Source organism: Chryseobacterium sp. JM1 (genome assembly GCF_000737715.1).
Taxonomy (GTDB): domain Bacteria; phylum Bacteroidota; class Bacteroidia; order Flavobacteriales; family Weeksellaceae; genus Chryseobacterium.
On record NZ_JPRN01000013.1, the window covers coordinates 57,672 to 115,342 of the forward strand.

The 57,671-nt window shown below is 38.5% G+C and carries 55 protein-coding genes (2 of these 55 cut by a window edge); 37 read left to right on the top strand and 18 right to left on the bottom strand.

The annotated features are described in order from the left end of the window. Positions 1-209: the 5' end (the start) of an FAD-dependent oxidoreductase gene (locus IW22_RS18800; RefSeq protein WP_117616594.1), read on the bottom strand. Its footprint begins 922 nt before the window's first position; the window shows 209 of its 1,131 coding nt (coding positions 1-209); the start codon lies at positions 207-209; its stop codon lies off the left edge, out of view. 95 nt (positions 210-304) lie between these two features. On the opposite strand from IW22_RS18800, the gene IW22_RS18805 reads away from it, so the two are divergent. From IW22_RS18805 to IW22_RS18845, 9 genes are all read left to right on the top strand, one after another. Then, complete coding sequence (locus IW22_RS18805; protein ID WP_034729621.1) at positions 305-1,264, top strand: helix-turn-helix domain-containing protein; 960 nt, start codon at positions 305-307, stop codon at positions 1,262-1,264. Positions 1,265-1,377: 113 nt separating this feature from the next. After that, positions 1,378-3,180, top strand: coding sequence for a serine hydrolase domain-containing protein (locus IW22_RS18810; protein ID WP_051891309.1), 1,803 nt, complete (start codon positions 1,378-1,380; stop codon positions 3,178-3,180). A gap of 91 nt (positions 3,181-3,271) precedes the next feature. Continuing rightward, positions 3,272-3,616 carry a hypothetical protein gene (locus tag IW22_RS18815; RefSeq protein WP_034729624.1) on the top strand — a complete coding sequence of 115 codons (345 nt, stop codon included), beginning with the start codon at positions 3,272-3,274 and terminating at the stop codon, positions 3,614-3,616. A gap of 227 nt (positions 3,617-3,843) precedes the next feature. Continuing rightward, positions 3,844-5,319 carry a response regulator gene (locus tag IW22_RS18820; protein ID WP_034729626.1) on the top strand — a complete coding sequence of 492 codons (1,476 nt, stop codon included), beginning with the start codon at positions 3,844-3,846 and terminating at the stop codon, positions 5,317-5,319. Positions 5,320-5,323: 4 nt separating this feature from the next. Next, on the top strand, positions 5,324-8,935 hold the full coding sequence (locus tag IW22_RS18825) for a response regulator (RefSeq protein WP_034729629.1): 3,612 nt from the start codon (positions 5,324-5,326) through the stop codon (positions 8,933-8,935). 3 nt (positions 8,936-8,938) lie between these two features. Further along, positions 8,939-9,301, top strand: a complete 363-nt coding sequence (locus IW22_RS18830) for a response regulator (RefSeq protein ID WP_081873982.1) — start codon at positions 8,939-8,941, stop codon at positions 9,299-9,301. Beyond that, positions 9,302-10,132: a CheR family methyltransferase gene (locus IW22_RS18835; RefSeq protein ID WP_034729634.1), complete on the top strand. Its 831-nt coding sequence runs from the start codon at positions 9,302-9,304 to the stop codon at positions 10,130-10,132. A 10-nt stretch (positions 10,133-10,142) separates the two neighbouring features. Beyond that, positions 10,143-10,715 (top strand): chemotaxis protein CheB, encoded by a 573-nt coding sequence (locus IW22_RS18840; protein WP_034729786.1) that lies wholly within the window; start codon positions 10,143-10,145, stop codon positions 10,713-10,715. 40 nt (positions 10,716-10,755) lie between these two features. Further along, entirely contained in the window at positions 10,756-11,118 is a 363-nt protein-coding gene (locus IW22_RS18845; protein ID WP_034729637.1) for a response regulator, read from the top strand. Positions 11,119-11,169: 51 nt separating this feature from the next. Here IW22_RS18845 and IW22_RS18850 read toward each other — a convergent pair whose 3' ends face one another. Beyond that, entirely contained in the window at positions 11,170-11,472 is a 303-nt protein-coding gene (locus tag IW22_RS18850) for a hypothetical protein (RefSeq protein WP_034729640.1), read from the bottom strand. 190 nt (positions 11,473-11,662) lie between these two features. On the opposite strand from IW22_RS18850, the gene mug reads away from it, so the two are divergent. Further along, complete coding sequence (mug, locus tag IW22_RS18855; protein WP_034729644.1) at positions 11,663-12,163, top strand: G/U mismatch-specific DNA glycosylase; 501 nt, start codon at positions 11,663-11,665, stop codon at positions 12,161-12,163. A 61-nt stretch (positions 12,164-12,224) separates the two neighbouring features. Here the strand turns inward: mug and IW22_RS18860 are convergent, their stop codons facing one another. Beyond that, a complete protein-coding gene (locus IW22_RS18860) occupies positions 12,225-13,415 on the bottom strand; it encodes a serine hydrolase domain-containing protein (RefSeq protein ID WP_034729647.1) in 1,191 nt (396 codons plus the stop codon). Between the two features lie 210 nt (positions 13,416-13,625). Between IW22_RS18860 and IW22_RS18865 the strand changes: the two genes are divergently transcribed. From IW22_RS18865 to IW22_RS18925, 13 genes are all read left to right on the top strand, one after another. Continuing rightward, complete coding sequence (locus IW22_RS18865; RefSeq protein ID WP_034729651.1) at positions 13,626-14,189, top strand: Crp/Fnr family transcriptional regulator; 564 nt, start codon at positions 13,626-13,628, stop codon at positions 14,187-14,189. 97 nt (positions 14,190-14,286) lie between these two features. Next, the gene (locus tag IW22_RS18870) at positions 14,287-14,685 is read left to right on the top strand and encodes a RidA family protein (protein WP_034729655.1); all 399 of its coding nucleotides are present in this window, start codon (positions 14,287-14,289) and stop codon (positions 14,683-14,685) included. A 324-nt stretch (positions 14,686-15,009) separates the two neighbouring features. Further along, positions 15,010-16,176: a cytochrome-c peroxidase gene (locus IW22_RS18875; protein WP_034729659.1), complete on the top strand. Its 1,167-nt coding sequence runs from the start codon at positions 15,010-15,012 to the stop codon at positions 16,174-16,176. A 99-nt stretch (positions 16,177-16,275) separates the two neighbouring features. Further along, on the top strand, positions 16,276-17,064 hold the full coding sequence (locus IW22_RS18880) for an SDR family oxidoreductase (RefSeq protein WP_034729662.1): 789 nt from the start codon (positions 16,276-16,278) through the stop codon (positions 17,062-17,064). Positions 17,065-17,425: 361 nt separating this feature from the next. Beyond that, positions 17,426-18,283: a DUF4240 domain-containing protein gene (locus IW22_RS18885; protein WP_034729665.1), complete on the top strand. Its 858-nt coding sequence runs from the start codon at positions 17,426-17,428 to the stop codon at positions 18,281-18,283. A gap of 26 nt (positions 18,284-18,309) precedes the next feature. Further along, positions 18,310-18,852 carry a helix-turn-helix domain-containing protein gene (locus IW22_RS18890; protein ID WP_034729668.1) on the top strand — a complete coding sequence of 181 codons (543 nt, stop codon included), beginning with the start codon at positions 18,310-18,312 and terminating at the stop codon, positions 18,850-18,852. A gap of 88 nt (positions 18,853-18,940) precedes the next feature. Then, positions 18,941-19,876 carry a hypothetical protein gene (locus IW22_RS18895; protein WP_034729789.1) on the top strand — a complete coding sequence of 312 codons (936 nt, stop codon included), beginning with the start codon at positions 18,941-18,943 and terminating at the stop codon, positions 19,874-19,876. Between the two features lie 71 nt (positions 19,877-19,947). Beyond that, positions 19,948-23,433, top strand: a complete 3,486-nt coding sequence (locus tag IW22_RS18900; RefSeq protein ID WP_034729671.1) for a DUF2723 domain-containing protein — start codon at positions 19,948-19,950, stop codon at positions 23,431-23,433. A 466-nt stretch (positions 23,434-23,899) separates the two neighbouring features. Beyond that, positions 23,900-24,124 carry a hypothetical protein gene (locus tag IW22_RS18905; RefSeq protein WP_034729675.1) on the top strand — a complete coding sequence of 75 codons (225 nt, stop codon included), beginning with the start codon at positions 23,900-23,902 and terminating at the stop codon, positions 24,122-24,124. Between the two features lie 100 nt (positions 24,125-24,224). Next, complete coding sequence (locus IW22_RS18910) at positions 24,225-25,934, top strand: S41 family peptidase (RefSeq protein ID WP_131401765.1); 1,710 nt, start codon at positions 24,225-24,227, stop codon at positions 25,932-25,934. Between the two features lie 56 nt (positions 25,935-25,990). Next, entirely contained in the window at positions 25,991-26,155 is a 165-nt protein-coding gene (locus IW22_RS24475) for a hypothetical protein (protein ID WP_165571910.1), read from the top strand. Then, positions 26,139-27,344 carry a lanthionine synthetase C family protein gene (locus IW22_RS18920; RefSeq protein WP_034729684.1) on the top strand — a complete coding sequence of 402 codons (1,206 nt, stop codon included), beginning with the start codon at positions 26,139-26,141 and terminating at the stop codon, positions 27,342-27,344. Before IW22_RS24475 ends, IW22_RS18920 begins: the two co-directional genes overlap by 17 nt. Next, complete coding sequence (locus IW22_RS18925; RefSeq protein ID WP_034729687.1) at positions 27,334-30,444, top strand: lantibiotic dehydratase; 3,111 nt, start codon at positions 27,334-27,336, stop codon at positions 30,442-30,444. The genes IW22_RS18920 and IW22_RS18925 overlap by 11 nt, the downstream gene beginning before the upstream one ends. A gap of 147 nt (positions 30,445-30,591) precedes the next feature. On the opposite strand, the gene IW22_RS18930 is transcribed toward IW22_RS18925, so the two are convergent. Then, positions 30,592-31,083 (bottom strand): GNAT family N-acetyltransferase, encoded by a 492-nt coding sequence (locus IW22_RS18930; RefSeq protein ID WP_034729690.1) that lies wholly within the window; start codon positions 31,081-31,083, stop codon positions 30,592-30,594. Between the two features lie 327 nt (positions 31,084-31,410). Here IW22_RS18930 and IW22_RS23800 point away from each other — a divergent pair, with 327 nt between their 5' ends. The 3 genes from IW22_RS23800 to IW22_RS24065 all read left to right on the top strand — a co-directional run bounded on the left by IW22_RS23800 (position 31,411) and on the right by IW22_RS24065 (position 35,789). Beyond that, positions 31,411-32,844 (top strand): tetratricopeptide repeat protein, encoded by a 1,434-nt coding sequence (locus IW22_RS23800; protein ID WP_131401766.1) that lies wholly within the window; start codon positions 31,411-31,413, stop codon positions 32,842-32,844. Positions 32,845-32,920: 76 nt separating this feature from the next. Then, positions 32,921-34,345 carry a tetratricopeptide repeat protein gene (locus tag IW22_RS23805; protein ID WP_051891311.1) on the top strand — a complete coding sequence of 475 codons (1,425 nt, stop codon included), beginning with the start codon at positions 32,921-32,923 and terminating at the stop codon, positions 34,343-34,345. Between the two features lie 1,285 nt (positions 34,346-35,630). Continuing rightward, a complete protein-coding gene (locus IW22_RS24065) occupies positions 35,631-35,789 on the top strand; it encodes a T9SS type A sorting domain-containing protein (protein WP_081873981.1) in 159 nt (52 codons plus the stop codon). Between the two features lie 117 nt (positions 35,790-35,906). Here IW22_RS24065 and IW22_RS18950 read toward each other — a convergent pair whose 3' ends face one another. Together IW22_RS18950 and IW22_RS24480 are read right to left on the bottom strand one after the other, a co-directional pair. Further along, positions 35,907-36,284: a VOC family protein gene (locus IW22_RS18950; protein ID WP_034729694.1), complete on the bottom strand. Its 378-nt coding sequence runs from the start codon at positions 36,282-36,284 to the stop codon at positions 35,907-35,909. Positions 36,285-36,293: 9 nt separating this feature from the next. Next, on the bottom strand, positions 36,294-36,431 hold the full coding sequence (locus tag IW22_RS24480; RefSeq protein WP_165571911.1) for a hypothetical protein: 138 nt from the start codon (positions 36,429-36,431) through the stop codon (positions 36,294-36,296). 120 nt (positions 36,432-36,551) lie between these two features. Here IW22_RS24480 and IW22_RS18955 point away from each other — a divergent pair, with 120 nt between their 5' ends. From IW22_RS18955 to IW22_RS18965, 3 genes are all read left to right on the top strand, one after another. Then, positions 36,552-37,556 (top strand): aldo/keto reductase, encoded by a 1,005-nt coding sequence (locus tag IW22_RS18955; protein ID WP_034729795.1) that lies wholly within the window; start codon positions 36,552-36,554, stop codon positions 37,554-37,556. Positions 37,557-37,573: 17 nt separating this feature from the next. Then, on the top strand, positions 37,574-38,476 hold the full coding sequence (locus tag IW22_RS18960) for a helix-turn-helix domain-containing protein (protein WP_034729696.1): 903 nt from the start codon (positions 37,574-37,576) through the stop codon (positions 38,474-38,476). A gap of 76 nt (positions 38,477-38,552) precedes the next feature. Beyond that, a complete protein-coding gene (locus IW22_RS18965; RefSeq protein ID WP_228384069.1) occupies positions 38,553-39,317 on the top strand; it encodes a hypothetical protein in 765 nt (254 codons plus the stop codon). Positions 39,318-39,685: 368 nt separating this feature from the next. Here IW22_RS18965 and IW22_RS18970 read toward each other — a convergent pair whose 3' ends face one another. The 3 genes from IW22_RS18970 to IW22_RS18980 all read right to left on the bottom strand — a co-directional run bounded on the left by IW22_RS18970 (position 39,686) and on the right by IW22_RS18980 (position 42,211). Beyond that, a complete protein-coding gene (locus IW22_RS18970) occupies positions 39,686-40,189 on the bottom strand; it encodes a DinB family protein (RefSeq protein ID WP_034729698.1) in 504 nt (167 codons plus the stop codon). A 77-nt stretch (positions 40,190-40,266) separates the two neighbouring features. Next, positions 40,267-41,427 (bottom strand): FAD-dependent oxidoreductase, encoded by a 1,161-nt coding sequence (locus IW22_RS18975; protein WP_034729700.1) that lies wholly within the window; start codon positions 41,425-41,427, stop codon positions 40,267-40,269. Positions 41,428-41,452: 25 nt separating this feature from the next. After that, positions 41,453-42,211, bottom strand: coding sequence for a helix-turn-helix domain-containing protein (locus IW22_RS18980; protein ID WP_034729702.1), 759 nt, complete (start codon positions 42,209-42,211; stop codon positions 41,453-41,455). A 397-nt stretch (positions 42,212-42,608) separates the two neighbouring features. Between IW22_RS18980 and IW22_RS18985 the strand changes: the two genes are divergently transcribed. The 5 genes from IW22_RS18985 to IW22_RS19005 all read left to right on the top strand — a co-directional run bounded on the left by IW22_RS18985 (position 42,609) and on the right by IW22_RS19005 (position 47,110). After that, positions 42,609-43,745, top strand: a complete 1,137-nt coding sequence (locus IW22_RS18985; RefSeq protein ID WP_034729704.1) for a tetratricopeptide repeat protein — start codon at positions 42,609-42,611, stop codon at positions 43,743-43,745. 51 nt (positions 43,746-43,796) lie between these two features. Further along, positions 43,797-44,789, top strand: coding sequence for an MsnO8 family LLM class oxidoreductase (locus IW22_RS23810; RefSeq protein WP_051891312.1), 993 nt, complete (start codon positions 43,797-43,799; stop codon positions 44,787-44,789). 17 nt (positions 44,790-44,806) lie between these two features. After that, positions 44,807-45,169 (top strand): hypothetical protein, encoded by a 363-nt coding sequence (locus tag IW22_RS18995; RefSeq protein ID WP_034729707.1) that lies wholly within the window; start codon positions 44,807-44,809, stop codon positions 45,167-45,169. A gap of 76 nt (positions 45,170-45,245) precedes the next feature. Beyond that, positions 45,246-45,827 (top strand): Crp/Fnr family transcriptional regulator, encoded by a 582-nt coding sequence (locus IW22_RS19000; protein WP_034729804.1) that lies wholly within the window; start codon positions 45,246-45,248, stop codon positions 45,825-45,827. A gap of 344 nt (positions 45,828-46,171) precedes the next feature. Beyond that, on the top strand, positions 46,172-47,110 hold the full coding sequence (locus IW22_RS19005; RefSeq protein ID WP_034729807.1) for a ketopantoate reductase family protein: 939 nt from the start codon (positions 46,172-46,174) through the stop codon (positions 47,108-47,110). Between the two features lie 157 nt (positions 47,111-47,267). Here the strand turns inward: IW22_RS19005 and IW22_RS19010 are convergent, their stop codons facing one another. The 7 genes from IW22_RS19010 to IW22_RS19040 all read right to left on the bottom strand — a co-directional run bounded on the left by IW22_RS19010 (position 47,268) and on the right by IW22_RS19040 (position 53,515). Next, entirely contained in the window at positions 47,268-48,314 is a 1,047-nt protein-coding gene (locus IW22_RS19010) for a hypothetical protein (protein ID WP_034729709.1), read from the bottom strand. 122 nt (positions 48,315-48,436) lie between these two features. Further along, positions 48,437-50,584, bottom strand: a complete 2,148-nt coding sequence (locus tag IW22_RS19015) for a S8 family peptidase (protein WP_034729712.1) — start codon at positions 50,582-50,584, stop codon at positions 48,437-48,439. Between the two features lie 207 nt (positions 50,585-50,791). Further along, complete coding sequence (locus IW22_RS19020; RefSeq protein WP_034729715.1) at positions 50,792-51,142, bottom strand: 4Fe-4S dicluster domain-containing protein; 351 nt, start codon at positions 51,140-51,142, stop codon at positions 50,792-50,794. A 159-nt stretch (positions 51,143-51,301) separates the two neighbouring features. Beyond that, positions 51,302-51,625 (bottom strand): 2Fe-2S iron-sulfur cluster-binding protein, encoded by a 324-nt coding sequence (locus tag IW22_RS19025; RefSeq protein ID WP_034729718.1) that lies wholly within the window; start codon positions 51,623-51,625, stop codon positions 51,302-51,304. A gap of 42 nt (positions 51,626-51,667) precedes the next feature. Then, complete coding sequence (locus IW22_RS19030; protein ID WP_034729721.1) at positions 51,668-52,222, bottom strand: NADPH-dependent FMN reductase; 555 nt, start codon at positions 52,220-52,222, stop codon at positions 51,668-51,670. Between the two features lie 6 nt (positions 52,223-52,228). Continuing rightward, positions 52,229-52,729 (bottom strand): DUF2480 family protein, encoded by a 501-nt coding sequence (locus tag IW22_RS19035; protein WP_034729723.1) that lies wholly within the window; start codon positions 52,727-52,729, stop codon positions 52,229-52,231. A gap of 159 nt (positions 52,730-52,888) precedes the next feature. Beyond that, positions 52,889-53,515 carry a superoxide dismutase gene (locus IW22_RS19040; RefSeq protein WP_034729725.1) on the bottom strand — a complete coding sequence of 209 codons (627 nt, stop codon included), beginning with the start codon at positions 53,513-53,515 and terminating at the stop codon, positions 52,889-52,891. Between the two features lie 192 nt (positions 53,516-53,707). Between IW22_RS19040 and IW22_RS19045 the strand changes: the two genes are divergently transcribed. Continuing rightward, positions 53,708-54,328: a helix-turn-helix transcriptional regulator gene (locus IW22_RS19045; RefSeq protein WP_034729727.1), complete on the top strand. Its 621-nt coding sequence runs from the start codon at positions 53,708-53,710 to the stop codon at positions 54,326-54,328. Positions 54,329-54,468: 140 nt separating this feature from the next. Here the strand turns inward: IW22_RS19045 and IW22_RS19050 are convergent, their stop codons facing one another. Both IW22_RS19050 and IW22_RS19055 read right to left on the bottom strand, forming a co-directional pair. Further along, positions 54,469-54,855 (bottom strand): hypothetical protein, encoded by a 387-nt coding sequence (locus IW22_RS19050; RefSeq protein ID WP_034729729.1) that lies wholly within the window; start codon positions 54,853-54,855, stop codon positions 54,469-54,471. Between the two features lie 42 nt (positions 54,856-54,897). Beyond that, complete coding sequence (locus IW22_RS19055; protein ID WP_034729731.1) at positions 54,898-56,277, bottom strand: MFS transporter; 1,380 nt, start codon at positions 56,275-56,277, stop codon at positions 54,898-54,900. A 73-nt stretch (positions 56,278-56,350) separates the two neighbouring features. Between IW22_RS19055 and IW22_RS19060 the strand changes: the two genes are divergently transcribed. Next, on the top strand, positions 56,351-57,214 hold the full coding sequence (locus tag IW22_RS19060) for a helix-turn-helix domain-containing protein (protein WP_034729734.1): 864 nt from the start codon (positions 56,351-56,353) through the stop codon (positions 57,212-57,214). An 87-nt stretch (positions 57,215-57,301) separates the two neighbouring features. Continuing rightward, a protein-coding gene (locus IW22_RS19065; protein WP_034729736.1) for a MarR family winged helix-turn-helix transcriptional regulator crosses the window boundary here: on the top strand, positions 57,302-57,671 show its 5' portion. The gene runs 125 nt beyond the window's last position; only the first 370 of its 495 coding nucleotides appear in the window; it begins with the start codon at positions 57,302-57,304; its stop codon lies off the right edge, out of view.

Sequence of the window (57,671 nt, forward strand, 5' to 3'; positions counted from 1 at the left end):
TAGTAATTATCCAGCAGTCCTGCTTTTTTCATAGCTTCCTGACCTGAACCTTTATGAAGATCTAATGTGCCGCCCCAAATTCTGGCTTGCGGATCCTGATCTCTTTCGTAAACGGTAACATTTGCACCATTTTGCTGTAATAATCTGGCTAATGTGAGACCTGCAGGTCCAGCACCAATGATCGCTGTTTTTTTATTCTTAAGTAACATGATTTTTTGTGTTGTTTAATATCAATACAAAATTGAGGGTCACTTTAGAAATAAAATAATTACATTAGACTTAAAAATAGCTGTAAAAGACTTTTATGGAAAAAGAGGATCAAACCATCCCGGTCATTCTTCAAAAGTTGGCTCATGTACTGGGAACAAAATTAAAGAACAGAAGATTAGAAATCCCTTCCGGGTTTGGAAGCGGGTATTGTACCGGATTTGTTTTCAATACAAATGTCAGAATGCTGATCAGTAATTATAAGCTGAATGATGACCTGGTGTTGGAGAATCCGGAGCGGAATGCAGGCAGAAAAGTGATATTTTTTAAGTTTCAGAATATTTTCCCTAAAGCGGAATCATGGTCTGCTGAAAAACATCCGGGAGAAATGCCGTCCGTTTTAATTGCAACTAGCCGCATCAATACGGATGAAATTATTTCCATTCATTCCAATACATCTACCATTAATATTGAAGTAGAGGCGGATTATCTTGGCCAATTGTTTAGTGCATCAGACCACTCACCGGTTTTGCAAAGCCTTCTGCAGAATAACCAACCTTATCTTTTTGAACAAATCATCTATCCCTCGTTGCAGAAAGTGGTGGATGAAATTATCTCAGAATCCGTTGGAGAAACTTTTGAACTGTTTTTTATGAGAATTAAAGCTGAGGAAATGATCTGCAGGCTGCTGATGGAACTGGAAAAGCGGGACGAAAAACGTCTATATGCTTTGAACAGTCATGATATAGAAATTCTTTACAAAATAAGAGATCAGATCCTTCAAAACCTCGACATTCCTCCTGTTATTGGAAAACTGGCAGCAGAGGCAGGAATGAGTCCTACAAAATTGAAACGGCTGTTTAAGCAGATTTTCGGTGACAGTATTTTTAGCTACTATCAGGGATTCAGGATGAAAGAAGCTGCTGTTCTGCTGAAAGAGAAAAAATATTCCGTTTCAGAAGTCGGCTATAAACTAGGTTTTACCAACCTGAGCCATTTTTCTAAAATATTCAAAGAGCATGTGGGGATGAACCCGAAACAGTATTCGATGATGTAATAAATAAGATGTAAGTATTGTCTTGTAAATAGTTTACTATAATTATAGCCAAAAAATCTCTTATTTGTGATTAAAACTTACCTATTTTTGACCCATATATTTTAAACAATAAAATGAGAACCAAAACTCCCTTATACGCTGCAGCCCTGATCGGAATGATGTATGTTCCGGTATTTGCACAGACAAAATCCCAGTTGAATACCGAAATTGCCAAAGTAGAAGCAGGATTGATACCTGCGGTTCGCTTTCAGGGTGAACCTATGTGGACACTGGAGTCCAGAATGAAGCATTATAATGTTCCGGGAGTGAGCATTGCTGTTATTAAAAATTCAAAAGTGATCTGGGCGAAGAGCTATGGTTTTTCAGATGTGGAAACTAAAACTCCTGTCAATTCCAAAACACTGTTTCAGGCGGCATCCATGAGTAAGCCGGTAAGTGTTTATGCGGCATTGACAGAAGTAGAAGCGGGAAAGATCAATCCGGATGCTGATGTTAATTCCTACCTGAAATCCTGGAAAGTTCCGGAAAATGAATTCACCAAAGAAAAAAAAGTCACTTTTAAAAATATAGTCAGTCATACAGCCGGTTTTACAGTAAGCGGATTCCCCGGATATGAAGCCGGAAAGCCCATTCCTACCTTAGTTCAGGTTTTAAACGGGCAGATTCCCGCAAATACTCCCGCAGTTTTCGTAGATAAAACTCCGGGAACACCTTTCCGTTATGCGGGCGGTGGATACTGTGTGCTACAGCAGATGCTTATCGATCTGGAAGGAAAAGATTTTACCACCATTATGAAGGAAAAGGTTCTCATGCCGCTGGATATGAAGAACAGTACTTTTTCACAGCCCTTATCCGAGGCGCAGTCCCAATTCGCAGCTACGGCATACAATCAGGATGGGATAAAAGTTCCGGGGAAATCTCATATCTATCCCGAGCAGGCCGCTGCCGGTTTATGGACCACACCTGAAGATCTGGCTAAATTTGTCATAGATGTTCAGAATACCCTGAGCGGGAAAAGCAACAAGGTTATTTCACAAAAGACAGCTGAGCAGTTTACCACTTCTTTTATTGATCCGTTTATGGGATTGGGAATCTTTCTGGAAGACAGAAGAGGTCATATGTATTTTAACCACGGTGGTTGGAATGAAGGGTTTTCCAGCAGATTTATAGCCAGTAAAACAAGTGGTGACGGGGTTGTTGTATTAACGAACACCAACAAACCTGAGTTTGTAGAAGAACTCGTACGCTCAGTGGCAGAAGTCTATCAATGGCCTTTATTTAATGGCCCGGTTCAGAAAATACTGCCTTTAAATCAGGATGATTTCAAAAACGTTGGACGTTACAAAAGTGGAAAATATGGTTTTTACAGAGTTTATCGTGAAAATGGAAAGCTGATAACTTCCGCTAATATGGATACTCCGGTTGAAATGATTAAAGTAGGAGACAATAAGTATGCATTTCGGGACTGGGATTTTACGGTAAAATTTGTGAAAAATGCCGATACCGGAAAAACAGATATCGTACAGGTGTTTTCCAATGGAAAAATAAGATCAACAGATGCACAGATGGGCCCGGATGAGAAAGCGCCTTTAGAATGGGTGCTGGACGGAAATTATGACAAAGGCCTGGAAGCGTATCAGAAAGCTAAAACTGAAGATGCCGGAAATGATCTTCTCTCTGAGGGCTTTCTGAATGGAGCAGGTTACACCATGCTTCGGAATAAAGATTTTACAAAGGCCATTGATATTTTCAGGATAAATGCTGCCTTGTATCCTAAAAGTGAAAATGTGTACGACAGTTTGGGAGAAGCTTACCTGAAGGCCGGACAAAAGAATAAAGCCAAACAGAATTATCAAAAAGTTCTGGAGATCAATCCAAGAAACGAAAATGCTGCAAAGGTTTTAAAAACATTATAAAAATAAACTGCTTTCATATTCTGAAGGCAGTTCTTATTTTTACTAAGAAAATAAAAACATTGGTTTTCACAAAACACGGAATAAAAAAAACATGTGTAAAAAAGATCAATACGGCCTGGAATTTTTGAAAGTAACGGCAGGCGGTGATGTTGGCTATGATTGTGTCCGGAAAGACAGAATCATTGATGAAAATAATCTGTTACAGTTTTTACGTTATTTAAATATCTCCAGAACTGAATTTCTTTTGAAAGAAATAAACTACTTCTTGGATCACACTCCCGATCCCATCTGGGAACCTTATGATTCAATGGTGCTGGAGCATATGGATTTACAAATTGACTATCCCTATTTTATAATTGATGGGCAGCCCACTGCTTTTCCATTGGCTGACATCAGAGACTTATTACAGGAATGGTTGGAATTCTTACAATCCTAGATTTTTTGGGTGAATAAACGGCTAGTTTAATGTCATTTATCTAACAGATTGATGCTTTTTTTAGTTATAAGGAAATTTTTGTAAATATTTCTTTTAAAAATTGATTTATAAGTGTATATGTGTGGTATGTGGCCATAAAATGATTAAAATATCAATGTTTTTCGGAATTTTGTGAGTATTTTTGGCGGGACTAAATATAAACAAACCACCAAGTACTGATTCATCTTATGATCTTAATTGTTGATGACAACCAAAGTAATCTTTATTCACTGAAAAAACTACTGGAATCCAAAGATTTTCAGGTAGATACGGCTGATTCCGGAGAAGAAGCATTAGGGAAAGCCATAAAAAATAATTATGCATTGATTATTTTGGATGTGCAGATGCCCGGCATGGATGGGTTTGAAGTGGCTGAAACCTTAGCCGATTACAGCAAAACAAAAGAAGTTCCTATTATATTTTTATCCGCAGTCAATACGGAGAAAAAATTTATCACCCGTGGTTATGCCTCAGGAGGAAAGGATTATGTCACAAAACCTGTAGATCCTGAAATTTTGCTGCTTAAAGTGAAAACGTTTTATAACCTTCAGGAACAGAGTCTTGCCATGAAAAAGACCCAGCAGAGTCTGGAATTGGAAGTCAAAGGAAGAAGAGAATCTCAGGTGACCATGAAGTCGCAGATTGATCATTTTCAGTTGATGCTGGAATCTCTGCCGCAAATTGCGTTTACACTCAATGAAGAGGGAGAAATAGAATTTGTGAACTTTAAATGGTACCAGTACTCAGTGTCAGATCTGGATTTTCCGGAAGTTCATCCTGATGATCTGGATATCAGAGAAGAATTTGAGCGTTGCAGGAAAAAAAATAGAGCCCTTGAGCTTGAAGTCAGAATAAAAAATATAGATTCCGGAGACTACCGTTACCACCTTTTAAGAGTGACACCTGTAAACGATGAAAATGGAGTCAAAAACTGGGTAGGAACCTTTACCGATATCGACGATCAGAAAAAAGTGGAAAAAGAAAAGGATGAATTCCTGAGTATTGCCAGCCACGAACTGAAAACACCTTTAACCAGTATCAAAGCCTATGTTCAGCTGCTGGACCGTAAATTAAAACTGGATAAGCAAAGCGCTGAAGCCGGTTTTATGGGTAAAGTTCAGGATCAGATTGAAAAACTGAATACCCTGATCACAGATCTTCTGGATGTCTCCAAAATAGAAAACGGAAAGCTGAAGATCAACAGAAAACCTACCAGTCTTGAAAACCTGATCAGCAGTGCTGTGGAAACCATCATACAGACCCATGACGAAAATAAAGTCAAAATAAAACGACACGGAATAAAACCTGAAATCCTGATTCCTTTGGATGAAATACGCATAGAACAGGTCCTGATCAATTTCCTGACCAATGCCATTAAATATTCTCCTCAGAACAACCAGGTCATTGTCACCACATTTGTAGATGAAGAAAAACAGGAAGTTAAAGTAAGTGTCACCGATTTTGGAATTGGAATTCCGGACTTTAAGCAGGATGCTGTATTCCGAAAATTTTACCGTGTAGAAGAATCATCACTGCAGTTCCAGGGAATGGGAATCGGACTGTTTATCTGTTCCGAGATCATCAAACAGCATCATGGAACCATTGGAGTATCCAGCAAACTGGAAGAAGGCTCCACATTCTATTTTACCTTACCTTTAAATTAATCTCATGCCGAAAAAAATAATCAGAAATCTTCAGTTTGGGGTCGCATTTTCTTTACTGATCCTGATTGCCAGCTCAGTGGCATCTTATATGAGTATCCAGAAACAGATGGATCACCGGGAAAGCCTGTCTCAAAGCAGAAGATCCATCACTGGCGTAAAAGACGTTCTTGTTGCTTTACTCGATGCCGAAACCGGAAACAGAGGGTATCAGCTTACAGGAAGAGAAAACTTTCTGGAACCTTATAACCGTAGTTTAGGAGAGTATACAAAGGCGTTTGAACGTGTAAAGGCTTTAGATATTAAAGACAGAAAACAGCTTGATCGTTTGGATGCTTTGGAAAAAAATGTGAACAGCAATATTGATAATTTAAAGCAGTTTGTTCAGAACAGAAGAAATGGTGTTGTGATGACCCAGCAGCAGATCCTGTTGAGCAAAAGCTATATGGATAAATGCCGCCAGATCGTCCGTGATTTCGTTCAGTACGAAGAAGCTCAGCTTGAAATTAAAAACAAGGATCTTAACCGCTCATCCAGCACTACGGTGATGTTCATTATTGTTTCAGCAATAGCAGCGGTGGTGGTTACTATTTTCTTCTATATTAAACTGAGAGCAGATCTGATCCGGAGGGATAAATTAGAAAGCGAATTACGTGCAAAAGACCTTGAAATAAGCAGACGTGTAAGTGCTATTCAGCAAATTGCAAATAGAGTAGCCAATGGTGATTACAGTCAGAAAGTGGTTGATAATGCAGAAGACGACTTAGGAGATCTTGTAGATTCATTGAATCACATGACCGATTCCCTGAAGAAGTCTTTTGATAAGATTAATAAAAGCGACTGGCGCCAGAAAGGTCTTGCTTTACTGAATGAATCTTTAGTTGGAAATAAATCAGTGAAGGAAGTTTCCGACTCCTCATTAAACCAGCTTGTGGAATACGGGAAATGCATCAACGGTGCTTTATATCTGTTTGATGAAGGAACGCTTAAGCTGAGTACAGCTTTCGGTCTGGAAAATACCATGAAGAAAACTTTCGAACCGGGAGAAGGAATGGTAGGCCAGGCCTATACCAATGAAAAAATGCAGGTGTACAACAATCTTCTTGAAGAGGATTTTGTGGCAAGTTTCGCCAGCAGCAGAATAAAAATAAACGGAATTTTATTACTTCCGATCCATGCAGACGGACACTGCATCGGTGTACTCGAGTTAGGATCCGGTTCAGATTTCGATCAGGACAGGCTGGATTATTTCGAAGAGTGCAGCAGAAATATTGGGATTGCTTTAAATGCAGCAAAAGGCCGCGAAAAAGAACAGCAGTTACTGGAAGAAACCCAGGCGCAGTCAGAAGAACTGCAGGTACAGCATTCCGAACTGGAAAACCTGAATACGGAACTGGAAGCACAGACTCAAAAATTACAGGCCTCCGAAGAAGAACTGAAAGTACAGCAGGAAGAGCTGATGCAGGCCAATGCCGAACTGGAAGAACGTTCAAGACTTCTTGAGGAAAGAAATCACATGATCGCTCAAAGGAACGGTGAGATCCAGAAAAAAGTGGAAGAACTTGCTTTAAGCACCAAATATAAATCTGAGTTTTTGGCCAATATGTCCCACGAACTGAGAACACCACTGAATTCTATCCTTCTTCTTTCAAGGTTAATGGCTGAAAATCCTGACGAAAATCTGAATGAAGATCAGGTAGAATCTGCAAAAGTGATCCAGAGCTCAGGAAGCAGTCTGTTGACGCTTATTGATGAGATTTTAGACCTGGCCAAAATAGAATCCGGGAAAATGACCCTGGAATATCAGGATGTAGTCGTGAATGATGTCATCAGAGACCTGAGAAGTCTGTTTAACCCGATTATTCAGGAGAAGCAGATCAAATTTGATATTCATGTAGATGAAGAGGTACAAAAAACCATTGAAACCGACAGACTTCGTGTAGATCAGGTATTGCGTAACCTTTTATCAAATGCCATAAAGTTTACAACAGAAGGAAGCATCAGTTTAAACATAAGAAAAGATACTGAAAACAAAGACTTCATTGTTTTCAGTGTAAAAGATACGGGAATCGGAATTCCGGAAGAGAAGCAGGCGATTATTTTTGAAGCATTCCAGCAGGCGGATGGTTCTACACGACGCAAATTTGGCGGTACCGGATTAGGACTTTCTATAAGCCGTGAAATTGCACGATTGCTAGGCGGAGAACTGACGCTGAAAAGTCAAGTGGATGAAGGAAGTGAATTTAGCCTTATCATTCCTATAACAGCAGTTTCTGAAGTTATTCAGCCGGAAAATGATCAACATTTGGTAGCGACCATTCGTGAAGATGTGGAAGAAATTCAAAATATCCTGGAGGATACGGAAGCTTCAACAGCATTGCATTTAGAAAACCTTGAAATTCCTGAAGATGTAGATGATGACCGCGATGGGATCACTGCCGAGGATAAAGTGATCTTAATCGTAGAAGATGATATCAATTTTGCGAAAGCACTGCTGAAATACACCCGTATGAACAATTATAAGGGAGTTGTGGTGGTAAGAGGAGATTATGCCTTGTCTGCAGCGGTTCAGTACCATCCGCAGGCGATTTTACTGGATGTACAGCTGCCTGTAAAAGACGGCTGGAAGGTAATGGATGAGCTTAAATCTAATTCTGCGACGAAACATATTCCTGTGCACATGATGTCTGTCCTGCAGCTTGAAAAAGAAAGCTTGATGAAAGGAGCTATCGACTTCATCAACAAGCCGCTCGCTTTAGATAAAATGACAGATGTTTTCAAGAAAATTGAAGATGCGCTTCTGATGTCTCCTCAAAAAGTTTTAATTGTTGAGCATAATGCCAAACATGCCAAAGCATTATCATACTATCTGAGTAATTTCAATATTTCGTTATCCGTAGAAAATAATGTGGAAGACAGTGTGAAAGCATTGACCTCAGATCAGATTGACTGTGTGATTTTAGATATCGGAGACTCAAGAAGCAGCGAATATAAGGTGATTGAATCCATCAAGAGCCACGAAGGACTGGAAAACCTGCCGATCATTATTTTTACGGAACACAGTTTATCTAAATCCGAAGAACTTAAGATCAAGCAGTATGCAGATTCAATCGTTGTAAAAACCGCTCATTCTTACGAAAGAATTTTAGATGAAGTAGGTTTATTCTTACATTTGGTGGAAGAAAAAAACAACTCTATTGAAACGGTAAGGAACAAAGTTTTAGGATCACTGACAGAAGTATTGAGCGGGAAAAAAATATTGATTACCGATGATGATGTCCGCAATATTTTCTCTCTGACGAAAGCCCTGGAGAAATATAAAGTGGAAGTCGTAGTGGCAATGGACGGAAAACACGCCTTAGAGCAAATCAAAGAACATAAAGACATAGATGTAATTTTAATGGACATGATGATGCCTGAAATGGATGGCTATGAAACCATAAGAGAAATCAGAAAAATGCCGATGTTTACAAGGCTTCCTATCATCGCTGTAACGGCGAAGTCCATGATTGGGGACCGTGAAAAATGTATAGTGGCAGGTGCTTCGGATTATATCTCAAAACCGGTGGATATCGATCAGTTATTGTCCTTACTGCGCGTCTGGTTATATGAAAGTTAAATGATGAATAAGAAGATTTTGATTGTGGACGATGATCCACGTAATATATTTGCACTGAAGCTGACGCTGAAATCAAGAGGATATCAGATTGAAAGCTGTACAATGGCTCAGGAAGCCATTCAGATATTACAAGAAAAGGCAATAGACATCGTCCTTATGGATATGATGATGCCTGAAATGGATGGGTATGAAGCCATCAAAATGATTAGAAGTACACCGTCTATAAGCCAGATTCCTGTGATTTCCGTTACAGCTCAGGCCATGCCGGAAGACCGTCAGAAATGCCTGGATGTGGGAGCTCAGGACTATGTCTCAAAACCTGTGGATGTAGACCAGTTAATGATTGCCATCGAAAAACTGTCATAAATGCTGGAACCAAGTATCGTAAAAGATGAAGAGGTAGAATACTTGATAAAAGATGTGTATGAGATGTATGGGTATGATTTTTCCGAGTATAGCAGGGCTTCTTTTAAACGCCGGGTCAACAGGATTTGTCTGATCGACAGGTTTACCAGTTTTGCGGAGCTGCGGTATACCGTTCTCAATGATCCTGAATACCTGAAACGTTTTGTCGAAGAAATCACAGTGAACGTTACCGAAATGTTCCGGGATCCGCTGTTCTTTAAAAAGCTCAGAGAAAAGATTTTGCCACAGTTGGGAACCTATCCGCTGATCAGAATATGGGTGGCGGGATGCTCTACAGGTGAAGAAGCCTATTCAATGGCTATTTTGCTTAAAGAGGCCAATCTCTACCACAAATCACTGATCTACGGAACAGACCTGAATCCTACCGTTTTAGAAACCGCGAGGGCAGGAGTTTTTCCGTTGCAGCAGATGAAGCTGTATTCGGAGAACTATATGTTGTCCGGCGGGAAAAAGGATTTTTCAGATTATTATACGGCGAATTACGACAGTGTAAAATTTGATAAAAGCTTACAGGAAAAGTTAATATTATCCACTCATAATCTGGTTTCAGACAGCTCTTTTAATAGTTTCCAGCTGATCATCTGCAGAAATGTACTGATCTATTTTGACCGGGAACTGCAGGAACGGGTCTTTAAACTTTTTGACAACAGCCTTGAGAATTTGGGGTATCTGGCTTTAGGATCAAAGGAAACCCTGAGATTTTCAAAACTGGATAAAGTATACCACCAGGTCGATGACCAGCGAATCTGGAAAAAAACAGAGCACATCTAATACATTGACCATGGAACCTAAAAACACAAAGACAGAACTGGTAGTGATAGGAGGATCAGCAGGAAGCCTGCAGGTCATTCTGGAAATGCTGAAAAAAATAAAAACCGAATTGAGTTTCCCCATACTGCTGGTGGTACACCGTAAAGCATCCTCAACGAATGTTTTACAGACCTTATTGCAGCAGTTTGTACCGATGGAAGTGATCGAGGTGGACGACAAAACGGAAATTGAAATTAATAAAATATATATAGTCCCTGCAGATTATCATTTATTATTTGAAGATAAAAAAATGATGTCGCTGGATTTCTCCGAAAAGATGAATTATTCCCGACCGTCTATTGATGTGACCTTCAAGTCTGCGGCGGAAGTGTATGGTGAAAACCTTGTCGGAGTTTTGCTTTCAGGAGCCAATGCAGATGGAGTGGAAGGTCTGGGATTTATCAAAAAGAACAAAGGAAGAGTCTGGATCCAGGAACCGGAAACCGCTGAAGTAGATTATATGCCCAAACATGCGGTACAGGAAGTGGATTATGACCTGATCATTAAACCGGATAATTTGGCGGACTATATCAATCAGCTGTAAAAGAGAAATTAAATAAACTAAAGATTTAAATAGAACTACTATGAGTACAAAGAAAATTTTGATTTTTGATGATGATATAACTATTTTAGAAGTTATTACCATCATTTTCGAAGAGAATGGTTATCAGGTCGAAATTTCAGAAACATCTCATGACATATTGGAAAAAGTGGCCCAGTTTCAGCCGGATGTTATTCTTATGGATAACTGGATCCCAAAAATCGGCGGGGTAGAAGCTACCAAACTTTTAAAAAGTCATGATGAGTTCAAATCTATTCCTGTCATCTATGTGACGGCTAATAATGATATTGTGAGACTGGCTGAAGAAGCTCAGGCCGATGATTATGTGGCAAAACCGTTTAATCTGGATGATCTGGAAGATAAAGTGGCTAAATATTTGAAATAATCAATTGAAATTATAATAAAAAAAATCCTTACATCATTGTAGGGATTTTTTCTAAATAATCCTTCTCATCGGTCTTCGCCGCAATTCTTCAAAATGTCTGATCCTTTCCCGAATAAGCTCAACGGTGCATTTTCCATTATTAATTTCAACAATCAAAGCTGATAAAAATAATTTCAACTGACGGTCAGACAGTATTTTATCTGTAAATGTAGTGGCGATGATGGTCTTTTTAGAAACAATATTCTGTGTAAAGATATATTCACCCTCCAAATCTACATGGATATGAAACTGATCTGCTATACTGACTGACAGGTACCGATGGATCAGGTCGATATTTTGTAACATATTTTCCATCCTGGTGTATTTATAAGATATACAATAATATTCATGCCATAGTTGTTCTTTTAATTTTTTTTTAATTGATAATCAGCGACAACAGAGATGATCACTGTATATTTTAAAATAAATATTATCTTGCTGTCTGTGATGAGTTTTTAGGATAACCTTTGAAAACTCGGATCCATACAACTATAGCCTTATATTTATGTTAAAAGATATCATTGCCAAAGATCTTACCGTTATTTTTTGTGGAATTAATCCCGGGTTGAAATCTGCTGAAGACGGCCATCATTTTTCAGGAAGAAGCAATCGGTTTTGGAAAGTAATGCACCAGTCAGGTTTTACACCCTACCAGATTGACGCGGAGAATGACAGAGATATTTTAGATTTCAGATTGGGTCTCACCACTGCGGTAGCAAGAGCTACTTCCCGTGCTGATGAGCTGTCAAAAGATGAATTTGACAGTTCCTTAGAATTTTTTAAAACAAAAATAACAGAATTTCAACCGAAGTATATCGTATTTCTAGGTAAAGCGGCTTATCAGGCTTTCTCTAAAAAGAAGCAGATTTCATGGGGTCCGCAGCCTGAAGATTTCTGTGGTTCCATCGTTTGGGTTCTGCCCAATACCAGCGGTTTAAATCGTGGGTTTTCATTGGATGACCTGGTTGAATATTACCGTGGGTTTTATGCAGAGACTCAAAAATAAGCAGATCTAACTTTTGAATTAATTGTATTTCATAAACAGAATAAAGATCAAAAGCTTTTGGCTATTTTTGATTATAAGAAATATAATCCTGCCACTTCCAGGGTATGCACGTATCTCCAACTACAGTTTCTACAAGTTCCTGAAATACCTTTTCTCCATTTTCACTGTTGATCATAATGATCACTGAAATTCCTTTCTCCGGAAAATTGATATTATAATTCCTCCAGGAAATTCCGTTGCCCTCTTTAAAGAAAGCTTTCCCATAACGGGGGCATTTCAAATATCCCCAGCCAAGGCCATAGGAAAGATGGATAGCCGTATTTTCCATGGTGGTTTCTTCCTGAATAGGAGGGAACTGAGTTTTTGAGTAGATAGCAATCTGTGGCGAAAGCATTTCCCTGTACAGTTTTTTACTCAGCCCTTTCTGCTGCATCATGTTTTCAATAAATTGGGTATAATCGGCAATGGTTGTCACCAGAGAACCTCCGGCTACAGGCTCGGTACGTTTCTTTTTTTTGTCGATATCGCCGTTATTCATATGTCCTACTGCTACATTGCTGTCTCCAAATGATTCATGCCAGATATACCCGGTTCTGGTCATTGCAAAAGGTTTGAATATTTTTTCGCGGGCAAGTTCATCAATATTTTTTCCGGTAAGTTCTTCCACCACCAGCTGAAGGAGCTTATATCCTTCTCCGGAATAAGCATATTTTGTACCCGGATTGAAATAAATTTTCATGGTTCCGATGGTATCCTGCTTTCCGGTTTTCGGGTGAAACCACCTTACATTTGGAAGTCCGGTAGTGTGATCAAGGCACATTCTTGCCGTAATAGATTTCCACCTGCTGTCTCCTTGAAGGTCAGAAAAGTACTCATATTCAGCAATTGGCTTTTTCAGATATTGATAAAGAGGCTTGTCGAGAACTAAAACTTTTTCTTCCGTCAGTTTCATAATCAGATATCCGAAAACCGCTTTGCTGAATGATGCTCCATATACGATTGTTGCGGTGTCCATCAATGCTTTTTCAGGCTTATTTCTAAAACCGTATGATTTTATAAATACTGTTTTATTGTTATTCAGAACTGCAAGATTGAGCCCTTGAATATGAGCTGTATCCATAAGTTTTTTTACTATGAGATCAACCTGTGAAGGAGTTACAGTGGTGCCATCGATTTTTCGTATCGTCTGCAGTTGAGAAAAGGCAGGATTTCCTATAAACAGCAGAAAAATAAATATCATATTGTATTTCATATCTTTTGATTTATGAATGATCAACTGTTATATTTTCCCTTTTGTGCTTTACATCTGCATTTGGAAGATAGAAGGCTGGAAGAACAAAAAAATGTTGGAGTTTAATGTCTCCATTGTAAATATAAAGAATTATATGATAGTATATTCTAAACCATAATATGCATAGATAATGCGTAGAAAAATATTACTTTTATACATCAGAAAATTAGAATGTTTACGAAGTTAAGAGCTCATATTGAGAAAATTGTTCCGTTGAGTGATGAAGAATTTGAACATATTTCATCATTTTTCACCTGTAAAAAATATAAAAAACACCAGTTTCTGATTCAGGAAGGCGAGTTGGTGCCGTGCAATTATTTTGTGATCAAAGGTTTATTAAAGCTCGTGTATACGGATGATACGGCCAAAGAACATATTGTAGGATTCGCCATGGAAGATTGGTGGGAAACCGATTTTCAGGCGTATTACAAACAGACCAAAGCATCCATGTCTCTGGAATGCATAGAAGATACCGAAGTACTGTGTCTCCGTCTCGAAGATTACAGAAAACTGTGTGAAGCATTTCCAAAACTGGAACATTTCTTTCTCGAAAAGGCCTACATGGGATTTATTTCCGCTCAGCAGCGTATCATCTCATCAATGACTGTTGGAATCAAAGAACGTTATCAGCAATTGGTTGAAAAATATCCCTCCCTGATCCAACGTGTTCCAAAGTCACTTCTTGCTGCTTATCTTGGCGTTTCCAGAGAAACATTAAGCCGTCTGTCTCTTTAGTTTTGTGATTTTTATCACTTGATAATCGTGATCATAATCACGCGGATTTATGGTGCCTATTGAGCAATTTTGTAAAGTAAACAGAAAACAAAATTCAATGACTACATTAGAAAAAAGGACCGTAAATCCGTGGAAATGGCAGGAGGAAAGAAGCTATTCTCAGGCAGTGGAAGTGAAAAACGTATCAGGAACCTTATATTGTTCCGGTCAGGCCGCCATTGATCCGGACGGAACTTCCAGTGATAAAGACATGAAATCCCAGCTGGAACAGGCCATAGCCAATCTGGAAGAAGTGATCAGAACTGCAGATTATGAATGTAAGGGAATTGTCCGATTAAATATCTATACGACTTCCACGAAAGAACTTTGGCCCCATTTCCCGATCCTTCAAGAATGGATTGCAAAGCACAACATCGAGCAGGCTGTTACAATGCTGGAAGTAACCGGATTATTCGAAACGTTAAAAGTAGAACTGGAAGCGACGGTTGTTAAATAACCTGAATTTGGATTATGAGTTGGAGAGTTTGAGAGTTTGAGAGTTGGAGGGTTTGAGGGGTTTAGAGTAATTGAGTTGCTCTTTTTAGGTGTACTGGTTAAAATAACTTTGCTAGTTGCTAGTTGCTAGTTGCTAGTTGCTAGTTGCTAGTTGCTAGTTGCTAGTTGTTAAATCAATGGATAATCGTTTCATTTTTGACATCTATTGTCTGAAGTCTGATGTCTTGGTTCTTGGCTCTTGAATCTTGGCTCTTAGCTTTAGAATCTATCTTTCCCCATTGGCATCTCACCCAGTTTCCCTATTTTTGCGGAAACTCCATGACTCATGAAAAGTGTCCTAAGCTGGATATTAATTGCATTTCTTACGGTTTCCCTTTTGAATAACTGTTTCAGCAACAGTGTTCAGAAGGAAATCCGGGAGAAAGCCTCATTTCTGGCCGAGCTGAGGAAATTATATTCCTCCGGAGATGCTTCAAAATGGCCAAAACCCATCTTAGATCCCGATGCAAAACCCTTTTTTGCTGAAATAGGCCATCTTCCTGACATTCAGTTTCCTGCGGATAATCCCTATTCTGAAGACAAAGCAGTCTTGGGAAAAACACTTTTCTTCGACCCGAGACTTTCCAAATCCAACCAGATTGCCTGTGCGTCCTGCCACGATCCGGAACTGGGCTGGTGCGACAACAGAACCTTTTCTTTCGGGCACGACAGACAGCTCGGGATCCGAAATGCCATGAGCATTCTGAATGTAGCCTATGCAAAACCTCTATTCTGGGACGGACGTGCCGCCTCTCTCGAAGAACAGTCGGAAATGCCGATCCGGGATGAAAGGGAAATGAGTGGTCATATCGATCTTGCCGCTGGAAAAATAGCCAAAATCAAGGGCTATGAATTATTATTTGAAAAAGCTTTTGGTGATAAAACAGTATCAAAGGACCGGATTTCCAAAGCCATAGCAGCTTTTGAAAGAACAATAAAAAGTGGAACCTCCAAATTCGATCAGTTTATTGATGGAAAAGCAGAACTCTATTCTGATGATGAGTTGATGGGGCTGCATCTTTTCAGAACTAAGGCGCAATGCATGAACTGTCACAGTTCGGGGTACTTTTCAAATAACCAGTTTGAAAATGTCGGTACTTCTTTATTAGGTTCAAAAGAAGAAGATCTTGGCCGTTATCTTGTGACTAAAAAAGCTGAAGATGCCGGAAAATTCCGTGTGCCGGGTCTTCGTGAAGTCTCAAGAACAGGACCGTGGATGCATAATGGTTCTATGACCACACTCACAGAAGTGATTCAGTTTTACAGCAGAGGAAATCCGGAACATTCCCAAAAACGCTCAACAGTTCATCAGGGCATTACACTTTCCTCAGAAAAATCAACTTTTGTGAGATTACTGGATCTTACTGATATAGAAATTGCTCAACTTGAAGCATTCCTGCGGACTTTATCTACAAAACCGGAAAGAGTTCTTCCTCCTGCACTTCCTCAGTAATTAAAGCTCAAAATCTAATAATTATTAAAGATTCGTTGATCTGAATGTAAAGCTTTTTTGCTACATTTATCTGTAATCAATCAGTAATACCATCAATTCATGAATATTCAGCTTTTTTCAAAGAATGCTTTAGTAGGAGCAGCTACGCAGGGAATCGGTTTAGGAATAGCTTTGGAGCTCGCCAAATGTGGAGCCAATGTTACCGTAATGGCTCGTAATGAAACGAAACTTAAGAACGTGGTAGCATCACTACCGGTCATCAACTCTGATCAGAAACATCAGTATCTCGTGGCGGATTTCTCCAATTTTGAGAACTACAAAACCATTATTTCTAATTATTTTGAAAGTCATTCTGTAGACATTCTGGTTAATAATACCAACGGTCCGGAACCGGGTTTAGCTGTAGATAAAGGCGTGGATGATTATCAGAAAGCATTTGATCTTCTTTTTAAAACAGTTTGTGAAACAACGCTACTCGCCTTACCACATATGATTCAACAGAAAAACGGACGTATTATCAATGTGTCTTCACTGTCTGTAAAGGAACCTATCAATAATTTATCCCTTTCAAATTCCATCCGTTCGGCAGTGATTGCATGGGCCAAAACATTATCCAATGAAGTGGCGCAGCATCAGATCACGGTTAATAATATTTTAACCGGATATTTTGATACGGAGCGTATTCAGAATCTGATCAGTCATGAGTCCCAGCAAACCGGGAAATCTCAGGAAGAAATCAAAAAAGCAAGAGAACATAAAATTCCAATGAAAAGACTTGGAAAAACCGAAGAATATGGGCATCTGGCAGCTTTCCTGGCATCAGAATATTCGTCTTATCTTACCGGAACCAGTATTCCTTTAGATGGGGGATTGAATAATACATATTAACTCAGAGGATTTTTTAACGCAAAGTTTGAATATCATACTTCATATTTTTAGGAATGCAAAGAGGAGAATCAATTAAAATTGATTCGATGAAGAACATGGATAAAACGCTCGCTTATTCAGTGACGCAGTCACCCTTCTTTGCTTTCCTTGAAACTATGCATTTTTAGATTAAAACTTTGCGTTTAAAAAAAAATACAACCCAAAAACCAGAAAGAATCAACGTAAACATCTGTGAAAATCCGTGCCATCTGTGGTTAACTATTCATTAGAAACCTCCATCATCAGGCCATTCTTCCTTTCCGGTTCCGATGTTTTTTCGTAGTTTCACTTTCTTTTAATAAAAATACCACCACAATCTCCTATGAAAAGAAACTTTATCAACCAGAAAGAACTGTCCGACAAATTTTGGAATATTGAGTGTTCCGGAAATGTACAGAAAATATCTTTTGGGAAAACCGGAACCAAAGGCCGGGAAACAGTTAAAGAATATGCCGACGAAAAAGAATGTATTCTGGAATCTGAAAAGCTGATTCATCAGAAAATTAAAAAGGGCTACACTGAAATTCAGGAAAATGATGCCATTCCTCAGAAAGTTGAACTTTCGGATCATGAAAAGGCGGATATTTATTTTTGGGAAGCCATTGAGAAATCCAACAAATATAAAAAAGCCCACTGGAGCGAATATGATATTGAGGAACATATTGAAAACCTGACCGATTATTTATCCAAGTTTGGAAAGGACAGAATGATCCTTTTTGAAAAATCACTGCAGGAAAAGTTAAGCGAACTGTATACCGCTGAAATAGCAGAACTTTCAATTATCCTTGAATGTGACTTTAAGAAGGAAAATGGAGTCTATGTCTTTGATGATTATCTTTCAGATGATGGTTTTATCTATTTCAGATGCTGGCTGATCTTAAAGGGGAAAGAGTTTTTTGATGATATAAAAGCGGATATTCAGTCGTTTGTAAGTGGAAAATACAGTTTTAATATTGGAGACTGCTGGGCGGAAGGACTGCTTTATGTTGCGGATGATGCGTATGCCCAAAACCATGAAGATGAAGAATCTATCATAAAAGATACGGTGTATGAACTATACCCTGAAAACGACTATGATGGCATGGAACGCAGCATGAACCGTGAACCAAAAGGTGGTGCCGATTTACAGACAATGTACCCGAAACTGGTTGAAGAAATAGGTGTATTAAGAAGTTCATAGAATGAAGCCGGTTTATACCATATAAAATGAAAAATGCGGTTAAAATTTTAAGGGAGAAAAAAAATATGACTCAGACTGAGCTTGCTGAAAGGTCAGGTCTTTCCTTACGGACGGTTCAGCGGATTGAAGCGGGGAGCATTCTCAAAGGATTTACCCTGAAAGCTCTTGCTAAAGCTTTGGAAACAGAACCTGAAAATCTGATCTTCTCCAATGAAGAAACACCCAACATTGACCGGGCAAAGTTGATTAATCTTGTTGCTTTATCCGGTCTCATTATTCCTTATGGCGGAGTGATATTTCCTTTAATTTTAACTTATAAAACCAATGATCCCATCAATAAAGAACTAGGAAAAAATATCGTGAGTATTCAGATTATTCTGGCGGTTATCGTTTCCGTTTTAATGATTGTAAGTCCGTTTATCCAAAAGGAATTATCCCTGAAAATACCTCTTTTCCTCATCTTTTTAATTGCATTTCTCTGTGTCAAGCTGCTCATTATCATCAAAAATGGGATGTGCCTGAATAAAAACGGTGACTTGTGTATTAAGTTGAAAAACAGTTTTTTATGATTAATTACATGAAGATGACGTAAAGATGTCGTCTTATTTTTGCAGGAAAATCAGATCAGAATGCTGAATCTTGCAGAAAAATTTCAACATGAAAATCTTTAAGAAAATTTTGTTATCAATTGCGCTTTTGATCACGTTGTCATTATTGGGTGGATACTTCTATTTTGACAAAAAATTCAGTCCGCCGGAAAATCATCTGAAGGTTTCAGGAATTGCAGAACATATAAAGCTGAAATGGGAGGTTGCAGAAGGTAACTCTCACGCAGCAGTTCTTGTACCCGTCGGTCTCAAAGGAATTGAAAAGACCTTTTATATGCAGCTCGATTCCGGTTCTCCTACAACGTTGTTTTATAAAAAATCACTGGAATCCATCCGTACAAAATTTCCGGACCAGATTCAGATTAAGAATGGCGAAAATAAGCTTTCAATGCAGTTCAGCATAGGAAGTATGAACATAGCTTCTGATTTTGAATTATTGAATTATGGTCATGCTGTGGACTTTAACGATGCTACAACGAATCACATCATTGGAACCATTGGAACCGATCTGTTTGAAAAGAGAACTGTCATTCTGGATTTCAGAAACACAAGCTGTTCATTTATCGAAAATATTGATGAAAATGGTTTTGAATCATTAGAATTTAAAAAACGAAAAATCCTGATTCCCGGAACCATTGGAGATCAGAAATTAAAACTGCTTTATGACTCAGGAACCAGCGGCTATGAACTTCTTACCAATAAAGAAGAATGGGGAAAATACCGAACGCCGAACGGAAGAATTAAAGAAGAAAAAGGAAATTCCTGGGGAAATGTATTAACAGTAATTTCTGCTCCCGCTGATCAAAGCATCAAAATTGGCACCCGTGAACTGAAACTTTCGGAGGTGACCTATGTGGAGGGAACTTCGCAGATGCAAAATCTTCTCATGAAAACCTCTGGTATGAAGGGAATGATAGGGAATCAGCTTTTCATTAATTCTAAACTGATTTTAGACTGCAAAAACGAAAAATTTAAAGTGGAATAGAATTTTTTTAATAGTAATGTAATAATTCACCTGTCTGGGTTGTCTTACTATGTATTGAAATTACATAGTATATGAAGAACTGGTCTTTTAAAAAATGGAACACCGTTTTAGGATGGGTAATATTCACCATTGCCCTGATTACGTATTTCTCCACGATGGAGCATTATCTCAGTTTCTGGGATTGCGGCGAGTATATTTCCTCCGCCTCAAAACTTGAAGTAACGCATGCTCCCGGAGCAGCTCTGTTTCAGATTGTAGGAGCTGTAGCCAGTATATTTGCTCTGGGAAATGAAGAGAATTATGCCATAGTGATCAATTCGATGTCTTCCCTGTTCAGCGCATTCACGATTCTGTTTCTGTTCTGGACCATTACCCATTTTTTAAGAAGACTTTTAAATAAAGACTTTGAAGAAATAACCAAACATCAGGAAATTTCCATTCTTTTTGCAGGAGCGGTAGGCGCATTGTGCTTTACCTTCTCAGATTCATTTTGGTTTTCTGCGGTAGAAGGGGAGGTGTATTCTATGGCTTCTATGTTTATCGCCCTGTTGGTTTGGCTCGTGACCAAATGGGAAAATGAGTACAAAGCAGCTGATAATGAAAGATGGGTCATCCTTATTTTTTTTATACTGGGACTTTCCGTTGGGGTTCACATGATGTGTATGCTTGCGGTTCCTGCCGTATGTCTGGTATATTATGCCAGAAATTACAAATTCACCTGGAAAAACTTTATCTGGGCCAATGCGATCACATTAGGAATTTTGATCATTGTTTTCAAAATTATCTTCCCGTTGATCATGACCATGTTCGGAAGACTTGAAATATTCTTTGTGAACGGACTTGGACTGCCTTTTCACTCAGGAACGGTGGGTGCATTTGTACTGATGGTTGCTATCTCTTATTTCCTGATTAAATATGCCAGAAAAGCTAAAAAGAATGTGTACCAGACCATCGCTTTATCAGTGGTGTATATGGTTATTGGTTTCTCATGCTGGATGGTCATTCCTGTAAGAGCCAATGCCAATCCTCCTATGAACCTTAATGATCCGGATACAGCGATCGGAATGTTGGACTATTACAACAGAGAACAATATGGTGACTGGCCAACCATTTACGGCCAAAATTATACTGCTTTTCTTGATGCTAACGGGATGGAAAAGAACGAAGACGGAAGTTTTAAAACCAAAAAAACCGGCGAAACGTATGAAAAGGATGAAAAAACAGGAACCTATAGAAAAACAGGAGACCGTTTCAATTATGTTTTCAGTAAATCTCAGGTAAGCTTACTGCCGAGAATGTTCAACCAGGATAAGGAGGTGATGGCCAATTATATTGCGATGTACGGAGCTCCGGATTTTACTTTCAATTACGATAACGAAGAGGTAGCAGACAATCCTCAGGCGAAACAGATTTTTGATGAATTAAGATCTAAATACGAAGATAAATCCATCACAGCAGCAGATTATCTGAAAGTGAAACCTTATAACCTTATCAATGTTCAGAAGCCTTCACTGGCTCAGAATATGGATTATTTCATCACCTTTCAGAATGGATATTATTTTGTAAGATACCTGATGTGGAACTTCGTGGGAAGACAGAATGACCTTGAAGGGAAAATGGAAAACACGAGAGGAAACTGGATCTCAGGAATTTCTTTTATAGACAATGCTTTGCTGGGAAATCAGGATAAAATACCTGCTAAATTTAAAAATGACAGCACGGTGAAGTTCTTCTTTTTACCCTTGATATTAGGACTGATCGGATTTTTCTTCCAGTTGAACAGAGACTTCGGAAGATTCTACGCACTTCTTTCACTATTTGTTTTAACCAGTTTCGGGATTGTTTTCTACACTGGAGTAAAACCATTTGAAGTAAGGGAAAGAGATTATGCAATGGTTGGTTCGTTCTATGCATTTGCTATCTGGATAGGGCTTGGAGCTGGTGCTGTTTTATGGTTTATCCAGTCCAAAGTAAAATCCAATTCCATTAATCTTGTTTTAGGTGTCGTATTATTGGGTATTCCTTTTATGATGGGCTTCCAGAACTATGTACCGCATGACCGAAGCAAAAAATCAGCGGCGAGGGATTATGCCTATTCATTCCTAAAATCAGTTTCTAAAGATGATATTATCTTCATCTATGGAGACAACGATACGTTCCCGGTGTGGGCTATTCAGGAGACAGAACGCTTCCGGGATGATGTGAAAACAGTCAACTTTACGCTTTTAGCAACTCCGTGGTATATTGATCAGGTGAAAAGAAAGACTTATAATGCAACAGGAATTCCTACCCAGCTGACTCACGATGATTACAGAGATGGGGTGAACGACCAGATTTATATGATGAAAAAAGAGGATTGGGAAGGCGTTTTCTCAATGTTAAAAGAACAGGGCGTTCCGGATACAGAATTCGGGGCCTTTAGAAAATACCTTACTCAGGATTCTATGACGTTGAAAGAAGCGATGAGCTTTTTAAAATTTAAATCTTCTGAAAAAGATCATCTTTTAAAAATGTACTTTGGTGAGGAAAAATTTGAGGAGTACAATATCCTTCCGGTCAATAAATTCATCCTTCCGGTGAATAAGGAAAATGCATTAAAGGCAGGAATTATCACTCAAGCTGATCTTCCGAACGTTGTCAAACAGATCATGATTACTTATAAAGGAAATACCCTTTACAAAAACAACCTTATGATGATGGATATGCTGGCCAATTTTGACTGGAAACGTCCTATCAACTTTTCATCAGGAGGAGTTTATGACAGCGAGAATATTTTCTATCTGGATGAATATCTGCAGTTTGAAGGTTTCAGCTACAAGCTGGTGCCTGTTCATACGGCTCCAAGCCCGGACGGTGACATGGGAAGGGTAGATGTGAATTCTTTATATAATGCGGTGAAAAATTTCAGATGGGGGAATTTTAAAGACCTCAGTATTCATTATGACGAAGCCGCCACATCCAATATCATGGTGTACAGAATGGCAGCAGGAAGAGCCGCTTCAGCACTGGCATTGAGCGGACAAAAAGGAAAAGCGTTGGAAATATTAGACCTGGTTTCAAAAGAAATTCCGGCAGAAAAATACAATGATCCGCGTTCGCTGAGTTCTGTGGTAACAGGATATATCATGGCTGGACAGGAGAAAAAAGGCCTTCAGCTGGCTGAAATTCTGAAGAAAGAAATTTTCGAAGAATATGATTATTACCTGAGCCTTTCTCCAACATTCCAGAAGCAGTCCGCCAGACAGATGAGAGTGAAGCCGATGGAATATTCTATGGTGGTAGCAGCAGTCACAGATGCGTATAAAAAAATGGGACAGAATGAGAAAGCGTATGCTTACCTTGTGAAATCTATAGAGCCAATTGATAAAAAATTCAATGTTTTCATCAAAGAATTACAGCAGATGGGCAAAGAAAAAGCGACGAAGGAATCCGAAAATGTACAGAAAATTACTCCTTTCTATCAATATCTGTTCGATGTGATGCAGCCTTTTGATTCCACCTATTCAAAAGAAAAAGAAGATCAGATTACTAAGGCTATGATTAAGGTCACACAGTAAAATAGATACTTCTTTAAGTAGAGTATTTCAATAAGATCCAAAATCCGTCAAATCACAATTTGGCGGATTTTTCGTGTAAAGCCAAAACTAAAAACCGGATGATTGAAGAAAATTCTGAGTCCTGATCTATGTATTCGGTGAAATAATGGGAGTCAGCTGAGCTGAAAAATCAGCCAAAAGACCGATTGTCACCTTATTTTAGTTCAGATTTTAATTTTTTTTTAATTTTTTTTAAGGAGTAAATTCTGTTATTTTTAGTAAGTAAATATTTTCACCAATTATTGTTTTTCCCTTTGCTGTGGCTTAATGCAGGTGATTTGTGATATGAAATACTTTATGAAATAGCCTGCCAGAAGAAACCTGCATCGAACCGGAATAACCGGCATTCCTCCCTGTTTCGTGATTTTTTGTTTTGTATGTAAAATATTTTTTTATTTTTGTTTTGCAATTAAAATAATTAACAACCATGAAAAAATTAACAAAACTTAAATTTGATAAGAAAGTTATCAATGAGTTAACAAAAGTAGAACAGAGCTCTGTAAAAGGAGGTGAATTAGGAATGGAGCAGGAAGTAGGTGTTTCCAAAGATTTTGACACCCCAACATTTAATGACAAGTGTTTCGACGGAGGTTCTACAACTTTCAGAAAAGCTTGTACATGGTGTGGTTTCTTCCACAGTACTAAGTGGTAAAAAATAGCTAATTATTGGCTGCAGATGATTTGTTTTAATTAACAGATCATCTGTGTTTTTATATGGATATACTGCGAGGAACTTCTTAGCTGCTAATTTTATGAAACTCAAATTTTTTTTCGGAATTCTTGTTTCGGTTTTGATCGGGATCTTTTTTTTCAGTAAAAGAAATGCACCGAAAGAAGGTACGACCCTTTTCTACAATACCATTCAGAGTGTGGGAAGCGATTCTGCTGCAGGAAAAGAGAAAGAACTTTTGGAATTGTGTAAAGTCTGGGGTCTTATAAAATACCATTCATCCGACCGCGATCTCATCCGGTCGTCCGATGTCTCGCTTATCAAAGCATATGGGAAAATCATGACGGGCAAAGCTGGTCTAAATCTCTTAATCTCCCGGGATCTTCAATTGCCAGCAAATAATCAGTCTGATGTCCATCCATCCTATATCGGTTTTCTACCGGATGAAAACTGGATTGAAAATTCCGAAATCATTAATCAGGAAAATAAAAGAAATTTAATAGACTTTATTGCTGCATCTTACCAGAAATCCGGAGAAAGATTGGTAACAGCTGAAGACAATGGGGAATTAAGCTTTGAAGATGATTCTTTGTTTTATGACGAATCAAAAACAACACCTGCACAACGTTTCCTTTCCTTATGCAAGCTGTGGAATATTACCCGTTATTATTATCCTTATTTTCAAACTATTTCCGAAAACTGGAATCATGTCTTTTTTGAAATGCTGCCTGTATTCATCAATGCTGACACTGAGCAAAAATATTATGCAGCGGTTCAGATTTTCGGTTCCCGGTTAAAAGACAGTCATGTTGCCGTCAAAATGGGAGATTCTGATGAGTACGACGGAAAATATGTTGGTAATGCTGTTTTAAAAACAATAGAAGGAAGAACTTTTGTAAAAGGTTTTATTGTAAATTCTGTTCAGAGTGCACTCAAAAAAGGTGATGAAATATTGACGATTAACGGGAAGAATATTATTTCGGTTCAGGACAGTTTAAAAGAAAAAACTTCAGGTTCCAATGACATTGTTTTAAGCCGTGATATCAATCGTTTACTGTTGCTTTCCAAAAAGAAAACAGCTAAGCTCGAGATTGTAAGGCAAAACAGAATGATTACCGTTCAGGAACATTTAACGCATATCAATACCGCAAGAGAAACTGAAGAAAAACAGTATAAAAGCAATGCAGGAAAGGCGGTGTCAAAAATGATAGACAAGAATATCGGTTATATCAGGATCAATGATATCTTTTCCGGAAATTTCAGAGTTTCTTTTGAGAAAATCAGCAATGCTAAGGCCATTATTTTTGATGTAAGGGCTTATCCTAATGAAATTGCTGTAGATTTTCTGAAGTATTTCGATACCAGGCCTTTTCAAACCATGAATTTATACCGGGCAGATGTCACCTATCCCGGAATGATGAGGACCATAGAAAACGAAATGCATATTCCTGATGCTAAAAAAGACGCATACACGGCACCAGTGGTTATTTTGATCAATGAATATACCCAAAGTCAGGGCGAAAGTATGCTTCTGGCTATGAAATCAATAAAAAACTCAGTTACTTTAGGCGATTATACAGCAGGAACCAACGGAAATGTGATGGTGATCAAGCTACCCGGAAAAACAAAGATCCGGATGAGCGGAATAGGGGTACTGCTGCCTGATTACAGTGCCACTCAGAGAACGGGAATCAGACCTGATATTCTGGTTCAGGAAAATTCAGCTTCTTTAATGAAAGGTGAGGATATTCAGCTGCAAGAAGCTATTAATTATATCAACAAAAAACTATGAAAACCAAACGTATATTAACCCTTTTTTTGATAAGTTTTATCACGGTAAACTTATTAATGTACTTAGATTATGAAACTGTTTCACTGATAGAAATATACAGAAACTCCGAATCTACCATGGAAGTGGCTTTCGGAACAATGATTCTGTTTATTGTACTGTTGGTGATTTATTATATTGCTTATCTGATCAGAAAAAAAATGCTGCATGGAAAAACTAGATGAACTTAATACACTGATCAGAATCTGTGAAAAAGAGATCAAAGAAGATATTGTAGATCTGGGCATTTTCACCGGATATCCCGGACTGGCCCTGTATTATTTTGAAAAACATAAGCTGTTTAATGACAGTGAAGCATTTGAGAAATTTGAACATTATCTGGATAAATCCCTCAACGGGTTGCAGGAAGACAAGGTCTTTTCTTTATGCTCCGGTTCTGTAGGCATCTATTATCTGATCTTTTATCTTACCAAAAACGAATATTTTGATGAGCCTATAGAAGAATCTTTCGAAGAATTCCCTGAATATGCCGATGATCTTCTGGAGTATTATGCAGGAAAAAGAAATTTCGATTATCTGCATGGTTTTATGGGTGTTCTGTTCTTATGCCTTGAGCTGTATTCCTTCAGCACGGATGATGATTTTAAACATAAAATAAAAGATAGAATCATCACGGTCGTTCACCTGCTGAAATCCCTGTCAGTACCAGTTGACGAAGATAAAATTGCCTGGATATCAAAAGGGCTTTACAGTAAAGTGGAAGGCTTTTCATTTGGTTTTGCCCATGGAATTCCAAGTATCATAAGTCTGCTCAGTAATGTGTACACGGCTGGTATTGAAAAGGAAATCATCAAAGAAATGTTGGATAAGTCCTACAATTTCATCAGATCCGTACAGGGGGATTACGACGGTTCAAGCTTCCCGAATTTTATCACTGTACGCGACGGAGAACGTATTGCCACAGACAGCAGCCGTCTGGCCTGGTGCTATGGCGACTTGAGTGTAGGGATTGCGATGCTCCATTACGGAAAGGCACTGGGAAATGAAGAAAGTGTTTCCGAAGCTGAAAAAATACTTTTAAAAACTACGGAAAGAGAATACGGAAAAACAGGCGTTGTAGATGTGTTCTTATGCCACGGCAGCTCAGGGCTGATCATGATGTATCATTATTTGTACAGAGTTACCGGAAATGAAGCCTTTAAAAAAGCTACAGATTTCTGGACCCAGGATACCCTTAGCATTGGCAGCCATCCGGAAACCGGGATGAGAACATGGCTGGGCAGTGAAGGTTGGATAGAGCAGGATACCATTCTGGAAGGACGTACAGGACTGCTGCTGCAACTCTATGCCGTAACCCATAAAGACTATAAAAACCCATTAGAAAAACTATTTTTACTAGACCATGAACATTGAATTTATAGATAAAATGATCCTCAGGACACCCATCGGGTCTGTTGATGATCTTAAACCTATCCGTGAGATTAAAGATATTGCTACAGAAGGGTTGGAATTTGTGGAGAAAACCTTTACAGGACACTTCAGACTGGCGCTTCTGTATGCTACAAAAAATTTATTTGAGGAAATTACAAAAGCCTTAGAGACCAAAGATCTTCCGGAGAAAATGTTTTTCAGCTATATAAAATATTATGTAAGATACTGCTCCAGATCTACACCGTTCGGGCTGTTTTCTACTTATGGGGTTTGTGATTTTAAAGAAGGAGGTGATGCATTTTCCGTGCAGATAGAGGAGAGCGAAATCCGTATGAGAATAAGCCTGAGCTACATCTATGAATTAAGCAGAGAAATCAGCAGCAGCAAAAATCTGTGGAAGTACAGTTTTCTGTATCCCAATCAAACGGCTTTCAAGATTGCTGAAGATATTCGGTACAATGAGCTGTATATCAAGCCTTATTCTATGAATTACAGACTGTCATCAGTAGCGTCCAACGATGTTCTGGAATATATCTTTTCAGAAAGCGGACAGGGAATCTATTTTGAAGATCTGTCAGCAAAGCTTCAGGAAGAAGGCTACGAAAAGGAAGAAGTAGAGGAATACCTTGATGAACTGATTGAAAATAATGCCCTGCTGATGGATATTTTCCCGTCGCCTGCCACCAATCATTACGTAGAGGCATTCATAGAAAAATTGAAAAAATTTAAAGATAACGGAGAAGTTATTTCAATAAAGGGACAGGAAAAAACGGTTAATCAGATTGTTGAAGAAGTGACGCAGCTTCAGGATGATCTTAAAAACGGGATCAAAGAATCAGAAGCAGGATCATCAGAAAAGCTGGAGGATCTGATTCTGAATGAGATGCAGAATATTGATGTTACCAGCTTCAGAGACGGTGAGGCAGAGATTGGCAGCAAAGTCTTTCATAATGTAAAAAATACACTCTTTTCACTTTCCTACCTGAATTCCAGACGGAAAGAAAAAGATCCTTCACTGACCCAGTTTATTGATGAATTTAAAGATAAATACGGAGAATCGGAACTTCCGCTTTTACATGTGATTGATCCGGAGCTGGGTATCTTTACAGATCGTGTAAGCAGCATCTCCACACCATTTCTGGATGGAATTCTTTTTCAGACCGGAGGAGGAAAGGATTATAAATTTACAGAAGTAGATCAATATCTGTTCAGTAAATACCAAAATGCTTTACAGTTTGGGAAAACTGAGGTTGTCCTGACGAAAGAGGAATGTGCAAAATTCAAACCTTCCTATTCAAGGGTTTTCAGCCAGACGCTGAACTGTAATATGTCGCTGTTTAAAGATCAGAAGGGTCAGACAGTAACGGCTATTCATGGGGCATTCGGTTCCAGTGCGGTCAATAATATGGGGAGATTTACGCACGGCTCTGAAAAGCTGCAGAAGCTGGCCGAAAAAATTGTTGAAATAGAATATGAAAACCTGCATGAATCAGTAGAATATGCAGAAATTGTAGATCTGCCAAGTTTAAGGCATGGAAATCTAGTGGTGAGGGAAAACTATCTGAAAGACGAGATCCTGATCAATATTCCGGCTCCGTCAGATACGGGCAAAAATACTATAAAACTGTCTGATATTACCATTTCCATACGAAGTGAAGAGGTGATTTTAAGAAATAAAAATACAGGAAAGATCATCGTTCCGCGTTTGAGTAATTCCCATAATTTCCAGCTGCAGAACCTGTCTCATATTTACAGATTCCTGTCGCTGATTCAGGTACAGTGGGATTGCTCGATCAGCTTTTCATGGGGCTTTATCGATTCCTTTGCCAAGTTTACCCCTCGTGTTAAAATTGAAAAAATAATCGTTAAAGAAGCTGCTTGGAATCTGAACCAGACAGATCTTACCTTTTTAAAGGCAAAAGACGAAAATCTTTTCTCAGAATTCAAAAAATTCAAAGAAGAATGGAAAATTCCGGATCATGTTTATCTTGTGGAAGGAGATAATAAGCTTCTTTTTGATCTTTCTTCTGACGTTTTTATCCGTCTTTTCGTTTCTATGATTGCAAAAAAGGAGAAAATTACCCTGGTTGAAGATCTCGTTACAGAAAACTCCAATGTGGTGAACCCGGATAAAAAGCCCTTTTATTCTGAGCTCCTGATTCCTGTTATTATACAGGATAAAAAACAGAATTTCGAGTTTAAAGACCTTTCCGAAAACCGTTCCAAGCTGTCTCCGCTGTCAGAATGTTTATACATGAATATTTACACGGGCGAACAACAAATGGATTCCCTACTTAGGAATGAGCTTTTTGAACTGAACGGAAAATTGTTTGAAAAAGATCTGATCAATAATTTCTTCTTTATACGGTATAATGAAAACGGAACCCACATCAGGCTGAGGTATTTCATCAAAAACTATGAGGTATACAATGATTTGTTTGCCCATATCCGTGAAGCGATGGGAACATACATAGAGCAGGATATCATCAAGTCATTTGAGATCACTACCTACAAAAGAGAACTCGAAAGATATGACTATGCCGGCATTGAATTCTCTGAAACCTATTTCGGTAAAGAGAGTACCATGGTCATGCTTCTGTTGAGAGAGCTGGAAGAAATCGGGTTTGAAGACCGATGGCTTGCGGGAACTGTTTTCATAGATAAACTGATGGATAAGTTCGCTTATACGCTGGATGGGAAAATGGAATTTTTCACTCAGTTAAGCAGCCAGTTCAATCAGGAGTTCAATTCCAACAAAGCCCTGACAAAAGTAATAGCGACAAAATATAAGTCTTCCGAACAGGCAATTCACAGCTCTATTGGTTTGGAAAATAATGAATTAGCCAATGTTTACAGACTGCTTGATTCATTCCTGAATTCTTTCTCGCTTGATAATCTTTTAAGTGAAAAGGGCACAGAAGACCGCAACAGTTACGTGGGAAGCTTAATTCATATGTTCTTTAACAGGCTGCTTGTTTCCCAGCATAGAAAGCAGGAACTGGTGATTTACAATTTCATGCTGAAGTTCTACAAAACCCAGTTGAATAAAAAGACATCTGTAAAGGAAACTCCTGTTGTTTAAATAATTGAAAAATAAGTTGAAAGTCCATCGAATCTCCGATTCGGTGGACTTTTTTTATCCTTATATCGTAGGGAATCCTTGCCAAGGATATCAACAGAAACCTTTAACCTTGTAATCTTAATTTTCTTAACCCTTAGTCAGTCTAATTTAGTCTGCTGTATGAAGATAAAGTTGAGTGTTGCCGGAATTTTCTTGTTTTCCGTTATCACCAATGACTTCTGTAAACCCTATTTTTTTATACAGATTATAGGCTTTTTCATTTTTATCGGTTACTTCCAGAAAAATAGTGATGTCGGGAAATCTTTCAGAAGCTTCTCCAATCACAGCCTGAATTAATCCCCAACCAATATTTTTCCCCTGAAAATGTTCTTTCACATACATCTGATAGATACTTCCTGTATGGTTTTCCTCTTTTACAAAAGCACAGATCCCGATCAGTTCATCGTCAGAAAATGCCCCAACCACAAATCTGTCCTGAGTCTGATTTTCTATATCAGATTCCATTCTGAACTTTTCAATTTGTAACGCTTCCTGGTAAACAGCCCCGAATGATTCCGGAAATTTTTTCAGACTTTCCAGCCGGATGATTCTGTAATTTTTACTTTCGTGAGGTAAGAGAAAACGATTTTTAATATTCATGTAGATTAAAAATTTTAATTAATTTTTTCGTATTATCTATTAAATTTGAGAAAATATTTTTAAAATAAAATCATTCTTTTTAATAAAAAACAAATTATTCTCTTTTTTAATTAACATATTTAATAAGAATACTTCTAATTAGTATTTTTGTTTTCTGTTTTTTATTTAATTAAAAGCTTAAATTTGCATATATTTATAACGAAAAAACGAATAAACCATTAATATGTTTAATACGGGCTGTTAGACATTGAAAAAACTACAAGTTGCATAGAAAGGCATAATCCTGGAAAAAATAACGGATAAATTGTATATGAATACCATCCTACTATGAAAAAATTGATAGTCCGCACCCTACGGATGATTATATTATGTACTATTATTTCATGCAACCAGACTTCTACCTACAACCATACAGAAGACTATGATCTGCCTTTGATCACACAGAATAATGAAATGAATGCTTCAGGTGAATTTGAAGCACTCGTTCAGTTGAATGGTGAATATTTTAAAAAAGCAGGCAGAATGGGCTATGAAGAGGGGAAAGGGCTTTGCTTTCTCAATGTGGCCAATGTCAATTCTACAGAAGGAGACTATGAAAGAGCTCACATTCTTCTGGATAAAGCCGGAGAAAGTCTAAAGAAATCAGAAAATAATTTTCACAAGGCTAAATTTTATGACAGCTACGCGCATTACTATTCCCATCTCAAACAATATGACAAAGCAGTTATCTATAGTGATTCTGCACTTTATTCCTTGAAAAAAGCACCGGATTCAAAACTTAAAAAGAGGCTGATGCCGCGAATTTATATCAACCGGGGAACCTATTTTGCATGGAAAGGACAGTTTGGAAACTCACTGAAAAATTTTCACAAAGGAAATGCTTTGGAGAAATCCGCGTATTCCAACTGTATGATGGCCCAATATCATCTCTATACCAACAAATTGGACTCTGCGGGAATATATGCATTACGGGCAGAAGATATGATGAACCGTCATAAAACACCTGATATTGAAAGACTTTGGATCTATTATACAGTCGGGTATTACAATAATAAAATCAACCATTATGACGAAGCTGAGAAAATGCTGAAAAACGCACTGGAACTCAGTATAAAAACCAGGCTTACCTATTCTTTTCACATAAAAGAGGTATACAAAGCGCTTGCAGATCTTTACAAAAAGAAAAAAGACAGTGAAAAGGCTTATTTCTATCTCAATAAATACCTTGAAGAAGATGGCAGACTCGCCGAAGCCAGATTTGCAGCCATCAATACCACTACGGACAGTTTTATATCCGAGGCTAAAAAAGAATCGGATAAACGGGAAAACGATCTGTGGATTATCGGAATTCTGTCCCTTATTATCATTTCCGTATCAGGGATGTCTGTCTGGAAAAATATACAGCATTTAAAACACAGAAAAAGAAGTCTGAAAACGGAAACCGACACGCTGAAAAACCGCGTATATGAAAAGAAACTTCAGGAAGTAACGGATCTGGCTAAAAATAATGATTCTTCATTCCTGATGAAATTTAAAGAACTGCATCCTGAGTTTATCAGCAGTTTGCTGACTATTAACCCTGATCTTGAAAATTCAGAACTGGCTTTCTGTGCCCTGCTGAAGCTGCATTTCACCTCTAAGGAAATAGCGGATTATACTTTTGTACAGCATAAATCTATTCAGCAGAAAAAATACAGGCTTAGAAAAAAACTGAATATTGAAGGAGATCAGGATATTTATGAATTTTTAGATGCTGTTTAAACCCTGTTTTGTTTTGGAGCCGGGACAATGGTTTTATACCTTTATGGATTGAAATAACTATATACAAAAACGTATCATGATACGCTGTCTTATTTTCGCACTATTTTTCATCCTCCTTTCTTGCAGTACGGATTCCCATCGCTATGAAAAGGATTTCGATACTCCTTTACTGAAACAGAATGAGCAGCTGCGTCTTGCCGGTGATTATGATGCTTTGGTAAAACTGAATAAAGACTATTATCAAAAAGCGGAAAAAAAAGGATATGAAGAAGGAAAAGCACTGTGTTTCCTGAATCTCGGCAATGTAAATCTGCCCCTTGAAAACTATAAGAGGGCTGAATTTTTCTTTAATAAAGCAGAGAAAATCCTTAAATATTCAAAAAGTAATATTCACAGAGCCAAATTTTACAATGACTTTAGCAATTTCCAGCTTCACCTCAAGCGGCTTGATAAGTCTTTTGAGTATAATGCGCTGGCAATGAATTATATAAAAGATACGAAAAATTCTCCCTTCCGCAATGATGTTCTTTTTAAAATATACTACAAACGTGGAGACTATTTTTACCGGAAGAAAATGTATGATCCTGCGCTGGAATATTTCCGTAAAGCAGGAAAATTAGACCATTCAGGACGGGTAGAATGTGCCATTGGTGATCTCTATCTGTATGGTTTTAAAAATATGGATTCAGCGCGGATTTATCTCTCCACAATAGCGGAAAAATCCAACCGGCAGGGTAGGACGGATGGGGTCGCGCTTAATGCTAATACCGTTCTAGGTGAATATTATATGATCACCAAACAGTATGATAAAGCCGAGAAGTCACTGTTGAAAGCCTTGGAAATCAATAAGAAAACGAAATATGTCTTTGCTCAGTACACCAAATATGTCTATACAGATCTTAAATCTCTGTATGAAGGTATGGGGGACAAAGAAAAAGCGCTTTTATATCTGCAGGCTTATACTGAGGAAAGAAACAAATCTGACACAGCTTTGCTGGAAGCCATCAATCATGATATGGAAGGTTTTATCACTGAAACAGAGACCGATTCTGAACAGCATAGAAGCAAGGTATTGCTTTTGTGCATTGTGTCTGTATTTATTCTTTCGCTGGTAGCCATGTACCTTTGGAAAACCATCAAGCAGTTGAAGGAAAAAAGAAAAATGCTTAAACGTGAAGCAGAGCAGCTGAAAAATCAGATGCACGACAACAGCCAGGAAGAGGTTTTAGAACTGGCGAGGAAGAATGATCCTTCGTTTTTAGACAGTTTTAGAGAAGCTTATCCCGGTTTCATTGAAAATGTACTGGCTGTAAACCCGGAGCTTGAAAATTCAGACCTGGTTTTTTGTGCCATGCTGAAACTTCATTTTACATCTAAAGAAATCGCCAGCTACACTTCTGTTCAGCCAAGATCTGTTCAGCAGAAAAAATACAGACTCAGAAAAAAACTGAACATCCCTACAGAAACAGATACCTATCAGTTTTTCGACAGTTTGGTGTGAGATAGGTTTCGGATTTTCCGGGTCCAGATTCGGGTTGAGAGAGGATGATATATTTCAGACTAAGATTGAGGCCAAGGTTTAAACTGAGATTAAATGCTCAAATTTGGAACACGAACTTCAGCAACCCGCAGCGCTATCTCAACCCGAAACTCTAAAACCCGAAACCCGTACCTTGTACACTCTATAACTTCCATCTTCAGCATCCCACATTTTTGGACAAAAAAACTGCCTGATCATATCAGACAGCCTTCGAAATATTTTTTTCCATCATAACTGAAAACCAATTTCATCACTTGTTGTTTGTAGTTTCAAATTTGCACTTTTTATTAAGAAAATAGAAAAAATATTATACTACATGGGTACTACATTGTTATTTTTTTTCATTAATTATCAAAATATGATTAATTTTTAATGATACGACGAACTGGATTTTAATAGCTGTATCTTGCTGGTTTTTAGAAGTCTAATGACGGTAAAATGTGGTTTTTAAAGCTGACAGACTGTAATCTTAATGGATAACTGTCAAAATTGCCCCATTTTTAATTTTATTTAAATATTGCTACTTGTTTTTGGAGTAGTATATAAGTAGAGTGTTAATTTTTGGTTTTAAATTCTATATGTAAGAATTTTGAAAAGGATGATTTTTGAATTGTTCTCATTAATAAAAATTAGGAATTGCTGCCCGGCTCTGTCAGGTAGCTTTTTTATTTTTAAGATCATTAAGGACCGGAGAATTAAGAGAGGTTTATGGTTAAGGTTAAGGTTAAGGTTAAGGTTAAGGTTAAGGTTAAGGTTAAGGTTAAGGTTAAGGTGAGACTAAGATTGAGATGGAAGATAGATTCAAGATTCAAGAGCCAAGATGCCAGACGTCAGATTTCAGACACGAGACATGAGACTTTTAAAAATATCAATGGTGAATTTTGCTTCGCAAGTGAATAGTGAATTTGTATAGCAGACACAAGATATCAGATATCACAAGCTGTATTCATTAACTTAATGACTACAAAGCAGAAATGAGCAATGTATTTCAACCGCAACTGACAAAAGCCCACAACCAAAACAACCCGCATCCCGAAACTCTCAGGCAAGAACTCAGTTTCAGATATTCTTAATTTTGCTAATGGTTTCAGGCTTTTCCGGCAAATCCCAGGGATAATGTTAAGTATAGTCAATTGTGACTAGTTTTTAATGATCTGTAAATAAGCGTTTTATCTTCACGAAGTATCTGAGTAGTAGGCGGATTTATAATGGTTTCGCTTCAATAATGATAGATTTATTTTTTTAATTGAAGTTTCTGAGGTTTGACAGTGCAGACGGAAGACTGGTACTGGAAGGGAAACTGGAAGGACAGAAAACTAATTTGGCAGCATTGGTTAAAGGAGTGTACATCATTTCAATTACCAGCGAGACTGAAACTTACAGCACCAGGCTGATTAAGAAATAAAAAATGAGATGCTTCAGGTTGAAAAGGCAGATTAATCACCTGTCCTGAACTGGAGACAGATTTCATGGTACCTTTTGTGAAGAAAGAGTCCGGCGTATTGTCGGACTCTTTCTGTTTTTAGCCAATGGGTTCCCACAGCTGAATCTTGTTGCCCTCAAGATCAAGAATATGAAGGAATTTTCCATAATCATAAGTTTCAATACTGTCCAGGATTGTAACATTTTCCTTTTTCAATTCCTCTAACAGAGCTTCCAGATTTTCCACCCGGTAATTGATCATAAAATCCCTTTCAGAAGGTTCGAAGTATTTTGTATTTTCTGCAAAAGGAGCCCATTGAGTCAACCCTTTTTTGTTGGGATCTTCACTTTCACGCCACTCAAAACTTGTTCCGTATGGACTTGTTTCAAGGCCAAGATGGGTTTTATACCATTCGTTCATTGCGCCCGGATCTTTTGATTTGAAAAGGATACCTCCGATTCCTGTTACTTTTTTCATGTCTATTTTTTAATCGTTAGAATTAAGATCATCGGGAAGCTGATCTGTGCTTCCGTCTGTTTTCAAATATATGTAAAACTTTTTATCGGAATATTCTTTTCGTTTTAAATAATAAGCTTTTCCGGATGAAATAATATAAATGATCATAGAATAAAAGCTGTTGGTTTAAGAAAAATACAATTCGGTGATTTACATACAACATTCGTGATTCTGCAAACATCCGCCTGCTGATTTATGCTGAATTTTGTATCAATAAAAATCAACAATATGAAATTGAATCAGGTAAAATTAGGAAGCCAGGGTCTGATGATCCCCAATATCGGCCTTGGCTGCATGGGAATGACCGGTTTTGAAGGGGCCAATATGTATGGGGAAGCAGATGAAAACGAAGCCATTGCTACCATCCACCGTTCCCTTGAATTAGGCGGAAACTTTTTGGATACCGCCGATCTGTACGGACCGTTTAAAAACGAACAGCTTATCGCCAAAGCAATCGGAAATAACCGGGATCAGTACATTATCGCAACGAAATTCGGATGGGAAATAGATGATTCGGATAAAGTAACCTGGGCCATCAACGGAACCAAAGATTACGTGAAAAAGGCTGTGGAAAGATCCCTCAAAAATTTAAAAACAGATTATATCGATCTGTATTACATGCATCGCCTTGATAAAAATACTCCGATTGAAGAAACCGTTGGCGCCATGAGTGATCTTGTTAAGGAAGGAAAAGTTGGATATATCGGTTTGTCCGAAGTATCTTCCGAAACCGTAAGGAGGGCACATGCCATTCATCCCGTTACTGCTGTACAGAGCGAATATTCTTTATTCGAAAGAACAGCAGAAGAGAAAGGAGTTTTAGCAACACTGAGAGAGCTGGAAGTAGGTTTTGTAGCGTATTCACCATTGGGTCGTGGATTTTTGTCAGGCCAGATCCGTTCCATCGATGATCTTCCGGAACATGATTTCCGCAGAGGAATTCCCCGTTTTCAGGGAGAATATTTTGATAAGAATATTGAACTTGTAAAAGCTGTAGAAAGCATGGCTGAAGAAAAGAATATCACTTCTTCACAGCTGGCTCTGGCCTGGATCATCAGTAAAGGCATCATTCCGATTCCCGGAACCAAGCGCAGAAAATATGTGGAACAGAATATTGAAGCGGCTGGAATTCAGTTAAGTGAAGCCGATCTTTTAAAACTGGAAAGTATCGTACCTTTGGGAACAGATACAGGTGCTCCATATGATGAGTTCAGCATGGGGCTTTTAGATTAAACTATACATCATAAGCTATGAATACCATTCAGTCTGTTTCCGCTTTTCACCGTTTACTGTCGCTGCCGGAGCCCAAACATCCGCTGGTAAGTGTCATCAATTTATCCGAAAGCATATTTCTGGAGGACGAAGTCTGGAAGGGTTTTGTCAACAGGTTTTACTGTGTTGCCATGAAACGGGAATCAAAAGGAAAAGTAAGGTATGGCCAGCAGCATTATGACTACGATAAAGGAGTTCTGAGTTTTACTGCGCCCAATCAGGTGCAGTATCTCGACTTGGACAGCATGGAATGTGGGGCAGGATATCTGTTGATCTTTCATGAAGATTTTATATTGAGACATCCTTTAGCCCAGACCATTTCCACTTACGGATTCTTTTCCTATGCAGTGAATGAGGCTTTGCATTTGTCTGAAGATGAAGAAACTAACCTGATTGAGATTCTTCAGAAAATTGATAAGGAATGCCAGCATATCGATCAGCATACCCAGGAAATTATTCTGTCTCAAATTGATTTGTTACTGAATTATTCCAACCGTTTTTACGAGCGCCAGTTCATTACCCGGAAAAATGGCAATCAGCAGCTTCTGGCCAGATTTGAGAAGTTTCTGAATGATTATTTTGATCAGGAACAGTCTGCAGAAAAAGGCCTTTTAACCGTACATCTCATCGCAGAAGCCATGAACCTTTCACCCAATTATCTGAGTGATCTTCTCCGGATTCAGACAGGCCAGAATACCCAGCAGCATATCCATGAAAAGCTGATCAGTAAAGCCAAAGAAAAGTTGTCTGCAACTGAATTGTCAGTGAGTGAAATCGCGTACAGTTTAGGATTTGAACACGCTCAGTCTTTCAGTACATTATTTAAGAAGAAAACCAGAATGGCTCCTTTAGAATTCAGAGCAGGATTTCGTTTTAACTGATTCAAAAAACTATTTTGAAGGAATTTACTGAAATGCTTACATTTGGGTTCTGCCTCTATGGCTAACCTGATCACTTATGAAAAAAAATATGCATGGCTTTTTCAAATTCACATGGTTTCCTTTATTACTTATCCTGATCTGTGGATGTGCAAAAGAGGAAAAAAAGCCTCAATCTTCTGATAAAACCACAACAAATACGACAACAGTTACCAACTCTGAAAAGACAGAACCCGTTGTTGAAACTAAAAAATATCCCGCCGAATTTGTCCCGGATGGCTATAAGATTTTTGATAAATCTTTCGGAGACTTAAATAAAGATGGGGCAGAAGACTGCATCCTTATCATCAAAAAAATAGACCCTGCTAATATCATTACCGACGAATATCGCGGAAAGCTAGACCGCAACCGCCGTGGAATTATTGTTCTTTTTAAAAAAGGTCAGGTGTATGAACTCGCTTCCAAAAATGAAACCTGTTTCTCCTCAGAGAACGAAGAAGGAGGCGTTTACTACGCACCCGAACTGGATGTTTACGCTGAAAAAGGAAAGCTGTACATTCATTATGCCCATGGCAGATATGGCTACTGGACCTATACTTTCAGATATGGAAGCTCAGATTTTGAACTGATAGGTTATGATGACAGCTCCAATACAGGGCCAAGAGTGAACAGTACAACCAGTATTAATTTTTTAACCGGAAAACAGCTTGATAAAAGCAACGTCAATGAAGGCGCGGAAGGTGGTGACGAAGTATTTGAAGACAGCTGGAAAAAACTAAAAACCACAAAACTGATGACCCTTTCAGAGATCAAGGATTTTGATGAACTTGATTTTTATGATTAAAGCAGATAACAGACTAAGGTTGAGATAAAGGTTTAGACTGAGTTTGAGGTGGAAGATGTGGTAGATTTGAGAACCAAGAACCAAGATGCCAGATTTTAGAATTTTAGATTAAAGTTGGGCTTCAAAACCTTTAAGATTCAAAATATGCATTAGACCACCTTTAACCTTGCTGAAAATCTTTGATTTTCTTGCGCCTTACCTATTCACATTTAGAAAAACCTTGCGCCCTTGCGTTTATCCAAAATCCATCCGCTTTTCTAAGCATCTAAACAATGGTCGGGTTAACTTATTTACAAAGAACCAACAAACCAACGGCATTATTTTAACTAGCAACTGACAACCAGCAACTGATAACCAGCAACCTGTAGCTACAACTTCACACTCATATCCTGAACCTCTTCAGCCGAAAAGCCGTAGATCTGCGGAGTTTTCACATCCAGAAGATTAAGATAAATATACAGTTCGCCTCTGTGGTGGATTTCATGTTCTATCATAGCTCTTAACCATTTCCAGATGGAAATTTCATTCTCCGGAGGTGTCAGACATTTTCGGTTCAGGTCTTCATCAGAAAGTCCGCTGATGATTTCTATCGTCTGTCGGTGCATTTCATTAAAGAACGTAAGAATAGGGTCATAACCGTCTGCCAGATCCTTTCCACAACCCTGGTAAGCACTTTTTCTTCCCGAAATGGTTTCCCCATACATATACCTTTCGATGGCAGCAATATGCCGGATCTGATCACCGATGGTAAATTTTCCCGGTTTATAGGAGAAATCAAGATGCTCCGGCGGAACAACTTCAATGAGCCGAAGCGTTCTGGCCCGTACTTTTTCATAATAATCAATAAATGACTGTACAGAAGTGATTTCCATGACTCGATCTTTTGATCATGTAAATTATTGAAAATTCAGGAACGGGCAAAACATTTCAAACTATTTTGTGTTAAAACTTAATGACTGGTGAAAAATTCCAGCATCGTAGCCAGTGCGGTTTCAGAATGCATCTTATCACCGTTTTCCAAAGATTCTCTGGTGGCTTCAGCAGCTCTTTTTTGCATCTGATGCTCATAATGGGAAATAGCTTCCTGTAGTGTGCTGAAGTGATCAGACGTTAGACACTGACTAAGTTCTAAAGCATCCAGCATCGCCATATTGGCACCTTCTCCTGCAAAAGGAGGCATCACGTGAGCAGCATCACCAATCAAAGTCAGATTAGGCTGAGTTTCCCATGTCTGATCCAGAGGCATCGAATAGATAGGTCGCGGAATAAAAGGAACCGAAGCATTTTCGAAAAGCTCGTACCAGATGCTGTTCCATTCGGGGTACTCGTTTTTAAACCATTCCAGGATCTGCTTTTGATCAGAAAAATCAAGCCCGCTTTCCTTTGCCCAATTTTCATATGTTCTGAAACTGGCATAAAATCCAAGATCCCCGCTTCCTTTCTGACCCAGCAGAATGTTTTTATTATTTCCGAAAGCCATTATTTTACCGTCTTTGATCAGTTCTTTAACATGAGGAGCGGATTTTTCAGCATTGGGAACATTTCCTTCAAGCATTAAAATTCCGGAATAGATCGGTTTCAGATCTGTTAGATAAGGGCGGATCTTTGAATTGGCTCCATCTGCTGCAATCACCATATCTGCATATGCTGAGGAACCGTTTTTAAAATGTAAAAGCCAGCCTCCATTTTGCGCTTCCATCGAGACAAAATGACTGTCCCATACCACGGTTTCTGGTTTTAGAGAGTCCAGAAGCATATTTCTTAACGGTCCACGATCAATTTCAGGACGGAAATGTTGATTCCCGAAATCCTCATTAGGTTTTGTCTCATGGTCACTGTAAATTATTTCTGCATGTTCATTCACGATCAGTGTTTTGTCGGCACCGGGACGATAATTCTGTTTGAATTCTTCCAGCAGTTTTGCACCGCGTATAGCATCCATTCCCGAACCTTCATGCATATCGAGCGGAGAGCCCTGTACTCTTGCATTTCTATTGAGATCTCTTTCATATACTTTTACGTCAGCACCTTTAAGGTGTAAAAGTCTGGCCAGCGTCAACCCTCCGGGACCTCCGCCTACTATAGCGATTGATTTATTTTCTAGTAGCATTGTAATTTGTTTTACTAATGCAAAATTATTTCTGTTTCAATACAGATAATAGTATAAATCGGTCATTTTTGTTTTTGGATAATTCTTTAGGAGCCACGCCGGAAAATTTTTTGATTTCTTTGATGAAATGAGTTTGATCTGCAAAATTAAGTTCCGGAAACAGCTTACCCTCAGCAATATGCTCCAAAGATGCTCTGAAACGAAGAATAGTTGAATAAGCCTTTAAAGAAAGTCCAAACTGCTGATTAAAATAACGGTTGATCTGCCTGCTGCTCCAGCCTGTCTGTTCCGAAAGTTCCTTTACACTCATCTCACCGTTTGAGGAATAGATAAGGTCGAAAAGCTTACGTTTTCTTTCATCAACGGTTTCCGGGAGAAGATCCGTTACGATTTGGGCTATTTTTTTTGTGAATGTTTCAAGGTCTTTGAGATCGTCTGCCGTGAGATTCCAAAAGTTATCAGGAAGAACTTTTGCTGTATTGAGCAGATCTGCAATGGAGGTTTTTAAAATATATTCAACGGCTATGGGTCTGAAGCTGACCACATAGGCTATGGTTCCCGGTGGAATTTCTCTCTGTTCCGGTGCCGTTTCCAGGCCGATAAGAAAAACATGAAAAGGATCATTGGGTCCGGACCGCATAAAAAAGAGATCAACTCTTCCGTCGGGCATTACCACAACTTCTTTAGGTATATCTGTCGGATTATGAAACATACCGATGTTTTCTACAAAGCTGTTCAGAGATAAATCAGGCTTGATAAATTGACAGTAGAATTCGTTGTTCATAGAATGGCAGTCCGGTATTTCAAAAGAGAAAATTACGAAAAAACTGTAATTGAACAGAATAATTCTGCACGGCGACCTGTTTTTAGCCTGAGTGCGGGATAGTAATGTTACATGAAGGTACTGGGTAAGGGGTGTAGAGAGTTATAAGTTATGAATGATGAGTTTTGAGTTTCAAGATGCTAGTTGCTGGTTTATTAGTTGCTGGTTGATCGTTAACTAATAGATAATCGTCTGATGTCTAAAAATCTTGTTTCTTGAATCTGCCATTCCCCGTTCACTTGCGAAGCAAAATTCCCCATTGACATTCTTTAAGCGTAAATCTTCATAATGTGAATAATTTGGGTTTAAAATTTGGAAGATATTTAAATAACTGATAATTTAGTTACAAATCACAAGTATGAAAATCTGGCTTTGTATCTGTCTTTTTATTTTTGGTATTTCAACCTTTACTGCTCAGGGTATTGATAAAGAAAAACTTCTTGAATATTATGAGTCTCAGCGTTATGCCGATGCCGCACAATATCTGCAGAGCATCTATCCGGAAGATACAAAGGATATCAAAGCATTAACTCAAATGGCTTACTGTTATATGATGTCCGGAAAACTTTCGGAAGCAGAGAAAAATTATATCAAAGTGAATGCTGCTGAACCCAATAATATTCCTGTTCTATTCAGTTTAGCCCATATTAATTCCAGAAGGGGAAACGGAACCAAAGCTAAAACTTATCTCTTACAGATTATTCAGTTAGATAGCCTTAATTTCAATGCTTACAGACAACTGGCAGGTTTTGGAGATACTGCGGAAGCAAGATTAAACTACCTTAAAAAAGCTAATACTTTAAACAGAACAGACCCCGATGTTGCTTATGACCTTTCTGCAACTTACCGTGAACTTAAGCAGTATCAGCAGGCCTATGACATTCTAAAGACCGCTATAGATGCTGATGAGGGTAATTTTACTTTGCAGCTGGCCCAGCTTCCATTGGCCAATCAACTGGGGAAGTATAAAGAGGTCATTGAAACCGGCGAGAAACTAGTGAAAGAGAAAGCGGATGCCAATGTGATCAATGAGATGGGGCAGGCGTATTTCTATTTGAAGGAGTATAAGAGGTGTGCAGATGTCTTTAAAACACTGGAAGATCTAGGCATTCAGAATGAGGGAACTTTGTATTATATGGCGTTGAGCTACCGTGAGCTGAAGGAATACGATAAGGCCACTGAATATGCGAAAAAGACTATAGAAGAAGGAATATCTAATCATACAGCACTTTATTATATTGCGTTAGCGGGTATTTATGAGAAGAAAAATCAGTTTTCAGAGGCTTTGGAGGCTTACAAAAGAGGCCTTATGTTTAATAACAGCAGCGCTATTTATTACCATCTGGGACTTCTCTTTGAATTCAACCTGAAACAGCCCAAAAATGCAGTGACTTACTATAATCTATACCTGAAAAATAAACCGGATCAAGATAAAGAGAAAGAACAAATCGCCTATGCAAAAGCAAGGATCACGGCATTAACTTCAAAAACATAAGCCTTTCAATCAATAATTTATTTTAGTTTTACAGTAAAGTAAACAGGCGGTATGAAATTAAAATTAGGCATTCTGGATCAGTCTCCAACTATTAAAGGTGGAAGTCCTCTACAGGCCTTAAAGAACAGTATTGATCTCGCCGTATTTGCAGATGAAGCAGGTTTTCACAGTATCATCTATTCCGAACATCATGGCATAGAAGCCTATGGAAGCTCAAGTCCTGAGATTCTTTCTGCAGTGGTATTAAGTAAGACAAAACGCATCAAAGTAGGAACGGGAGGCATTATGATGAAGAATTATTCTGCTTATAAAATCGCTGAATGGGCCAAAATGCTGGGAAGTCTGTATCCTGACCGTTTTATTCTCGGTTTAGGTAAAGCGCCGGGAGGTTTAAAAGATGCTGTTTCTGCTCTAAATAATCACAGACCTGTTATTCTATCCAGTCAGGAAACAAAACTTGAAGAAATTATCCAATATATCACAGAAGAAAAAGGGATCTATGATGGGCTTATCGCTCAACCCACAGATGTTGTCCAACTTCCCGAAATCCTTTGGTTAGGTTCCGGGATTCAGTCTGCTACAGAAGCTGCAAAACATGGAGTAGGATATTCCTATGCAGATTTTATGAGAAACGGTCATGCTTTGGAAAGTACAGAAACCTATTTAAATGAATTTGACAGAAACCAATACAGTCCGGCTCCTTCACTGCAGGTTGCTGTTGCAGTATCCGTCGCGGAAGATCTGAGATCTGCCCGGTATAATGCCTACGGAATGGCTTATCAGTTTCTGCAGGCGAGACATATTCAGGCTCCCGAAGCTCTTCTCCCCACCGAAACCATTGAACAGAGAATTTTGGGAACAGAAGACGAGGAAGAATTTTTTAAAATCCTGGATCATATTATTCTCGATACTCCCGGAAATATTTCAGGAAGGCTCCGGGAAAAGGCTGAAGAGTATCATACAGATGAACTTTTGCTTCTTTGTAATATGTATCGGGAAACAGACCGCCTGGATACCTATAAAAGTATTATATTGGCCCATTAATAATTACATCCTCCTTTATGAGCTACAGTATCCAGTTATTCACCCTTGAAACAAAAGAAAAAGAGCAGGCAGCCAATGACGACAGCTTTTTTGACCGTGAAGAAAATCTTGCCCCCTTTACAGAAAAACAGGTGGCAGGCTTAAAAGAACGTCTTTTAAAGTATAAATTTGAGCTGGCCAAAGAAGATGATTTCGGACTTCATTTCAGTCATCCTGACGAAGATTTTGGAAATGTTTTACTGACGGATAAAGGACTGTATTTCAATGCGAATTTAAGTGAAAGCTCTATTTTTGAAGTGGGAATGACGGCATCTGAATTTACCGATACCGGCGAATTTGTCAAGTATGATCCACAGAATGAAGGCTGGGAGGAGTTCTAGTCACAATGTCTTTATCCATGGAAATTCTCATGGAATTTCTGTACTTTTGAAAGTTGCGGGAAATTCATTGAATATTATGGACAAATCATCGATTAACACCTATTTTCACTCTTTATTTGACATTCAAGAAGAAGTGGTGGAGAAAATTACAGAAACATTCAGTCACTTTGGGTTAAAAGCGGGTGAAATCCTGTTGCGTAAAGATGAGGTGAGTACCAGAACATTTTTTCTGGAGAAAGGTTATGTCCGTTCCTTTATTCTGAATGAGGATAATGAAGAGATCACCACCAATATTTACGCGGCTCCCTGCTTTGTCAATGACTTTCTGTCGTTCTTCAGACAGCAGCCGGCAAAAGAAACCTATCAAACCATGACGGCCTGTTCTTTTTGGGAAACGGGCCTCGAAAATGTGCAGCATAATTTTCATAACATTCCGGAATTCAGAGAATTCAGCAGGCTTCTTTTTGTCCTGAATTATTACAGCATCCACGACCGGCTGATAGAAATGGCAAGCCAGAAAGCTTCAACACGGTATTTTAATCTGATGAAAAAACATCCAGATATTTTCCAGCACGTACCACTGAAAGTTATTGCATCTTATCTGGGAATTAAAGACAGTTCACTGAGCAGGATCAGAAGAGACATCAATAAAATGTAATTGTACAGGTTTCAGAGTCGGAAGGTTTTAGAGTAATGAGTTGCTGGTTGTCGGTTGCTGGTTCGAAATTGTTGAGCTAGTATCTGGCATCTTGTGTCTTGGCTCTTGAATCTACCAATCACCATTGACATTTCTAACCTCAACCTAAAAAATCTCGTGTCTCGCGTCTGAAATCTGAAATCTGAAATCTGACGTCTGGCATCTTGGCTCTTGGTTCTTGAATCTATCTTCCACCCCAATCTTAGTCTAAACCTTTGCCTCAGCCTTATTCTGAAATCCAATTTCTTCGCATTTGTCAAGTGATCGATTCAAATATGAAAGCCATCTTTGTTAAAAATAAATTTATGACTAAGAAACATATTGTAGTGGCCGGATTGGGCGGAGTAGGCGGCTATTTCGGTTTTAAGATCAGTCAGGAAAATGAAGTTTCCAAAAAATATAAGATCACTTTTATAGCAAGAGGAGAAACGTATCAGAAAGTAAAGGAAAACGGGCTAATTCTCCTATCACCTGAACATACTGTACATTATACTCATCCTGATGCCACAGTACAGAATATTAATGATGTACAAGATCCGGATTTGGTGTTGATCTGTGTGAAAGAATACGATCTGGAAAATATATGTAATCAGCTCAAAGGTGTGATAAACAGGGAAACAGTATTGCTTCCTATGATGAACGGTGCGGATATTTATGAAAGAATAAGAAAAATACTTCCTGATAATATTATTCTGCCCACATGTCTTTATGTAGCTTCCCATATTAAAGAAAAAGGGGTAGTGGAACATAAAGGAAAAACAGGAAAGATGATCGTAGGCAGAGATCCTCAGCATTTTTCTTCGGATATAAACTGGATCGCAGATCTGCTGAAAGAAAGCAAAATCGATTTTGATTTTAAAGATAACTCACTGACAGATATCTGGACCAAATATATTTTCATCGCCAGTTTTGGCTTGGTAACGGCGAAACATAATTCTTCTATCGGAATGGTAGCGATGGATGAAGGGCAGAGACATGAAGCTTCTGAGATGATGAAAGAAATAAAAATGATTGCGGATCAAAAAGGAATTATTTTAGAGGAAGATATCATTCAGAAAACCTTTGACAAAGCAGCAACGTTTCCCTTTGAAACACCAACTTCTCTGCAACTTGATGTGAATTCCGGTAAAGAAAATAATGAACTGGAACTGTTGGGTGGTGCCGTTTTGAATTTCGGAAAAGAATTGGGACTGGAAACACCTTTTACCACAAAAATATATGATGAAATAAAAGCCTTTAAATGATAGACTAAAAACAGTACAGGAGGGCGGGAGAATGAAATCGAATATTCTAAATCATCTAGGATGAGAAAAAAAGAACCCCTCCTGTCTGTCATTTATAAAAAGAATGTTATGGTTTTATTATTTTTTATAATTACTCTGTGTGCGTTTATTTTTGATATTAATTATTAAAAACAAACACCTGCATTTTCGTCAACATAGCTTCATTATCGCCATTGTAACCGGCATAGTTGGTTGGATTATAATTGACGACCTGTGATGAGGCCCACGCGCTATACTGTACTTTGAAAGTATATGTTCCTTCTGATAGTTGGATTGCTTTAAAAAAGTTCACAGGAGCGGGCAAATTGAGTAACGCTCCAACATAAGAAGAAGTGGAAGAATTTGAAGATGCAAAGCCTGAGGAAATTTTTACGTTATCCTGTAATAAGGAAAAAACGCCCTGAGAGGAAGCTCCATTTGCATTAAATTGCCGGATAGCATATCCTAAAATCATAAAGAGAACAGTTTGGGTTTTGCCTGCCGGTACGGTAATCGTTGTTGAAACGCCCGGTACATCCGAAGTATTTCCCTGATTTACCGTTAAAGTAGTTGTTCCCTGAATATATATTGAGTTAGCTATAGCTCCCTTCAATGCATCTACAGCCTGCCATTCAGGAGCGAAACCAGCACCTTTGGAAGTAAGAACCTGTCCTGCTGTACCAGCACTTCCAGCCGTTGTTGCGTTTCCTCCTACATTAAGTTCATTGGTAAGCTGGAGATCCCCGTTGACGTGTATTTGTTTTTGAGGAGTAGAAGTTCCAATTCCTACTCTGTTATCAGCAACATCTACGGAAAATGTGGGCCCATCTACCGAAAAAGCATTAACAGCAGTTCCGGTAAAAGACATCGTTTTATCACCTTGTGCTACGGTTCTGTTGCCTTTTAATGTACCGTCCTCCATATAGATGCCACTGCTGATTTCGGACGGATTGGTCCAGGAAGGGGCTACACCCGTTCCATTAGAAGTAAGCACCTGGCCTGATGTTCCTGCAGAACCTGCTGTGTTGGCATTTCCTCCTACGTTCACTTCTTTGGTGACCTGTAATGATCCATTGACGTGAAGTGTCCTTTGAGGAGTTTCTGTTTTGATTCCGGTCTGAGCATGGGTTATGGAAACGGTTAATAAACTGTACATAATGCTTAGAAGCTTTAGCTTTCTTTTCATAATATTGGTGTCTTTGAATTAATATAAATAAGACTCATTTCAAATAGGAGATGAATAAATTTTTTAGAATTTCTTTAGATAACTGCAGGTATAATTTAAAATCCTACCTGCAGTATCACACACTAGTCCTTCATCACTTTTTTTGAAATATTTATTTTTTCGGTTTTAATTTCAATGAGGTAAATACCTTTGGCATACGATGACAAATTCAAAGTTTCCCGGTCATTGCTAATGATGCCAGTCTGCAGTTTTTTACCCGACATATCGTAAACTGCATAAACAGATTTTTTCGGAGCTTTTATTATTTGAACAATATCTTTAGTCACTGTAGGGACCACAGCAATATCTTCCTGTTGTGTGGCTTTTTCATCCGTAGCAAGAACCTGAGTATATCCTGAAACCAGAATAGAATAATTTTGTGGTGCATTAGCTCCGGTACCATTGATGAGACTGCCTTTGTTCGTTATTTCAATCCGGTATTCCCGTCCGCCAGCTGGTGTTGGGATGATCACCTGTTCCACATTGTCTACCGTGTTATCTCCTTTTGTAGCAGGGGTCATCGGGCTTAAGGCGTTTAATTTCCAGGGCTCATAAACGGCACCGGTGGTCGTGTCAATAATTCTTACATCCAAATCATTGATTAATCTTGAAGCTCTGTTATTGTAAGCTGCTTCATATGTTAAATTAGCAGGAACTGTATAGGCAGGATCTACCCATGAAACGGTTACTTTCAAAGGTTCGCTTCCCGAAGCGATCACTCTCTTTTTATTGGGGGTGCCACTGGCTAAAGTCTCATTATTAAACAGAATGGTATTGTTTGATTTGCCTATTAATAATTCTGCTCCTTTTTTAGCATCAATAAATCCCCACCCGAAGTGTGGGTCCGGCCCGATGTTGCCGGCTTCCAATGCAGAATGGACCACTAAAGTTTTAGCAGAGGCTGCATTAAGTTCCGCACCTCCAAAAAGCTGTTTGCTGATCTGTGTCCAAAGTCCGATAACTCCCGCGACTACCGGCCCAGAATAAGAAGTTCCGCTGCCCACAGTAAATGCCTGGCTACCTGTAGTATTTTCTGCCGACAAAGCGCTCCCAACGTTTGTGCCAACTGCAGTGATATCGGGTTTTACGGCACCATCATCTCTTGGTCCTGCACTGCTGTAATCGGAATGTACGACATCAGCAGCAACAGTATATCTTCCTCCATTGGCGGTTATAATATCAGTTGCACCTACTACAATGATATTTTTAGCCAGCGAACCCGGACCGATGCAGTCGTATCCTGACCCACAATTCGTAGCAGGTTGGGTATCGGTTGCTGCAAATTGAACAGGGTTGTTATTGTTGTCTGTATAGTATTTTAAAAATCCTGAAGTTCCGGGATAAGTAGGACCGTATTCATAGTAATTTCCGGCTGATTTTACAATGACATAGGAAGGATTGGTATATACAATCTGATCATAATTCTGATCATTGTCAAAATAAGTTCCCTGAAGATCATAAGAAGTGGCAGGACTGGTAAAACTGCCTTTCCATACCCATGCATCTGCTCCATTGACTTTTTGAAAATTCCAGCCGGCATTGACCCCGTAAGAATGGTTGGATATTTTAGGCTGTGCTGTTAATATTTTTTGAAAGACAGTACTTGAAGAAGTATTGCCTGGTAAAGTCGTTGTTGCAAAAGCATAGGAATCGATGGTGGAATTCTTGGCAATTCCCTGAAAATTGATAGTTTTGGTCGTTCCGTTTGTGAAAGTTACGGTTTGAGTGTATGGCTTTGCTCCGATGAATCCGGCAACAGAAGTCGCATGACCCCCATAGTTCATGGTTGATGCTTCTTTATTGCTAATTCTGTTGGGGAGATTGTTGAAAAATACGTGCTCCGCAAATACCCGGCCTGAATTGGCAATATCTCCGCCGTCAAAAATAGTAAATTTTATATTTTCCCCGTTAAAACTACCCGTCAGACCGCTTACTGTTCCATTCTGAAGAAAATCAGAATTGGAATTTTTGATTTGGTCCATGTCATGGGTCTGAAGAAAAAATGGCTTTCCGTCCGGCAGAAAACCTCCCAGCTTGCTTTTATTTTCTTCAATTTCTTTTTGAACTTCCGGAGTTTTTTCCTTTGATCCATATTGTTTTGAAATAAATGAATCAAATCTTTCGGTATTCTCTTTATTTTGTTTTTCAAATTGTTTTTTAAGCGCCTCATTATCTTGGGCCGTGGCTAAAAAAGTCACCAGTGTACTGATAAGGAATAGATGTTTCTTCATACATAAAGTGTTTTTAAATTTACATCAAAAATGATTCTGCAATTAAAAGAACTTTATTATAATGTGTAAAGCAGAGGCTATTAAAAAGTTGTTAACAGTTTGGAAGATCAATCGTTTATTTTGTTAGCTTGAAAATATATAATATTTTGTTAATCAATGTATTGTTTTTTATTATGTGTTAGTTGATCCAACTTATCAAAATAAGCGTTATTCCATATGGAGAAAGTGCTGACGGTCAAACAGGATTTCATCTGTTTCACGATGATCAGGGTCGTCTACACAACAGTCTACAGGGCAAACTGTTTTGCACTGAGGCTCTTCATGAAAACCTTTACACTCGGTACATTTTCCGGGTACGATATAATAAACATCATCCGAATACGCCTGTTGATAGGCATCTGCATCGGCTTCTGTTCCATCCGGAAAGACAACTTTTCCGGAAAGTTTTGTTTTATCCTGCCAACGCCAGTCGATCGCCCCTTCATAAATTGCTGAGTTGGGACATTCAGGTTCACAGGCTCCGCAGTTGATGCAGTCATCTGTTATTGTGATAGCCATATATATTGATTTTACAGATTTTTTTTTAAAAAAGGGATTTCCTTCGGTTTACGGCCCTGGAAACCCCTCCGTCTAAACATAACTTAAATGAAAAAAACAGTTGGCTTTAAGCATTGATCAGATCGTTGCTCAAGCAGTCTTCTTTATACTTTTATTGAATTAATTTTTTGCAATTTCTATGGAAAGTCCGTCCATTGAAGCGGTGAGCTGAATCTGGCAGGCCAGTCTGCTTGCAGGAGTGGTTGTGAAAAGTTCCGATAAAAGAGCTTCTTCCATATCTCCTTTTTCCGGCAACACTGCTGTTTCATTCAGAATGTAGCAGTGACAGGTTGCACACATGACCATTCCTCCACACATGGCTTCCATAGGCAGATCGTAAGCTTTACAGATATCTTTTAGGCTAAGGCCCATTTCCAGAGGGCAAATTAGTTCATGAATATTTCCTTCCTGATCTTTTACTGTAATTGTAATTTCATCCTTCATTGTAATCTGCCAATTTTAATAGTTCTTATCGTATTCGTTTTATTATATTCTTTCTATCTTTTTTGTGGTAGCAATGCTGATCAGTTTATCAAATTTATCAGCGTAAAGGGAAGATATTTTCGTTGGATCTTCATGATCAAACAGTGCCGGTCTAATGACTGGAACGCTGAACGGTAACGGCCAGGCGCGAAGAGATTTAGCAACAACATCCATGGTATTGATGCCCTGCATTGCGTGCAGACCATCTGCCCAGCAAACCAGTCCAACCGTTTTATCCGTAAGGTAAGGCTGATAATGTCCTGAGGTAACTTCCAGCCAATCCAGGCAGTTCTTCATCACTCCGGGAATGCTTCCGTGATAGAGTGGGGCAAGCCAGAAGTGGATATCTGCATCCAGAAACAGTTGAGTCATACGTTCTACAGCCAATGGTGTTTTAGTAAGCGTAACATCAAATAGAGGAATCCCTGAATCAGCCAATGTGAAAATTTCACTACTGAAACCTGATTGCTCAAGCTTTTCTGCGAAATATTGCGAAATCCGGCCCGATGTGGATTCAGATCTTCTTTCCAGTGAGCCGTTAAATATAATTGCTTTCATGATGAGTTAACTTTTAAAAATTACTTTCGGCAGGCCTATTTCGCCGTACATCAGGGTTTTAACTAAAGGTTTCAGGAGACCGGCAGCCAATAAATAGAGTGATGGATCATGATCGGCTCTTGCCCTGACGACCACTTTCTGATTTTTATAGCATTTCAAATCTGCATACATGAGGCGGCGCTTCCAGAGATCCAGCAGGATCGTTTCCGCATTGTTTAAATCTGCATAAACTGCATACGGAGATAATTTTTCCATTAACATCATATAGGCCCACGGCGGAATGATAGCATCCGTAGAGCAGATGATCCCTACCGCTTTTTCATTGTACACAGAAAAATCTACAGCAGCAATGGATTCCTTAAACTCTTTCTCCTTTACAATCATTCCCATAAAAAGATGGTCCTTGATATCCAGTTCTACAATTTCTGTACTAGGTTTATAATTTAAAAGATCAAGCGCAATGATTCCCGAGACTTCTGCTTTATTGATGAAAATTTTCTGATCCATAATTGATTCTTTTGTTAAGATAAGGAATTTAAAGCTGAAACAGGGAAGTTATTAAGCCCAAAAGAACTTAAGATGACTATAAGAAAAGATCATCCTGACAACTTCCAATCTCCAAATCTTAATTTTCCTAACCCAAATTCAGGTCATGTTAAACTTGATTTATCTGATTTTTGAAAGCGCTTCTTCATATTTTTTTTCTACAACCGACCAATCGAGAACCGACCAGAAAGAATCTAAATAATCTGCTCTTTTATTCTGATAAGCCAGATAATAAGCGTGTTCCCACACATCGATCCCAAGAATCGGAAAACCTCTGTTGACAGATTGGGTATCCATCATAGGATTGTCCTGATTGGGTGTTGAAGCGATAGCCAGCGAACCATTGAATTTCACAAATAACCAAACCCATCCGGATCCGAACTGCCCTAAACCGGCTTTTTTCATTTCGGCTTTGAAATCTTCAAGACTTCCAAAAGTGGAATTGATTGTTTCTGCCAATTTTTCTTCAGGGTTTAATTTAGGCTGAGGAGAAAGAATTTCCCAGAATAAAGAGTGATTGTAGTGGCCACCTCCGTTATTTCTTACTGCGGGACTATATTCGCTTATTCTCTGAAGGATGGAATCCAAATCGGTAGAGGTTTCTTCAGATGCTTTTAAGGCTGCATTCAAATTATCAACATACGCCTGGTGATGGCGCTGATGATGAATCGTCATTGTTTCTTTATCTATAAATGGTTCCAGTGCATCATAAGCATAAGGAAGCTGAGGCAATGTAAATGAGTTCATTTCTTTTATTTTTTTGATTAATGTGTTTCAAAGGTAAACATATATTTTAATAAAACAACTTATTGGTTGTTTTATATATTGATATGAATTGAATGCAATTGGTTGATTTGTATGTATTTGATGTATAAAATGATAAATTATAGAAAATGACTATATTTGTTGTAGTAAATAAAACAACTCAAATATTGTCAAATGAAGAAGCCGGCAGCAGACCGTATCCTGATGTTTTTAAAGATGAGAGGAGAAGCAACATCCCTTTTGATCTCTAAAGAACTCGCTATTACAAAGGAGGGAGCACGGAAGCATTTATTAAACCTTGCTGAGGAAGGACTCATCAGATCTGTCACCAAAAGTGAGGGAGTGGGACGGCCATCTACTTACTACACACTTACGGAGAAAGGGCTTTCTCAATTTCCTGATTCTCATGCGGATGTAACGGTTCAGATCCTTCGGTCTGTAAAAAATCTTCTTGGAGAAAATGCCTTGAATCTTCTCATCAATGACAGAGAAAAAAATACTTATGAACGCTATGAAAAGGCTTTAGTGAAAGCAGAATCTTTGGAGCAACGTTTGGATGTCCTTGTAAAAGTCCGTAGTGAAGAAGGATATATGGCAGAATGGATCAAAGAAGGAAATGATTATTTCCTGATTGAAAATCACTGCCCGATCTGTGCTGCTGCTACTGAATGTCAGGGTTTTTGCCGTGCTGAACTCTCTAATTTCCAAAACCTGATTGGTAAAAATTATCAGGTGGAAAGGATCAATCACATTTTATCCGGTGGGCAGCGATGCGTGTATAAAATAAGTGGGTGATTTTTTTAGGTAGGAGGTTGCAGGTAAAAGGTTGCAGATTATAGTAAACATCAATAGGAGCGGGCTTTTAGCCCGCTCGCTTTCAATTTAATCGTAATAAAGGCTTTAGCCAAAATCTAAAAACACCTAAGAATCAAACATCAAATCCATTTCTCAATAAGATGAATCCAAAATGCTCTTTCTTCATCAATCACAAAGACGGCTGATGATTTCCTGCGTGTTACCGTACTTCCAGTCGTCTGAATCTCAACATAGGATGCCAATCCATGACCTTCTGTAGTATGTACCTCTATATTTTCAAGAACGATGCTTCGGTCCGGAAATTGGCCATATGCTCCCGGCAGCCATTCTGAAAAGGCGGCTAAGGTGATGGTATCATTATTACCATTGATCATTTTGAAATCTGTATTAAAACCCGCCAAAAGCTTTTTATAAAGGCTTTCCTGATCTTTTACCCCACGAAACCATGCTTCAATATCCGTATGGAATTCTTTAATTTCTTTAATGACTTTTTCTGTATTGTTCATAAGTTTAAATATATAATGTTTTGTATTAATGAAGAATGAAAACTAGTTTTTACTGAGTCTGAGCAGGATTTTATTAATGAAAACTCCAATAATCTGAAGGGCACCAATCATCAAAACAGCCAGCGCAAAAGCTTTCGGAAATCCCCAATATTCTATAGCACTGAAAAAGATGGTTCCTATAATGGTGCCTCCGGTTACACTTCCAATCTGTATACTGATACTGATCAATCCTGATGCCTGTCCTGCTTTTTCTTTACTGATCAAAGCAATCGCTTTCCGCATCATTACCGGCATAATAATACCATGACCCAGTCCTGCTACAAACAGACTGACATCTGTTCCAAAAGAAGGTTTTTCCTGAAGATCAATGAATAGGGAGGTCAGGGAAAATCCTGTAATCAATAGACCCAGGCCTATATAGATCATAATATGGGAAGAAATTTTTATCCTCGGAACAAGTAACGGACCAAGAAAGAAAGCAATCCCATAAGGAATAATTGCCAAACCTGTTTCTATTGGGTTTTGATGCAAAAATTGCTGCAGATAGTACGGATAACAGATAAACAGTCCGGATGTGAAATTGTAAAAGAAAATAATCAGAAGACAGAGAACGAATGGGCGGTACTGCAAAAGAGTTGGGTCTATCAATACAGGATTGTTCTTACGCAATGATTTAACCTCATATCTGTAAAATATCATTAACAGTAAAAGTCCGGATAATAGAATCGCAAAAATCCACCAGGCCCAATGGTATTTCCGACCGAAGATAATAGGACAGATGAGCATCAACAATGATATAATCAGCAGGAAAGCTCCTGAAAAATCAATATTTTGTCTTTTGTCTTCACGGTTATTATCCATGGTAAAATGAATACCAATGATACACAATATGGTGACAGGAACATTAACCAGAAATACCATTTCCCATGAAAATACGGTCCAGTGAAGATTAAGCAGAAAACCACCCAGCAATTGCCCTGCAACAGACGCAAGCCCGAATACGGAACTGAATATACTGACTGCCTTTGGCTGCTCATGACTACTGAACAAAACCCTTATGGAAGCCAGAACCTGAGGTGCCAGAAAAGAAGCTCCGACTCCCTGAAACAGGCGGGCAATAATGAGAAATGTAATATCAGGAGAAAAAGCACAGGCAAGGGAAGAAAGTAAAAAAATGTACAATCCAAGGATGAATATCTTCTTCCTGCCATACACATCTCCCAGACGGCCTCCGCATACTACCAAAGCGGCATAAGTCAATCCATAAATCGCGACAACCAACTGCAGCTGGTGATCACTGGCGTTGAACGCTTTTTTAATGGAAGGAAGTGCCATATTGACGATAAAATAATCCAGAGGCGAAAGAAAAGCGCCCGCGGTTAGATAACCGAGTGCCTGCCACCGTTTGGGGTAGATGTTCACATTTTTTCTGCAAAATTACCCGCTTATTGTACTGGTAAAATTGTACTTTTGGAGGATAAATAAGTACTCACACATGAAAATCTTACCCGTTGAACGTATTGATGTTAATGAAATCAAACTTTGTCAGGAAGAAATTTTACTCAAAACGAAAACCTTTCTTTCCCTGGTTTATGTTCTGAACGGGCATGGAACGCTTACTTATGACGAGCGGACCATTACTTTTAAGGAATCTAAGTTGTTTATTATTCCCCAAAATGAACTGTATCAATTTAAAAGTGAAAATGCAGAATTTGTTGCCATACAGTGTCCGATTGACTTTATTGATAAAATAAGACTGGAAGCCGACCGTATAGAAAGCTGCGAAAATCTTTATAAACTTCAATATATCAGTAATAATTACCATGCAAGGGCAGGATGTGTTTTCCGGAATAAGGATGATGAACGCTTTGCAGAAGCTCTTATTTTACAGACTGCACGAGAGTACAGGAACAAAACGAATGATTATCTGATCATCCGGAACTGTATTTCGATTCTGCTGAATCTTATCGCCAGAAACATCATTGAAAGTGAAACTTCTGATCTGCAGCAGAACAGGAAAGCTTTTTCCATCATGAAAATCATCACCTATATTCAGGAGCATGTAAAAGATAAGGAGAAAGCCAGAATTCAGGTGATCGCTGATCATTTTGGCATTTCAAGGAATTATTTCGGGGAATATTTTAAGCAGCATACTGGTGTTTCCTATCAGGATTATCTGTTGGATTACCGCCTCAAACTGGTGGAAACTTATCTGAAATACAGCAGTGCCCGTTTGAGTGAAATTGCTTACGAACTTCAGTTCAGCGATGAAAGCCATCTGTCTAAGCTTTTCAAGAAATACAGAAATATGACACCTAAAGAATACAGGAAGAGTGCTTTAAATCAATCAGATTCTTAAAATTTTAACGAGCTCATTCAAAATAAATATAAAGTCAACTATATAGTTGACTTTATATTTATATATTTGTAATTAAATCAGTAGGAAATGAATCAGGATTTTATTAAAGAATTAGGATATAAAGCATTGGATAGCAGGTTGAAAAGAATAAGTGACCGGATGTCCCATGATGTCCGGAAATTTTACAAAGAAATGAATATTGACGTAGAACCTAACTGGTATCTTGTTTTTATGCTGCTGCAAAAAAATAAAGAAATGTCTATTATAGATATTGCTGAGCCTTTGGGATATTCCCATCCTTCGGTAGTTGCTATTGTAAAGAAAATGGCGGACAAAGATTATCTGGTCATCAAAAAAGATAGTATAGATAAACGGAAACAGATGGTCTCACTTACAGAAAAGGCCGTGAAAATGCTTCCCCAGCTGGAACAGATATGGGACAGTTGTGAAAAAGCGA

Excerpts from the sequence above, each read along its gene's own strand:
- IW22_RS18805 (WP_034729621.1), top strand. The coding sequence starts at position 305 with ATGGAAAAAGAGGATCAAACCATCCCGGTCATTCTTCAAAAGTTGGCT.
- IW22_RS18810 (WP_051891309.1), top strand. The coding sequence starts at position 1,378 with ATGAGAACCAAAACTCCCTTATACGCTGCAGCCCTGATCGGAATGATG.
- IW22_RS18815 (WP_034729624.1), top strand. The coding sequence starts at position 3,272 with ATGTGTAAAAAAGATCAATACGGCCTGGAATTTTTGAAAGTAACGGCA.
- IW22_RS18820 (WP_034729626.1), top strand. The coding sequence starts at position 3,844 with ATGATCTTAATTGTTGATGACAACCAAAGTAATCTTTATTCACTGAAA.
- IW22_RS18825 (WP_034729629.1), top strand. The coding sequence starts at position 5,324 with ATGCCGAAAAAAATAATCAGAAATCTTCAGTTTGGGGTCGCATTTTCT.
- IW22_RS18830 (WP_081873982.1), top strand. The coding sequence starts at position 8,939 with ATGAATAAGAAGATTTTGATTGTGGACGATGATCCACGTAATATATTT.
- IW22_RS18835 (WP_034729634.1), top strand. The coding sequence starts at position 9,302 with ATGCTGGAACCAAGTATCGTAAAAGATGAAGAGGTAGAATACTTGATA.
- IW22_RS18840 (WP_034729786.1), top strand. The coding sequence starts at position 10,143 with ATGGAACCTAAAAACACAAAGACAGAACTGGTAGTGATAGGAGGATCA.
- IW22_RS18845 (WP_034729637.1), top strand. The coding sequence starts at position 10,756 with ATGAGTACAAAGAAAATTTTGATTTTTGATGATGATATAACTATTTTA.
- IW22_RS18850 (WP_034729640.1), bottom strand. The coding sequence starts at position 11,472 with ATGGAAAATATGTTACAAAATATCGACCTGATCCATCGGTACCTGTCA.
- mug (WP_034729644.1), top strand. The coding sequence starts at position 11,663 with ATGTTAAAAGATATCATTGCCAAAGATCTTACCGTTATTTTTTGTGGA.
- IW22_RS18860 (WP_034729647.1), bottom strand. The coding sequence starts at position 13,415 with ATGAAATACAATATGATATTTATTTTTCTGCTGTTTATAGGAAATCCT.
- IW22_RS18865 (WP_034729651.1), top strand. The coding sequence starts at position 13,626 with ATGTTTACGAAGTTAAGAGCTCATATTGAGAAAATTGTTCCGTTGAGT.
- IW22_RS18870 (WP_034729655.1), top strand. The coding sequence starts at position 14,287 with ATGACTACATTAGAAAAAAGGACCGTAAATCCGTGGAAATGGCAGGAG.
- IW22_RS18875 (WP_034729659.1), top strand. The coding sequence starts at position 15,010 with ATGAAAAGTGTCCTAAGCTGGATATTAATTGCATTTCTTACGGTTTCC.
- IW22_RS18880 (WP_034729662.1), top strand. The coding sequence starts at position 16,276 with ATGAATATTCAGCTTTTTTCAAAGAATGCTTTAGTAGGAGCAGCTACG.
- IW22_RS18885 (WP_034729665.1), top strand. The coding sequence starts at position 17,426 with ATGAAAAGAAACTTTATCAACCAGAAAGAACTGTCCGACAAATTTTGG.
- IW22_RS18890 (WP_034729668.1), top strand. The coding sequence starts at position 18,310 with ATGAAAAATGCGGTTAAAATTTTAAGGGAGAAAAAAAATATGACTCAG.
- IW22_RS18895 (WP_034729789.1), top strand. The coding sequence starts at position 18,941 with ATGAAAATCTTTAAGAAAATTTTGTTATCAATTGCGCTTTTGATCACG.
- IW22_RS18900 (WP_034729671.1), top strand. The coding sequence starts at position 19,948 with ATGAAGAACTGGTCTTTTAAAAAATGGAACACCGTTTTAGGATGGGTA.
- IW22_RS18905 (WP_034729675.1), top strand. The coding sequence starts at position 23,900 with ATGAAAAAATTAACAAAACTTAAATTTGATAAGAAAGTTATCAATGAG.
- IW22_RS18910 (WP_131401765.1), top strand. The coding sequence starts at position 24,225 with ATGAAACTCAAATTTTTTTTCGGAATTCTTGTTTCGGTTTTGATCGGG.
- IW22_RS24475 (WP_165571910.1), top strand. The coding sequence starts at position 25,991 with ATGTACTTAGATTATGAAACTGTTTCACTGATAGAAATATACAGAAAC.
- IW22_RS18920 (WP_034729684.1), top strand. The coding sequence starts at position 26,139 with ATGGAAAAACTAGATGAACTTAATACACTGATCAGAATCTGTGAAAAA.
- IW22_RS18925 (WP_034729687.1), top strand. The coding sequence starts at position 27,334 with ATGAACATTGAATTTATAGATAAAATGATCCTCAGGACACCCATCGGG.
- IW22_RS18930 (WP_034729690.1), bottom strand. The coding sequence starts at position 31,083 with ATGAATATTAAAAATCGTTTTCTCTTACCTCACGAAAGTAAAAATTAC.
- IW22_RS23800 (WP_131401766.1), top strand. The coding sequence starts at position 31,411 with ATGAAAAAATTGATAGTCCGCACCCTACGGATGATTATATTATGTACT.
- IW22_RS23805 (WP_051891311.1), top strand. The coding sequence starts at position 32,921 with ATGATACGCTGTCTTATTTTCGCACTATTTTTCATCCTCCTTTCTTGC.
- IW22_RS18950 (WP_034729694.1), bottom strand. The coding sequence starts at position 36,284 with ATGAAAAAAGTAACAGGAATCGGAGGTATCCTTTTCAAATCAAAAGAT.
- IW22_RS24480 (WP_165571911.1), bottom strand. The coding sequence starts at position 36,431 with ATGATCATTTATATTATTTCATCCGGAAAAGCTTATTATTTAAAACGA.
- IW22_RS18955 (WP_034729795.1), top strand. The coding sequence starts at position 36,552 with ATGAAATTGAATCAGGTAAAATTAGGAAGCCAGGGTCTGATGATCCCC.
- IW22_RS18960 (WP_034729696.1), top strand. The coding sequence starts at position 37,574 with ATGAATACCATTCAGTCTGTTTCCGCTTTTCACCGTTTACTGTCGCTG.
- IW22_RS18965 (WP_228384069.1), top strand. The coding sequence starts at position 38,553 with ATGAAAAAAAATATGCATGGCTTTTTCAAATTCACATGGTTTCCTTTA.
- IW22_RS18970 (WP_034729698.1), bottom strand. The coding sequence starts at position 40,189 with ATGGAAATCACTTCTGTACAGTCATTTATTGATTATTATGAAAAAGTA.
- IW22_RS18975 (WP_034729700.1), bottom strand. The coding sequence starts at position 41,427 with ATGCTACTAGAAAATAAATCAATCGCTATAGTAGGCGGAGGTCCCGGA.
- IW22_RS18980 (WP_034729702.1), bottom strand. The coding sequence starts at position 42,211 with ATGAACAACGAATTCTACTGTCAATTTATCAAGCCTGATTTATCTCTG.
- IW22_RS18985 (WP_034729704.1), top strand. The coding sequence starts at position 42,609 with ATGAAAATCTGGCTTTGTATCTGTCTTTTTATTTTTGGTATTTCAACC.
- IW22_RS23810 (WP_051891312.1), top strand. The coding sequence starts at position 43,797 with ATGAAATTAAAATTAGGCATTCTGGATCAGTCTCCAACTATTAAAGGT.
- IW22_RS18995 (WP_034729707.1), top strand. The coding sequence starts at position 44,807 with ATGAGCTACAGTATCCAGTTATTCACCCTTGAAACAAAAGAAAAAGAG.
- IW22_RS19000 (WP_034729804.1), top strand. The coding sequence starts at position 45,246 with ATGGACAAATCATCGATTAACACCTATTTTCACTCTTTATTTGACATT.
- IW22_RS19005 (WP_034729807.1), top strand. The coding sequence starts at position 46,172 with ATGACTAAGAAACATATTGTAGTGGCCGGATTGGGCGGAGTAGGCGGC.
- IW22_RS19010 (WP_034729709.1), bottom strand. The coding sequence starts at position 48,314 with ATGAAAAGAAAGCTAAAGCTTCTAAGCATTATGTACAGTTTATTAACC.
- IW22_RS19015 (WP_034729712.1), bottom strand. The coding sequence starts at position 50,584 with ATGAAGAAACATCTATTCCTTATCAGTACACTGGTGACTTTTTTAGCC.
- IW22_RS19020 (WP_034729715.1), bottom strand. The coding sequence starts at position 51,142 with ATGGCTATCACAATAACAGATGACTGCATCAACTGCGGAGCCTGTGAA.
- IW22_RS19025 (WP_034729718.1), bottom strand. The coding sequence starts at position 51,625 with ATGAAGGATGAAATTACAATTACAGTAAAAGATCAGGAAGGAAATATT.
- IW22_RS19030 (WP_034729721.1), bottom strand. The coding sequence starts at position 52,222 with ATGAAAGCAATTATATTTAACGGCTCACTGGAAAGAAGATCTGAATCC.
- IW22_RS19035 (WP_034729723.1), bottom strand. The coding sequence starts at position 52,729 with ATGGATCAGAAAATTTTCATCAATAAAGCAGAAGTCTCGGGAATCATT.
- IW22_RS19040 (WP_034729725.1), bottom strand. The coding sequence starts at position 53,515 with ATGAACTCATTTACATTGCCTCAGCTTCCTTATGCTTATGATGCACTG.
- IW22_RS19045 (WP_034729727.1), top strand. The coding sequence starts at position 53,708 with ATGAAGAAGCCGGCAGCAGACCGTATCCTGATGTTTTTAAAGATGAGA.
- IW22_RS19050 (WP_034729729.1), bottom strand. The coding sequence starts at position 54,855 with ATGAACAATACAGAAAAAGTCATTAAAGAAATTAAAGAATTCCATACG.
- IW22_RS19060 (WP_034729734.1), top strand. The coding sequence starts at position 56,351 with ATGAAAATCTTACCCGTTGAACGTATTGATGTTAATGAAATCAAACTT.